Below are 55,630 nucleotides of genomic sequence, written 5' to 3'. Positions count from 1 at the left end.
CGTAAGCAGCTCGTCCGTTTTCGGGATCAAGATGCCAACCAGCGGTGACGACCTCACTTGCCGCTGTTCGCCTTGGCAATTCATTCGCCCAATAGCAGACATCCGCGACCCTCTGGCGATCTGCACGCCGTTCCAGTCTAATACGATTGAACGCATCACTGATTATCATTGATCAATAGTTGACAAAAGTTTATATAACGCTTATACCGCCTTTCACACTTGGATGAGCCGGGCTACGGGACAACCAAATGGCTACTTTCGACCCTACCAAATACCAGCAATTCCCCAATGGACCGCTGACGCCGCAAACGATCCAACGCCTTGTGGCGGTCAAACAAAGGACCGGGATGGCTTATGCCGCTTTGGGTGGCAAACTTGGTTTCAGTGGAACATTCTTGCATAATCTGATGAACAGGAATGCAAACGTTGGCACTCAGCATGTTGAGCGGATCGCTACTGCTATCGATCTCCTGGAAAACCCGGATCAGTTGGCCGAGGCTCCTGCGAATGAGGCGGGTATGCTCCAACACAGCTTCCATCTCCGCCCCGGCCTTCAGATTAGAATCGATCTGCCCGACGATCTGACAGACCGGGAAGCCGACAGATTGGCCCGGTTTGTTCAATCTCTCCCCGTCGCATGAGCAGAAAGCAAGACCATGACCCATATTGCCGCCGCACGCGCCATGAAGATGATAGAGGGGTGCGTTGATCCGAAGAGCCTCAGGCAAATCGCCGCAAATGCCCGTCGAAAAGGTGAGCAGGCTGTTGCCCGCGCAGCTGATTTGCGTCTCTATGAAATCCTTCCATCGGAAAAGCCGGGCTCATTTGAGCATGATGTATGGCGAAGCATCCACGCGTTGGAAGGCACCCTTACGGGCGAACGCGAAAGGACGACACGGTTGGGGCGAACACGTCCAAAGATCGCCCGAGTGGGCGAGTTAGAGACCATCAAGAATCTGATCCTTGGCGCGAAACCATCGGAGGGTTTCTTCATGCTCATCGAACGCCAAATGGCCGAGCTGACTTTCGAAGCGGTCGCCCTGCGACATCCTGAAAGGTTTGACGACTCGGTGTTGGATGCCGCAGCGGCACGATTGCGATCGGTAGGAATTGAAGTGGATCGGCCTTAACGACGGTTGGTAGCTTTCATCAAGCTGGAACTGAAAGCTGCCCTCCGCAACCCACAAACAACAGCCCTGAAGCCGGACAAACGTCGCAGGCCCGCTATGGCATCGGGTCTCAGTTCCTTCCGCCAGGACGAGCGTATCCCCTTCTGAAAACTGACCTAGTATGGGCCGACGCGCTCGGCGACCATGATGCTGGGCCACTCTCTTCGATGATGTCCGGCGGTGCGCCTGGCGCGTTGATCTAGTTCGGCACGCTTGCAGGGCTCGGTTACAATGAGGCTTTCTAGTCAAGGGAGATTGCGATGGAAGAGAAAGACATTGCCGACTTCATGTTGAAGGCCTCGAAGTTTGAGTTCTTCTTAGTCAATCGAGACACATCGTTAGCCCATACAAACGCCGTTGGTGGGCTCATCGTCATCACCGGCGTCAATTGGACACGAGTGGCGCAACGCGTCGAAGCAAATTTCCCTTTTCACTCGTTCGACTTTGCCAGTTCCGGTTTCGAGATTTTCGCTCAAACGGCGCCGCAATACCTCGTCATAAAGCACGACGGTCGCCTTGGTTGGGATTGCGACAACGAGCCAATAGCATCTTGGGACTGGCTCCTCTCGCGTAGCTACGCTCAACTCCGCAACAACGCCGCTCACGGCAACAAGCACCAGATGCCTGCACCTTTCACCTATGATCGAACAGCACGATTCTTGCCGGCCGGTATCGCCCTCATGAACTTCATCGCAAACCGAGTTTTCTCAGAAATCGATTGGGATACTCCAATTTTCAGCTAGCCTTTCAACGTTGCGTGCCCCCTTGCAGCGGACGTACTCTATCTCACATTCGCTCGGCCGAACCCGCTGCCAGAGTTTTCGGCACACACGGCGAAGATCCCCGGCGCGACGGATCGGAGAAGCGTGCGGCTCCCGCTTCGCTTGTGCGCCCGCCGCGTCTATCCTTGTCCGTGCCACCCCCATCCTCGCCGAAGGCGGTTCAACGCCTCTTTGTTCCGTTTTCGCTCGCCACAGTCCGTCGGATCGGAGGCTAGCAGATGCCAGTCAGGTGCATTCACTTGCCGTCGAGAGGCCGTGGCGGGAGACCCTTCGCAACCCTATCGGCCGAAAGCCAGTCCTCATAGTTCCCTCGTTCAAGCTCACCCGGCGTCGCCCAACGCATTGGCAGATTCAGGATGTTAAGTCTCGCTGCGGCGCGGAGAATTAGCTCATCGGCCCTGCCGAACATTGGCCCCGGGTTCCTATTGACCGCGATCCATTGCGACCGGGTGAGGATGAAGGCAGCGAAGTCGGCCAGCTGTATACCTGGGACATCTGCAGATCTGCGGAAGCACGCCTGCGGCCCCTCGATTACGTCCGACCAGTTTGGCAACTTGCGATCGCGGCCCGCAGTCATGACCCCCTCGTCGACGTAGAGGGGGAGAGGAAGTTCGAAGGCCTGGGGGCTATCGTCCTTCATGGTGCGGATTTGCATCGAAACCTGGGAGCAAAGCAGCAAGAGTCCGAAGTGGGAGATGTCTTCTAGATTCCAGCCGCCGACGCGCTTGCCTTCAAGGGAGCGCACAAGATCCGGATGATCAAGAAGTGTAAAGTCGCTGACAGTCTGGTGCACGATGGGGAGGCTGAGCCGATCCATGAGATCTGCCATGATGCCGATCATCTCCGCGCGCCTATGGGGGTTGACCGACTTCCACGGCCCCTCGCCGCTGTAGATATTGGTGAAGTGCAATTCCTCGGCGCCAAACTCTTCCCGTACGCCCGTCAGGAAGATATCCATGGCGCCCTGAACGACGCCGGCGATCGCCGACGGCACGATCACGGCGGTCCAGGATTTTCGCGAGGAGGGCAGGAATTCCGACCCCGAATCGACACCAGGATTTCCGGAATCGTCGACGTAGATAGCTCCTTCTATCAACGGGCGCCTCCTTGCAATCCGCTAGAATTTAGCCGGAATCCCGGCGGACGGCTGAGTCCGACCTGCCCCATTCGTACACATTCACGGACGTGGTTACGAGCGAGATGAACCGACCGCAGCTTTTGGGCAGAAGCGAACGGCGCTAAACGGCCAACGGGCGGCGCATTGTTGCTCGGCAGCCTAGGGGCCGGCCTGGCAGCTTCAGGATCACTGGCAAGAGAATGCCGACTTAGGCGAAGTTAAGCGGGGAAATGTGCCCGCAGACGCTTACGAACGCCAGAAAGCTCCGTTACCATAAGCCCGACCTGCATTTTCTATCGGGCGCAGGGGGGTGTTGTACGTGCCGATCGGGTATCATTATTCAAACGAGGACTATGAAGATGGCCGGATCGTTGTGTCTGGCCGCGATAACATGGACGGTTTGACCGAAATCGAGAAAAAGGCCGAGCTGTTTCTAAGAGCTGCACACGAGGAGGGTGAGGCTCTGAGAAAGGGCGCGCTGTATCTGTGGCAGGACTTGCGGGTGGCAAAATACCTTTGGGAGTTACGTGGCAAAACTTCTGCCCCGAGAAAATATCTCTACACAATGGAATACGATGAAGCGGATTTCATTCACGCTGGCGACCTGCGATACTACACAGTGCTTAAAGATGCCGTGAAGGAGGGTAAGCCACTGGAAGACGCCACTGCAGCACGCTATTGGAATGGCCCCCCCGCCGAGACGCCTCAAATGGAAATCCTTGTGACGAAAGCCACTGTCAAAAGCCGAATGGAGCTTCCGCAAACTCCCGCCGACGTAATGCGCAAATTTTTTGAGCAGGTGAAAAAGGGATAGTCAGTCGTCGTCGCGAATGCGGTAAATCCAACCATCATCCTCCTCATCGTCGCGGATGGGCTGGTCGGGCGTTTCGTCGGTAATGCCCTCTCGAAAGAATCTTTCGGCTTCCAGATAGGCCTTAGCTTCCGGCCTCAAAGAAACCAGGAGGGTAAAGATGTCAGCTTCGCCGGAAACATCCCATTTGGTGGAATCGTCCTCGTATTCATAGGTGAGCCATGGGAATAGATTCTGCATGGCGAGGCCGATGTCATCCGTAGGATACCAGCCTCCCACTTTTATCGGCTCTTCGTCCTCAAAGATGAAGCGGGCGTTGCGGAGGCTCAGGCTTTTATTGAACCAGTATTCCCAGACCATCTTGGCATCGGCGCCAACAAAGCGCTCCATCAGGGGCGCGTCCAGGCTGAAGCGGAGACGCAGCTGGCCCTCTTCGTCTAGGTCGGGGCCAGCTGCAAGGTCCCCTGCGGCGCTGGCATTGAGCGCGTTGTCGCGAGGAACGACAATGCTCCACCCTTTATCTGTTACCTTGCAAAGGCGCTCTTCAATTCGCTGGTAAAGGGTAACGCCGGTTTCCGGGTTATGGAGAATGAGAAACATGGGTAGGACGTGGTTCGTCCAATATTTTAGGTGGCGCATTTCTCCGTAAAACACGTACCCTTCTTGGATTTCCCGCTTGAAGAACGAGGTGCCGCTCTTGATTTGAAGCGCGATAAGTTTGCCAGTGGGCATATCGTCTTCAGTAATCTCGACTTCGGCATCGACCCCGAAATCCAGAACCTTTTGCTCTCGAAAGAGCCAGCGGAATTGTTTCGTGAAGATCGTGTCGGCGGCAATAACGCCTTCTCGCTCCGTTAGGGCGGAACCAACGACGCTCGCCATTGGCTACTCCGCAGCAGGCGATCGCGAAGCGCTGTGCTTCGCATAGGTCGCCCACGTCCGCTTGCAGTTATCGTCAGGCACCCCGATAAGTTCTGCCCACCCGTTCGGATGCGCGGTCGAAATCCCGCCAGCGGCGCTGCGCCACTCGTGGATCTCGTGTGTTTCGCGGATGTCTTCGGGAATCAGAGGCATTGGGACCATAGCGGGCGGAGATTGCTTGCACGCGTTTGAAAACGCAATTCACCTGGAAACTAAACCGGCGTTCAAAAGTGCGCCTGTGTAGTCTAGCCCTCGCCTAAGCCTTTTTCACCATCATCCATATCTCCTCCAAGTCCAGGGTTTCCATGTGATGCAGGCGCAGCTCTACTGCGGAGCCCACATGAACGACCATTATAGGTGACCACCGCGTGTGGACCGACCGCGATTGAGAAGATGGAAGCAGGAATGCAACTGCTCAACATTGAGGTGTTGGGCCATACGGGCAGCATTCCGGGTTGCCGGTTGGACGACCCGGCACCGCGCCTCCCACAACCGACAGAGGTAGCGAAGGTGCGCTCCGCTACCGATGAGGACACGGCAAGGGCCACCGACAAGCCAAGTACTGCCAACCAGGACGCACGTAGCCACTGGCGGCAGCCACACGGGGGTATGTCATTGGGCCAGAGGACACGCAAGAAATTGACATAGGGTCAAAAAGCTTGCTAAGTTGTTGTTTTTTATGACGGCATCGACGAGAAGTCGAAACCAGACCCGCTATAGGTAGTTGTTTTAATAAATTGCGCAGTGTGACAGGTCATGGCTGACCACCTAACGTCGCTTATAGACCTCCACGGCCCTAGCCGCTCATCGCGTTTGGCAGAGCTGCTTATCTCTGACCACGGTTTGACGGCCGAAGCAGCTCGCAAGCGCCTGTCACGAAGCAAACCGCCCATCCATTCGTTCCCGATTCCGCTCCTGCCCAAACAGGAAGCCTTCGTATACCACGTCAAAGATAGGCAGACTGAGCGGTTTTGGCAAAACTTCCACCGCGATCTCAGAGAGACAGAGTCGGTTTATGGCGCGGCTATCGATGGATTGTCCGCACGTGGAGGCGTTGTGTCCGTCGATGAGTTCTCGGTCATCAGCGGCGCCCCAATCCTACAGAAGAAGCAAGTGGCGGCAGTAAAGGTTGCGCAGAGGCTACAGGATGCCGGGATGACGCATACTATCGACATCCAGAACTATGGCAGTGTCATCGCGCTCCGTATCCCGACGCTCAACTCTCGGGGCAACGTGATGTACGATGTGCGCCAGATGGCCGAAGGCGTCCTGCTGGACGGCATTCGGGAATGGGCGCGGCGTCTCGGCATCGCCAGCTACAATTCAATCGCCATTCGCGGCGATGACCATCCGAGGACGGTTGGTCCCTACAAATGGGATTTGACCGGCCCGAGCTACCTCCTGCCATTGAAGAAGTCGAACGCCGGGAAAGACCAGCAAGGCTTCACCGTGGCCGATGTGTTCGTGGGGACGGTCCTCAATGAGTACCAAATCCGCTATTTCATCCGGAAGGCAAGAGGTCTCCTAGCGACACGAATAGGCTCGGTACTCCCTATAATTGTGGCCGATGGCTTCACGGGCGAGGCATACACGCTCGGCCATCGAAACGGGCTGATGATGGCAACGCCGGAATCGCTGTTCGGAAGCTACGCCGGGTCCGCTTTCACCAGCCTGGTAGAGACGCTGCAGAACGCCGCCGCAATCGTCTCAAAAAACCCGAGCAGGCTTATAACTCTCTTGAGCAGCCTCAAAGATATTGCCGGGCGCGCAGGGAACCTTCGCGGCGTTCTGTTCGAGCTGGTGTGCGCCTATCTCATTCGCAACGACGGAAATTCAATCGACTTGGGAAAGAAGGCTTACGACCCGAAGGTGGGCAAGTTCTACGACATCGACATTATGTGCGTGCGCGGCAAAGCCGAGTGCGTGCTTTACGAATGTAAAGCTGGTGAGCCCGGCCACGTGGTCACGCGAGCGGAGGTAGAGGAATGGCTGAGGCGCATTCCTACCTTTGTGGAGTACGTCCGGGCGAATACTTTTTTGCGGGAAGCTGAAGTCCGTTGCGAGATATGGACTTCAGGGGAATTTGATGCCGACGCTCTAGTTATGCTGGCGTCTGAGAAAGCGAGACGCACCAACATTCGCATCGACTGGAAGAATGGCAAAGCGGTTCGAGCGGTAGGCACGGGACTGAAAGAGAAAACCATTACCGACGCCATAGACCAGCACTTCTTCAAGCATCCGCTGTCGAACTAGCCAGTCACCCGGTATCTAGCGAACTTGTTCGGCGTCGACTTTCGCCGCACTTTTCCCAGCCGCTCCCCTTGCTGCGGTCGAGCGCATAATAGGTCTCGACCGCCGAACTCCTGGGCCGTAGGCCGCAGGCAATCTCATGTCGGCTTTCGGGCGCAAAGTAGCCGTTTGACGCATCTGGAATTCCGCAGATGAAAAAAAGCATGATAGTGTCTGGATTCACAAACCCAGTGCTCGCTTCTTTGCAAAGGTCCAATCGACTCCGCCTCCTGTAGAGGCAAGGCCGGAAACATGTTTTCCCAACTGTCGCTCTACAGGTGGCGACCAGGGCACGAGCCGGAAGCCGAGTCCGTCATCGATCATCGCAAAGCGGCCGGACGCCAGCGAGAATCGTTGCCGGTAGACGCCAGCCACGTGACTGCCAGCTTCGGGCTTCGTAAAAACCAGACCGGTCTCGGCGGCGAGCTGCGTCCCGAGAGCCTCGACCTCCCGAATGCGTAGCGTATCGATGAGGTTGCGCGCCAGCATGACCTGCTGTCCCTCGCGCCGTGCGAACCCCAGCTCTACAAGACGATCAGTGCGGTCCTGGAGAGCCTGATTCACCTCCCTGCCGAAACCGCCCTCCCCGAGGTCGACCGGTTCGCGCGCGACAAGCTGACGGTCGAGCCAAGTCGCGCCGCCGGCACTGATCTGCTCCTCGATGGAGAAGTCTGAACGGATAGCGAGCGCGACACGACCACGGCCTTTCGCATCCTTGTAGTGGCGGAGCTCAACGATGGAGCCAGGTGCTGAATCTCCTGTTGCATCGAGATCTTGAAACCGGACGTGATGGACGCGTCCGTCTACGCCGTCCAAGATGGCGTATGCCGAGCCCCGCAGCTCGTCGTCGAGCCCCCGCTCCAACAGCCGACCGATGACAGGTTTGGCTGTCTGCTCAGTTGCAAGGACATAGTCGGCCGCGGCTCTCTCGGCGCCACGGCCGGATAGGCTGCGATGCATGCGCTTGATGATGTCGCCACGCTCGCCGAGCGCATGCAACGTCGTCTCAGCCTCCCCGGCAATGGTCCACTGGCCAGGACGGATCTCGCTGGCGAGGCCAAGCCGCTCCAACTTGCGCAGCCGCCCGATCTTAAGTGTAGGGAACTCGTCGGCCTGGTGGCTGCCAAGCGGCGCGAGATCGATGATGCCAAGGCGATCGGCATCGCGAACAAGCTGGCGGTCGAGCTGTGTCCAGCGCTCGCTGTCGATCTGTCGTTCGACTGTTCGGCGGATGTCGTTGTCGGTCCGAGGCCCCAGCGTCTGGGTGAGGATATCGCCCGCTCGATCTCGCATGCCCTGGCGGATGTAGTTGCGCGAGATGACGAGGTTCTCGCCATCATCGGCCACGCCGCGCACAAGAATGTGCACGTGTGGGTGTTCGGTGTTCCAGTGATCAATGCCGATCCAGTCGAGTTTGGTGCCGAGGTCGCGCTCCATATCGACCATGAGGCCGCGAGCGAAACTCTTGAGGTCGCCCAACTCCTGGGCGTCATCAGGAGAGACGATGAAACGGAAATGGTGTCGGTCGTCCTTGCAGCGGTCTGAGAAGGCATCATGATCAGCCTCATCCCCGTCCGGCCCGAACATTTTTGCTTTGTCGCCATCGCGGGACACACCCTCGCGACCAAGATATTTGAGATGGGCGGCGAGCGGCGTCGATCCCCTGAACTGCCGGACAACGCGTGCCTTTACGACGGCGCCGCGCGAGCGGCCGGTGATGAGGCGGTTGGCGCGGATGCTCGCCGACCTGCCGCGGCCGAACGTCGAGGCTCGTGGCGAAATTATCTTTCCCTTACGAGAGATATGTCCCCCTGCCCGCTGTGCCGCAGCCAGCGCCTGAAAGATAAAGGGGCGCGCACGCTGGCCGGCCCGAGAACGAATGCGGCCAGGACGGATCCGGAAATCGTCGTCGCTTTTCATGACCGCAGATTCTGCGAGGTGCAGCTTTCCTTGAGAAATTTGACAAATTGCTGATCGCGCACATCGCGGATTTGCCATGCACATCGCGGACGTGGTGGGTAAGTCATTGAAATTGAACACACCGACCGAGCCGCACATCGCGGCCCTTTATCCTGCCATCCCTCTCCGTCCTCTCTCACGGCCGTTCCTCCCACCGCAATTTCTGCGACGGAACAGGCCGGAATGCGATTGACCAGAAATGCCAACATCACTGTGAAGTCGCGGCGGAGGTCTGGACAAACGGACTACGAGTAGCAGGGTTCGGAACTGATAAGCCTTCACTGCGCGAGCCGTCCGGTTGCGGTACGAGCGCTGTAAGATCGGTTACAGCTTCACCCGCCAGTGCTTGCCCACCGGAAGAGTGGATCGCGGTGAACACAGTCCCGACGTAACCGCCGGTCTCGCGATCCTTCCGCGAAGCTGAGCCATTCGGTATGCTTACGACGTGCGCGAAAATCGACGCTTCGAGTGCGCTCGCTCTGCCCGCTCCATGTCGTGCGGGAGTTGGAATAGGAACCGCACCATTGATCAGCGGCACGAGTTTCCGGACGTAGTCGACTGTCTCTCGCGGCAGCGGCCGGCCCGTCGCAAGATGTTCCTGGTAGCGCCCGGGACCGGCATTGTAGGCAGCAAGGAAGCCGTTCCGGCCGAAGCGGTCGAGCATCTCGCGGAGGTAAGCGGCGCCGGCAAGAATGTTGTCGTGCGGTTGGTAAGGATCGTAGCCAAGATGATGCTTGATCCGCAGTTCTTCCCACGTCGCCGGCATGATCTGCATCAGGCCCATCGCGCCCTTGCTCGACACAGCATGAACATCGCCAATGCTCTCGACCTGCATGACGGCGCGCAGCAATCGCTCGGAAAGGGCAAACCGCTTTGCAGCCTCCTGGATATGCACAGACCAGGGGTCGGCGGACCAAGTCTTGCTGCTGGGACGCGCCGGCCGCTCATTGCGCGATAATGGTTCCGCGCAAATTGCGGATACTGAGAGGATGAGGATCACGCATGCGGATAGAATGGCCGTGCCTCTGTGGACGGCAGCGCATGCATCGCCGTCCCGACGTGCGAAAACCCTGCCACCGTGCTCGCTTCCGTCAAGGGCAAGGCTTCGCCGGCCGGACTTGCTTGCCGCAAACAGCTGGGCGATGAGCGTCCGCAGCGATTGGCAAGCGTCCGGCCGCCCTTGACCTTCGCTGTGCGCGGCGGCGGCCTGACAGGCGATCGGGTCGAAGGGTTTGACCAGCGCCCGATCGATCAAAGGGTTTGCTGTGAGCGGTTCGCTGTCGCGGGGTCGAGGCATCCGATCAGCCTCACTCGGCACGCTTGGACGGCCGGCTCCAGTGCAAGGCCCAGACATTTTTCTCGGCATCGGACTGGAACAGATTGGCGCGGATCGGTTGTGTGAAGGACGGATCGTCGATGGCGACGGAGAGGTAGGCGCCGGCCTTCTCGCCAGTGCGTTCCCACGCCGCACCAATCTCCATTCCTTCGCACAAGACGCGGTGGTCCGGCGCGTTCTCGGCATCCGATTTCTCGGCAGGCAGGATGGCGAGCTTCGCCTCGAGCGTCAGCGTCGAGACGTTGCCGAAGAAGCCGTCGTTGTTGCGGGTGAAGGTGCCGATCTGGGCCATTGCAGTGCTCCTTTCATGAGCGTTTGACGATGATTGGCACGAGCCTCACGGCTCGCCGGGAACGGGATCTTTGAGAATATTCGGCGTCGGAGCGGTGCGGCGGGTCACCCAGACAGGAACAGCGCGACCGATGATCGAAGTGAGCGGCAGCGGCCCGAAATACCGGCCGTCGAAACTGTCGGCGACGTCCCGGTTCATGAGAAAGACTTCGCCGTCGGCGATCACGCGGCAGCCCTGCCAGACGGGCAACGATCGGCCGCGACTATCGCGCTCGCGCGCAAGTCCAACGGTCACGCCATGGGTGATGATAGCGGTGCCCTCCCGGCAGACAGTCGTGCCTTGGAGCGCTAACACGCGCTTCAGAAGCGGCACGCCGTGCGGTAGATATTGACGCTCAGCCAGGAAGCTCGCGAGCGGTTCGGGCAGCATGACGACGGCGATGTCGGCGACGTCGATCCTGCTGGCCGGCTCCACACGATACAACCCGATGGGGACGCTTGCAGATGCGTTCCAGATGAAGCTCGGGCGATGGGCGATCCATGCCGGAGCGACGGCGAGAACCCCGCCGCCAAGCATTCCTGCGATGATCGTTGCGCGCATGCTCATGGCTCAATCCTGCGGCGCAGGAGCCAGGCTTCATGGCGCTGGCGCGTGTAGGGCCTGGGCGCCTCGCGCGCAGCAAACCTACTGTGGGCATGGCGCCAGTAATCCGGTGACACATCGACAGGCTCGATGCCGATAGCCTCAATGGCGTCGATGATCTTCAGCACCTTTTCGACATTCGGCCATCCGATCGCTGTGAGCAGGATCTCAGCGCCGGGGCGCACATAGGCGACGGTCGAGCAGCGCTCGCCGGTCGCGACGGCGCGCAGAATGTCGATGCGAGACGCGACCGTGCCGAAGTCATTGGACGCCCACCGGACGAAAGCGAAGATGCTGCCGGGCGTGAAGGTGACGGCACGACGACCGCGATCGATGTTCCTGTTCGAAGCAACCTTGCCGAAGCGGATGTAGTTCTCGATCCGCTTCTTCAGCCACACCAGTTCGACGGTGGTGAGATCGCTCATGGCGACCTCCACGACAGGAGGCCACCAGCAAGCATGGCGAAGCGAGCGGCGGAAAGAGTGGCCTTGTTCCCGCAGGAGCAGTGGACGTCGATCGCTGCCGGCATGGCCGAAAAATCAGCGCTCGGCCGTCGTCCACGGCCTCGCCGATCGTCGCTTTGCGTTAGAAAGAATCCGAAGGATTCTCGGTTAGAAACGTTAGAGGAGCCGGTTCGGCAATCGCCACAATGGCTTAGCATCGAAACCGGTTCCTGATAGCACGGGAATCCGGTTCCCGATGGCACGGGAGTTACGGTTCCTGATAGCACGGGCCCGTCCACAGTCATTTCACAGCCCTGGTCGTTCGGGCGCGTGGCGTGCGTTGCGCCGTGTTCGGTTCGGGCGGATTGGGTTGGAAGGTCAGGCGCGACCGGCCATCAGGATCGATGGTGAGCGCCAGCCAATAGCCAGGCAGCGGCTGGCGCCGGACGATTTCGCGGAGCTCGAAGGTGAACCGTTTGAAGGGCGACAGGCCGCCTGACTTCAAATGGAGATGGCGGAGATCAAAGCTCCAGCCATAGGTCTGGCGGCCACCGTGTTTTCGCACCAGGCGGTAGAGCCATCGCTCCAGGCCTCCTCTCAGGCCAAAGTACTCACGATCAATGGTGAGGATCAGGGCATCATCGAGGACGCCGGCATAGAACCAGTCGGGCAGGATCAACTCGATGCCGAGCGGCCGCCCGCTGGCGTCCATTCGCTCCTTCCACTCGTTGATCCAGGAGAAACGATGCCGCCGCCGTTCGGCCGGCTGTCGGATCGACGTGGCAACGGTGGTCGACTGCAGCCGGTCAAGTGCGGCCTTCAGCCTGTGATAGCTATGGGCGGAATCACCTCGGCCGATGAAGGCGAGAATTTCGTAGGGCGTGGCCGCCATGAGACGCGACGTGCGAAGACCGTTGTCTCGTGCGTCCACGATCTGGCTAGCCGCCCAGATCAGAATGTCGGCGTCCCAGATGGTCGCCATGCCATGTTCGACCGTCGCCTCGACGCGGATCGACACCTCGCCCATGCGAAAATCGATCGGAGTGACGCGCCGCGACTTGGCCAGCGAGAAGAACGGCCACGACATGAGATCCTGCGCGTCGCGCGGGGTGACGACGCTGGCGCGCGCGTGAAACAGATCGAGCTGGTCTTGGGAGCGGTACCGCACTGACGCCACCAGCGCTACGAGGCGCTACCGCGTCTGCCGGCATAGGCAGGCGCGCGCGCGGCATGGGGCTTGGCCGGCGGAACAAAGGTCGCGTCCGTATCGCTGGTGGAGGTACGCGCGCCGAGTTCGATCCAGGCATGAAGATCGTCAACGTCGTAGAGCACGCGCCCACCGACTTTCCGGTACTTTGGGCCGGTGCCGTAGGTTCGATGTTTTTCCAGCGTACGGACGCAAAGGCCGACGATGGGTGCAGCCTCCTTGGTTCGCAGATATTTTGGGGGCGCGTCCGCGGGACCCTTCGACATCGCTCGATCTCCATCCGGTTTTGCTGTCATCCTGGCCTGCCGGGACGCGCGAAACGGACGATCGTCGAAATGAGCCAAAGCGAGGGAGGGCAAAGATCGGGGAGTTCGTTTTTGCTACCCCCGCGAAGGGGGCATCAGCGCCTGGTTTTCTGGCTGCGGCTGTGTGGATAGAAAAGAAGGTCCCGGTAGCCGCCGGCGACCAGGCGATCCGCTCTTCGCAGGACCGCCCGTATTTTGTGCCTGAGGTGATGGTCGCGCCATTCCCTTGGCACGATCGGCTCTCGCGACAGCAGCACCTCCGTGATCATGCGATAGGAGGCCGCTGCGCGGCGGGCGTCGTGAGCGCGCAGATTGAGGATATGCCTGTTCCTGGTCTGCTGCGGCAACGCGCCATAGACTGGGCCGCCGGGCGATCGACCGTTCAGCGCCCGCCAGAACTGGCGCGCGGCGTCCAGTCTTGTTTCGAAGGCTTCGTCGAGCGGGAGAACGATGGCACTGATGCCAAGCGAACCGTCGCCACTCTCGGCAATCAGTCGATGCGTTGCGGTCGATGCCGACCAACGAACCTCAACGACTTCGCCCTGCTCCCAAACGCTGGCGTTGCGTAGCTCGCGAGGAAGCACGCTGCTATGCGAAGAGTCGGTCGAGGCAGGCATCCGCGTGGCCCGGAGCACGCGCGGCGACGCCTGCTCCGTCCAGACGATGTTCTCGGCAGATGGTGGTCCGTCACCGGTGACTGTGAAATCGCGCGCCCCAGCGAGCGGCAAAGTCAGATTGTCCGAGCAGGTCTTTGGTATTTGCGCCCAGCGACGCAAGCTGACAGCACTCGACGATGAAGGCGTCGTTCCGGATCAGGTATTCGGCAGCGAACTCCGGGGATTCGTAGTCGCGCATGTGCACATAGGCCGCTGGATTGGTCCAATCGCCTTGCAATTTGCCAGTTCCTCTCCCGATGCCAGCACCAGGCTGCGAGCTTCGGAATCAGCATCGGGGTCGATGCCCGGGCTGGGTAGTTGGAGAGTCAGCAAACCGCTGTGCTCATTCAGCAAAGCGAGGCGCATGGCAGACTGCACCTAGTGGGGCGCACCGCCCGCCAGAAGATACCGATAACCACTCGTCGTCATCCACCGCGCTCGGGCAAGATGCGACTCCCAAGACCTGAATGCCCGCTCCGGTTCTTCGTCAGGATCGATGTGCAGGACGATCCTTGCCACCTCGCGCCAGTCGGCATCTTCGGCCTCCGCATCAAGAAGGCGGATATAGGTGAGCAGTCGCTCCTCGTCATAGCCGGTCAGGATCGGCGCATTCGGCGCAACGTCGGCAACATCGGGATCAAGCAGCGGCTTAAGCAAGGTGCGTATGCCCCGCTACGACGCCAAATACAGGTGCTCTGTCGAGATTCCTTTGCTTGTTGGAAAGCGGATAGCCCCCTTGATCGAGTTGCTTTGACGCGCCCCCGGGCTGATCAACCGTTTTGGCGGAAGAACTCGATAGGATCGACATCCAGAACTGCGGCGAGCTTTTCGAGCATGTCGATTGTCGCAGCGTGCTCCTCGCGCTCAAGCATACCGACGTAGTTGCGATTGACGTCGGCACGATCCGCAAGCTCCTCCTGCGACAAGCCAGTGGCATGTCTCAGCCGGCGTAGATTCTTCGCAACTCTCTCCCGCAAGATCATTCGGGAGGAGTCACCGGCTACCTAATATACTGCCACCCAATATACTAGGTATTCGTCGTTTGAAAACCGTCTGTGTGTGCTTTTCGCGAGCCGGGCAGAGCCCGGCGAGCGGCCGCCGTCTTTCGAAAAACGGCCGCACGCGCCGACCCGATGATCTGGTCGCCAGACATTCTTATGCTATGACGGTCTCGTTGATACGGCGGACCTGAGGGACGCGCGGCGAGACGCTCGCTGCGCGGCCTTTCGTTTTCTCATGCCGCCTTTTCCAGCAAGGCCTTGGCCCTGCCTTCGAGCTCCAGTCGGCCGTCCTGATGCGCCTTGGTACGAGCATGCGCGGTCATGCCCTGCACGAAATCGAAAATGCTTTCGGGCGGGCGGCATTCCTGCTGCAAAACGGCCTCGATGATCCTGCCCGTTTCGCTCTTGGAAAAACCGCGCTTGCGCAGGAAGCTTTCGCGGTCTTCGTCGCTACGTGCGACGATCTTCTCGCGGGCAGCCTTGATGCCGGCGATGAACGGCGCGGGACTTGAGTTCGCAAAGCTCGTCAAGGCGGGTGCTGCCTCATGCGCAAAACGCTGCGCGGCAAATTTTGAATGCCGGATCGTGATTTCCTCGAAACCTTCCACGCCCCAAAGATTGCGGTTCATGCACACGGCCCGGAGATAGAAGCTCGCAATGCCCAGCGTCTTCGAACCAACTTCCGAATTCCAGCAATAGAAGCCCCGGAAATACAAATCCGGCTCGCCATTCGGCAGGCGTCCGGCTTCGATCGGATGCGTATCATCCACCAGAAACAGGAACACGTCGCGGTCGCTGGCGTAGAGCGTCGTGGTGTCCTTGGTAATATCAACGAGAGGATTGTGGGTCATGGTCGTCCAATCCAGAACGCCGGGCACCTTCCACATGGTGTCACCGGTGCCATTGCCCGCGAAGTTCATCACGGCAGCGACAAGCTCATGGTCCCAGATGCGGCCATAGTCCGGCCCTGTCACGGCGCGAAGCTCAATGCGTCCGTCTTCCGTCTCGAGCGTCTTCATCAATTCCGCCCGATGGTTCAAAAGGCCATGCTGCAAATTGATCCCTGCCAACGGTGCGGGCAGCTGGCGCATGTAGGTGGCCGGCGCGCTGACAAGGCTGCAAAGCTGGCCGAAGCTCCAATGCGTCGGCGCAATAGGCTGCTCCTGTCCGGGGACGATAAGCGAAAGCCGCTCTGCATTGTCGCGGGTAGCTTCGACGCGAACCGCCCGGCTCTCGACGGTGCGACCGGTAGCGCGGTCCGCTCTCTGCTTCACGGCATCAAAAAGTTCGGTGAGGCTCAAATAGCGCTCGTCATCGGGACGCGAAAACCATTCCGAGGAAACCCGGCCGATCCGCTCGCCGCGCGAGATGTCAACTCGAAAGCCACTTGAAGCCGGATGCTGCTGGCGGTTGCTCTCGCCGTCGATGATGGTGGTCATGTTCATTGTGCTCGCTCCTTTTCCGTCAATGCCGAAGGCATGTCCCCCGGCATGCCTTCCGGGGGCGCGTGAGCGCGCGGGAGTGATGGGGGCCAATGCCGGCGCGCGGAGCCGGGTTGCACGGTCGAGCGGAGCGGATGGAAATTGATGGCCACCGTTGCTGCAGTCGACCGCTTTGCGAGCCTGCGGCCCTGCTCTGCACAGGCGGCATTGGCGGGGAAGCGAGGGGAAGTTCCTCGCTTCCCATCGGGTCGACAAGGGTATCCGCAGTCGATCGGAACGATGAAAGCGAAGCTTACTCTTATAGTGTTGTGCAAGAGATTTGGATTCTACAGAGAAACGTACTATCTGCCTCGTTGGCGGGACGGGGAAATCAAACGTCGCTCAATTCATCCGGCACAATAAGAGGAAGTTCATATGACCACTGCTCTCCAACAAGACGGCCAACTGGATACCGTGTCGATAGCGGCCGACATTGTCGCCGCCTATGTGTCGAACAATCCACTGCCGGTCGGCGAATTGCCGAGACTCATCGGCGATATCCATGCCGCTTTGAAAGGCATCGGCACGCCGGCGGTGGAACCGGTGGTCAAGCAGGAGCCGGCAGTATCGATCAAGAAATCGGTGACGCCGGATTTCATCATCTGTCTGGAAGATGGAAAGAAATTCAAATCACTCAAGCGGCATCTTCAGCACTTTAACCTGACCCCCGACCAATATCGGCAGAAGTGGAACCTGCCGGCCGACTATCCGATGGTGGCGCCGAACTATGCGGCGACCCGGTCGGCCCTGGCGAAATCAATTGGGCTCGGACGCAAGGCGGCGGCGCCCACTCCTGCCGCGGCAGCGGAAAAGCCAAAAACGGCTGCTCGTGCGGCAGCCGCGAAGTCGACTGCGGCAGCCATCAAGTCGCCGCTGAAGAAGACGCGCAAGGCACCAGCCAAAGCCTAGCCCTGCATCTGGCAGACGTGCCAGGCTTTGCAGGACCTGAACATAGCGAAGCCCCGCCTTGCGGCGGGGCTTCGTGTTAGGTCGGATCACTCTGCGGTGCGGCGGGACCAGATGAGCGAGAAGTCGCCCTCGGTGTCGGTCTCGACCAGGCTCGCATAGATCGGAGCGGGGAAGCTGGGATCATCGAGCTTGACGGAGTGGTAGTCGCGTCTCTCGCGCGAGGTCTTCTTCCATGCCGCCCCGAACTCGGTGGCGCCGGCGAAGATGCGGAAGTCGGGACCCTTTTCGTTTTCGCCATCGGCCGGAGAGAAAGTCACCGTCTTGACGTTGAGGTTGAGGGTCTTGACGGAGCCGGAGAAGCCCTTCGCGGTGCGGGAGAAAGTGCCGATCGTAGCCACTGTGGTGGTTCCTTCTGTTTTTCTCGGGCCGCGCCCATCGCGGCCTCGATGGTGGTCGTGAGACCGGGGACAATCGGTCCGCACCCCGAAGGGGCTGAAACGAAGTGGAAGACGGCGACGCGAGGCTTTCTTGGATCGCGAGGAATGGACGCGCAGCGGCCAGGGGAAGAAAACGCAGCGCCGGCGTTGCGGGAAGACGATCGAGACTGAGCGCAGCGAAGGCGGTCTTCGGTCAGACCCAATCCATTCGAGGACGCTGTGGGCGTGGCTTGGCGCAAACGGAGGGAACACCACGATGCTACGATGGATCACGGCCAGTATCGTCCGCGCCGTAACGCTGCTCCGTTCCTGTCAAAGAACAGGCCTCAAACACCAGGAGAGTGTGGTCCCTCGTCCAACAGGTGAAAAGGTACGTCCCGATCCTCTTCATCTTTGGCCTATCCGCCATCGAGTTTCGAAGACGACCAACTAACTGCTGATAGCATCGACTTCCAAGCCGCCAACCCTCGTGACGGTTCGCATCCCAGATTTACGGACGTGCGCCCGGTTCGGAGCGAACGCGTTGACACTGAATCACACCTGATACCCCAGCATGGCGGAATGATCCCACTACACTGACCACTCACGCATGGTGATGCATTGTCGGGAAAGGGACGCACGAAGGCGCCCGACGTCGAGATGCGCCGGGTGGGTACGTGGCGGTCGCGCCGGGACGCTTTTCGCCCTGGTAGACATCATCAGCGTTCCAACACTTCCAAAACTCGTGCTGTCGAGGTGTCCGGCCGCGCCATTGGCGCGGCCGAAAATTCTTGGAGAATAGGCAGGAGCCGCACGGCGCCCCCTGCCCGCGCACTTCACTCGGCGGCGACGTTGAAGGCCTCGGCTTCTTTGGCCGTGTCTGGCTGAGCGGATTTCGTGTCCAGCTCGGATACGTCCACCGATCTGGCATCTGCTGCCTCGTCCCGCCTTTCAACGGATATCGCAGGTGGCTCTGTGCGCAGAACCGCAGGCAGCCATCCGGTGCCGGCGAGCAACTGCTCGGCGGCTTGCGCCATTGGCTGCCTTTTCAGGTCCGACAGCCTCTCTGCCGCCTCTTCGCTGGCAGCTTCCCGCACGGCGTCGAGGATATGCGCCTTGGTGATGCGCCCGAGATACGTCCGGGCGGTTGGCCTCCAATGTGCCGTCATGTCGAGGTTGACGGCTGTCGCCAGCCGGTTCGCAGTCTCGTGGGCGCGCGGCTTGCGCTCCCAAGGCTGCTTTACGGCATTGACAGTGAGCGAGGCGCAATGAGCGAACAACGCCATGACGCTGGCATGGTCGAGTGAGGCGATGAAGCCCCACAGCTCAACCACATTGCCAGGCATGTCCGCAGCCCACTCAGCGTGTCGGTCCGCCAGTGCCTTGCCTGCCGCCGTGTCCTCGATGCCATCTGCGTGCCCGGCGAGATACACGCTGGTTGGGCGGATTTCGAGGCAGTGGGCATCCGTGCCTCGGTAGAAGGTCTGCGCCGCAAGCGCATGGGTGACCGCGACAAGGGCGATGTCCGGCTGCTCGCCAAGCGCAAGGCGAAGCCCAAGCGTCCGGTGAGCGGTCAGGTCGCGAACGAGAAGATCGGACAGCGGCTTGCCATCGTCCTCCGCTTCTTCATCGTTCGCAGCATCGGAATCCGAATCGCTGCCGGCTTCGATGATCTCGCCATCGTCGTTGACGGCGTAGCCTTCGCTGCCTTGCAGCGTCACTGCTTCCGGTTCCGGCAACTCATCCTCGGCACGAATGAAGCCACGTTCGATGCGTGCCGATCCGTCATGGGCAAGCACAACAAACACGCCACCACGCGCTACAAGATCAGGATCGAAGGCGTGACGCAGCGCGTCGATGCGCTCGATCTCGGCCTCAAGCCTGCCAAAATGCTGATCGACATCGCCCGGTAATTCCTCGGCGCTATTCCATTCTTCTGTGAGCCGATTGAATTCGTCGGATGCAGCCGCATGGGCGGCTTTGTCTTCCTCCGACAAATCCACCGGCTGCGGGTATGTGCGGCGCAGGCCGTGTGCATGCGGATAGTCGATATGGACGTCCGCCCATTTCCAACCTTCGGCTTGCCTGACTTTTTCCGAGACGCCCTGCAGTTTCTCGATCACCAAGCGGTCGAGCAAAGCCGCATCCTCGTAGAAGCCGCCACGATCATCGGTGAACAGGTCGCGCAGGATGGCGCCACCAGCTTCCATGTAGGCTTCCGCGCCGATGAAGACGGCTCGCCGGTCGTTCGCTGCAACATTCGTCCGCGTCAATTCGCGGCGGATGATGTAGGGCTCTCGGTTGTAGGTGAGGGTTTCGAAAACGTGCTCCTGCCGGGCGTGGTCGTCGGTGATGGCAAAGGCCATCAGTTGGTCGAGCGTCAGCCCCTCCTCGCGATAGACCTGCATCAGCTTGGGGCTGACCGCGCCAAGCCGGAGACGCTGCCGCACGACATGCGGGGTGATGCCGAAGCGGGCTGCGATTTCCTCAGTACCCCATCCGCGTTCCTCATGAAGCTCCCTGAACGCCTCAAACTGATCTGCGGGGTGCATATCCTCGCGGGTGATGTTCTCGTCAAGGCTGATCTCGTGCGCATCGTTCACGGTGTCAACTACGCAGCGGATAGGCTCGGTCTTCTTGATCTGCTTGCGCTTCACGCGCAGCAATTGCGCCAGCCTGCGGCCTTCGCCGATGCTGACAAAATAGAAGCCTGTTTCTGCTCCCTCGCCGTCAAGCTCCGGCTCTACCACAAGGTTTTGCAGGATGCCTTTGGCGGCGATGCTCGCGGCATAGGCTTCGATGATCGCTCCGCTATGCGGGGTCTTGCGCGCATTGCGGGGCGACTTTTTAAGCTTGTTCAGGGGAATGAAAACCTCCGTGCCGCTCTCGCCGGCCGTTGCGGTCTTCGCACTCGTTTCAATGGTCGTCATGGTTCTAGTCCTTTCCCGTTAAATGCCGAAGGCATGCCCCTCGGCATGCCTTCCGGGGGCGCGTGAGCGCGCGGCAGAGAGGGGGGCGAATGCCGGCGAGCGGAGCTGGGCTGCGTGCCGAGCGGGGCGGGTCGGATCAGGTCAGAAGGTGATTGTTAAGTGCCGCCTTGCGAGCAGGCGGCCCAGCTCTGCGCAGGCGGAATTCGTGGGGGAGAGATGGCCAAGACCATCTTTCCCCTAAAATGTTGGGGTGCCATCTTGCTTGGCCCCATGATGGCCGTGAGTATTTGTCCAGAGGTCGCTGAACCTCTAGAACACGAAGGTCTTCTTGGTCAGAGCCTTCACCGGATAGACCAAGATCAAAATGTTGAACGTCGTATCGAAGGCCTCGGCGATGCACTCGTGCGCCTGACCGTTCCGGTCAGTCATCGAAACGGTGGTTGGCCGTGTCACACGCCTGCCTAACGGCAGTACGCGTCCCAGAGAATGATCGAGTGTGATCACCTGTTCCGAGGGTTGGCCGAATTGCTGTCGGAATAGCGGGGAGGTCTCAATTCTGCGAACGTCCGCACGCGCCCCAGCCCGTTCGCAAAAAGTTATGGGCTCGAGCACGTAGACCGCGCAGGCCCGGTGATTGGATCGGACATATTCGCGGCACGACGCGTAAATTGATGCGCCAAACTCTTTGGCCAGCTTCATTGGCGTCTTGATACCGAACTCGTGATCCGCAGCCATCGTGCTGAAGCCGTCTCCCTGAAAGAGGACGAAGCTGGCAAAGTTGTTGGCCTCGCGCTCAAACAGATCGGAGATGTCTGGGGCGAGGGTTTTTTCGCAGTCTTGGAAAAAGCGGAAGAGTTTTCGGTGCGTGGGAATCTCGTGGTGGCCGGTCTCATGCAGCTTCAGAAAATTCTGCTTTGATTCATGCACTGTGTGGTCAATGTGGATCAGGGATTCGTCAGCATCCAGAATGCCGAACGTCTTGGAGATCGCCGATTTGATGGCGCGTGCCACTCGCTCCGTTTTGCCGACAAGATAGTCCATGATTCGGCGCGGATCGAAGGCGCTCGCGGGAGCGACCTTAATCTTAGCCGCCTCAAGAATGGCCGGGATCGGAGTGGGGAAGACGCCCCAGCCGGAAGCGCGGTCGAGGGCGCGCCGTGCAGTCGCCTGCACGGCGCGCAATTGCTCGGGATCGAGGCTGCTATCGTCCGCTTTGGCCACCGGGTTTCTTCTTGCTGCTTCGAAGATAGCCGAGGAATTTAACGAGTTCCGCTTCTTCCTCGGCGGTCAAATTATGGTCGGCAAAAGTTGCGACCCGCCCATGCCGCTGCTCTGCACCGACACGCGACCGCGTCGGGAAGACGAAGCCGGCGCGTTCCATCAGGTTTTCGTAGCTCACCGCATACACCTCGGCGAGAGCATGCAGCACGTTCGGGCTCGGTTTTTTGATCAGATCATTCTCGATCTGGCTTAAGTATGCGTTCGACACAACTTTGTCGGTCGCTTTCTCAACATCGCGCTGCGAGAGATCACGGTCCTCGCGGATTGAAGCGAGATATTGTCCCAGCGTGAGCCCGATATCCGCTCCCACGCTTTTCTTAGCCATGGCAGTTCTCCTTCAAAGGCATTGATTCATCTGAATATTTTAGTCGTCTGTGCAAAGAATGTCAAGCACGCAAAGAAAATGCTTGATGTTCTTTGCATGCCACCCTATCTTATCAGTCAGGCGCCGGCGTCGGGCTGGAGCCGAAGCTGAACGAAATGGTGATCCCAATGGAAAATGTAGTGACCGGTGGCGAAAGCCACCAGACCCAGCCCCAGGCCTCGCGTGGCCCTGGTCCGGATGGGCAGTTCTTCACCCACGTGAATGGCGCAACGGTAACGTTCAAGGAGCCGACGCCGAAGGGCGAACATATCCTGGACAAGTCCGGCCTGAAGCCCGCGGGCGATTATGTGCTGATCCAGCTTCTGCGCCACAGCAGCCGGTCGGTGGGTCTGGACGAAACGGTGGATCTTCGCATGGAGGGCACGGAAGAGTTTCGTGCGTTCAAGAGCGACCGCATCTTCCGCTTTACCCTTAACGGTCACGGCTATGAATGGGGCGTCAGCGCCATTCCCGAGCCGGAACTGCGCCTCATTGCCCATGTTCATGGCGACGAGGTGCTGGTTCTGGAACGCGACGGCAAAGACATCGATCTTGGCCCGAACGATGTGCTCGATCTCGGCAAGGCCGGCACCGAGCATCTCTACACCGAAAAGCGGCTCATCACCGTCTTCTTCGAAAACGACCCGCGCGAAATTCCTCGCGGCACCTATTCGACCGCGCAGCTCAAGCAGCTGTTCGGGGTGCAGGACGGTTACGTCCTCGAATACATCAATGATGAGGGCCACCTCACGCCGCTGAAGCCGGAAGGCAAGCTCCGGGTGAAAGAGGGCATGAAGTTCTTCGAGCAGGTGCCGTGCGGGGGGTCGTCGTGAGCGACACCGGCAACAACTTCGCCAATGTCACGGCGATGCACCGGGAGGCCGTTCTCCTGAAGGAGGGCGGCCAGCCGGTGATCCTGTTGCCGGCCTTTCGCTTTATGGCCGGCGACCAGCCTCATGTGATGGACCTTCTCTTGGTACCGTTCGCGCACTCCGGCTACATCACGCGGCTGTTCTTTGAACGTGTAATCCAAAGCAAGGGCGCTAACTGGAAAGAGCACCGTGTGGTCGAGCGAAACTGGTGGGCGCCTTCCTGGAACAACGTGCCCGCCACGATGCCGTGGACCAAGATGCTCAGCGCACACTTGAGGGCTGTGGCATGAATATTCGTTTCAAGATCACAAATGCGCTGCTGAGCACGATCCGAACCGATCTGCACCGGCCACATGCCTTTGCGCATGAGCGCGTCGGCTTCATCGCTGCCGGCCTCGCGGCTGCGCACGACAACCTACTTATTCTTGCCCGCGAATACCGCCCGCTGCACGACGACGAATATCTGGAGGATCGAAGCGTCGGTGCCATGATGAGCGCAGCCGCTATTCGACGCGCGCGCCAATGGGCAATGGATGAACGCGCGGCGATATTTCATGTTCATACACATGGCGGCCGTGGTGTGCCGGGATTTAGCAGCATCGACACGCGTGAGAACGCGAAATTCGTGCCGAATTTCGTGTCGGTCGCGCCCCATGCCGTGCATGGCGCCATCGTGTTGAGCGATACCGCCGCGTTCGGCCAGGTATGGCTCGGCCGCGCTGCCGCTCAACCTTTCATTGCCCGCTTCGCTGAAATTGGCATGCCCCTTCGCCAGTGGAGCGCCGCATGAGCCGCCTTGATCGACAGAGCTTTCTTGGCGCCCAGAGCGACGCCGTCCTCGATGCCGCCACCATTGGCATTGTCGGGCTTGGCGGCGGTGGCTCGCACATTGTGCAGCAAGCCGCGCATATGGGAATAGGCGGCTATGTCAACGCCGATCCGGACATCATTGAGGACACAAACACCAACCGGCTGATCGGTGGCACGCTCGCCGACGTTGCGGTCAGTTTGCCCAAGGTTGCGATTGCCGAACGCCTGATACGCGGACTTCAGCCAAATGCCCGGATCATCTCGATCAAAGACGACTGGCACAACGCCGTCGACGATCTCAAACTTTGCGTCGTCATTCTGGGGGCCGTCGATGGGTTCAAGGAACGCGAGCAGCTTGAGCGCTTTGCGCGCCGGCACTTGATCCCCTACGTCGACATCGGGATGGATGTTCATGACCTTGGCAAGAACGTCTTTCTTGTCAGCGGGCAGGTGATCTTGTCTATGCCGGGCGCACCCTGCATGCGGTGCTGCGGTTTCATCACCGACGAGCGGCTGGAACAGGAAGCGAAACGGTACGGCGCGGCCGGTTCGCGCCCCCAGGTAGTGTGGTCAAACGGTGTCCTCGCATCTACCGCCGTCGGCCTGCTGACGCAGATTTTGACGCCGTGGTATCCGAACCCGCCCAGTTTCGTTTTCCTAGACTATGATGGCAACAAGGGGACGCTTACGCGTAACCCGCGCATGGAACTGCTGAAAAACCATGTCTGCCCGCATCATCCGGCCGACGAGACCGGCGATCCACTCTTCGACATTCGCAAGCAGAAGTTTGCCGCGCGGCCGGTTGCTGCCGCTGCATCACCTCCGCCGCATACGCCGTGGTGGCTGCGTGTCTGGAACAGGTTGCGGAGGCGCGGACACTGATGCGCGCAGGAGGGGATATATTACCGGCTTGTAGCGGGCAATATTCGTCCATACCCAAAGCCATGATTTTGATGGGTAATTTTGATATGTGGACGAATGGAGAATTCGGGATTGAGAATTCGTCCGCTCACCCTTACGGTGACGCGCCCGATCAATTCCCATGCCTTGCGAGTAACATGACCCGAGATAGCAAAAAAAATGGCATCGAAGCCGACTTCCTGCAACTCGCCAGGGTCGCCCTGACCGGCAGGCATCAAGACGTGCATCTTATCTTGCGCCGCGCCGCCAAGCGCTATCATGCTGTGGTGCCGCAGCTCGCTGATGCGCTAACCGCGCTTCTGCATGAATCGCCGTCATCGGCTTCTCCGTTGCGCAAACAGGCAGAAATGCCGCTCCCGGTCGATCTGGACTCCCGGATGCACCTTATACGCGTCGAGGCAGAGCCCATGCTTGACCATGAGCCAGTATTCTCAGCCGAACTCACTGCATCCCTTACACAAGTCATTGAGGAACGCCGTAACGTGCAGGCGTTGAGCCGGGCAGGTCTTGATCCCACACGTGCAGCTCTCTTCCTTGGGCCGCCCGGCGTCGGAAAGACCATGGCGGCGCGTTGGCTCGCGCGCGAACTCAAGCGCCCGCTTCTCATTCTTGACCTTGCGGCGGTGATGAGCAGTCTGCTGGGCCGCACCGGCAGCAATCTTCGCTATGTTCTGGAATATGCCAAGAAGATTGACTGCGTTTTGCTGCTTGACGAATTGGACGCTATCGCCAAACGCCGAGACGATCAGGGCGAAATCGGCGAGTTGAAGCGCCTCGTAACGGTGCTGATCCAACAAATTGACGATTGGCCGTCATCGGGCATTTTGCTCGCAGCCACCAACCATCCAGACCTTCTTGATCCGGCCATCTGGCGCCGCTTCGAGGTGCACATCGCGTTTCCGCTTCCGGACCAGCATGCCATCGAGCGCTTTATCCAAGGCCAACTCCAGCCCCATTTTTCGGCAACATCGGAGTGGAGCCGCCTATTGGCAGTCGCCTTCGCAGGGCGCTCATTCAGCGATATTGAGCGCGAGTTGTCGGCTGCGCGACGCGCTGCGGTGTTGGGGCATGCGCCTCTTGAAGAGAGGCTTGCAGGGTTGCTGACCAACGCCGCGATCCCGAAAACCCGCCGCATCCACCTCGCGGCATCGATTGTCAATCAAGGGCTAGTTTCTCAGCGCAAGGCCCGTGAACTGACCGGAATCTCGCGTGATGCGATACGCACGCGCGCAGCAAAAAAGAAAGCTAAACCTAAGAGCCGGAGCTCGAAAGAGGCCACATGACGAAGCGCAATTTTCTTCTCGGCAAAGGGGAGCGCCTTGTCGAGGATGTTGCCGGGGTCCGTGGTGGTGCCCCTAAAAATCATCCGTACACCTTCACCCAGGCCCGTGATCGTATCGCCCCGATGCTGGCGCGCGCGGTGAGGAGCATTGATCAGTTACCCGACGCGGCATGCCCGAACGACCGCGCTGTTGCAACGGTCACCCTCAATCCCGAATACATCGCTAAGTCGTATTTTCCCGAACGGCTCTTTGAAACTCTGGGGCTTGAGCCTATCGGCAGCCGCCCCCGCCGCATTAAACCCGAGAAGCGCTCCAAAGGGCGCGAGCCGGAAGAAACGATCACGACTGAATTATTCGTCATGGGTCCGCGTTCGGCCTTTCGGGCGTGGCGCTCGTCACTGCCGGGCTGGCAGGAGGAAGCAGCCGGCGCCAAAGATCTGCCGGCTGTCGAGCAAGTGGCGGCGCCGACCATACGAGACAAGATTAAGGGCAGGCTCCCTAATGGAGGGGATGTGGTCTTCGAAGTCGTCCTTCACACTGGCGAAGGTGCAGGAGCAAAGGGCGCTACAACGCAATTCAGGAATTACCTGAAGACAATGGGCATCGATCAGCCGCTGGGTCGTCGATTCGCGGCTGGTGGGTTGTGCTTCGTCGAGCTCGAAGCGCCTGTTGAGCTGGCTGATCGTATCGCAATGTTCACACCGGTCCGTGCGCTTCGGCAGATGCCGGCGCTGCGCATTTTGCGCCCCAGCTTTCGTTCGTCGCGCGTGCCTATGGAAGCATTGCAATTGCCGACCGAGGGACCGCTTGATCCCAGTATCCGGGTCGCCATCTTCGATGGCGGCATTCCCCACGGGCACCCAATCACCAAATGGGTCAAGCCGATTGAGCCGCCGGGAATTGGAAATGCGTACGACGAATTTCAGAAACACGGCGTCGGCGTCAGCTCAGCTTTCTTGTTCGGCCATATCGACCCTTCCAAGGGGCTTAGCCGCCCCTATGCTCCGGTTGACCATTACCGTGTGCTCGACACGATGCCCGGTCAGGACCCACATGAACTCTACGAAGTGCTTGACCGGATCGATCGGGTTCTGGTGGAAAAGAAGTATCAATTCGTCAATCTGAGCATCGGTCCTTATCCGCCCGTCGAGGATGATGACGTGCATGCTTGGACGGCTGTTATCGATGACCGCCTGTCGCGCGGCCAGACGCTTGCGACTATTGCCGTCGGCAACAACGGCCACCTTTCAGCCGAAGACGGGCTGAACCGCATTCAAGTGCCGGCCGACTGCGTCAACGCACTCGCCGTCGGCGCATGCGACAGCCATGAGACGCCTTGGCAGCGCGCCACTTACAGTTCCGTCGGTCCGGGCCGAAGCCCGGGCGTGGTCAAACCTGACTTCGTGGAATTTGGAGGTTGCTTGCAGCGTCCCTTCATCGTTGTTCATGACGGCAAGGCGTTCGCGTTGGAAGCCACGGAAGGCACCTCGTTCGCCGCGCCATCCGTGCTTCGTTTAGGTGCCGGGCTGCGTGCTCATTTTGGCGACACTTTGAGCATGCTGGCGATCCGCGCTCTTCTGGTTCATACGACCGAAGCGGGCGACCACCCCTGCGAAGAGGTTGGGCGTGGCCGCGTAGCACGGTCAGTCGAAGATATCGTTCTTTGCGGCGACGACACCGTGCGCGTCGTCTATCAAGGTACTATTGCGCCGACGCGCTATATCCGTGCGCCCATTCCGCTTCCATCCGAAATCATCCCTGGCAAGGTCGCAATCACCGCCACGCTTTGTTATCCAACTGGCGTCGACCCGCATCATCCGGGCAACTACACCCGTGCCGGACTTGAGCCGACATTCCGTCCGCACGACAAAAAGCGCAAGGACCCCAAACAGGTGCACGCCGACACCAAAAGCTTTTTTGGCAAAACGCAAAGCGGCCTGATGGAAGACGAACTGCGCCGCGACGCGTGGAAGTGGGAAAACTGCTTGCATACGCGGGTATCATTTATGGGCAAGACGCTGCGAAATCCCGTGCTCGATATTCACTACAATGCACGCCAGGGCGGACGTGACTTCGCGCCCAAGGAAGAATTGCCCTACGCGCTCGTGATCAGCGTGCACGCAAAGAACCTTGGTGATCTCTATGACAAGGTTGTGAGAAAATACGCCCAGCAGCTCGAAGCTCTGCGTCCCGTTATTGAAATTCCTGTCACGACTTGAACCAGCCGTACGAGGCGTGATGGCATCACCGATGCTTGGAAATCGCCACACCTATATGGACGGTGGCTCCGGCACCGGTGGACTTATCCATTTCTGCGGGGTGGAATCCCTGCCGGACCTTAAGATCCTTTACCTGAGACCAAGAATCCGTTCGACGCCTTCGACAACCGCTTTCGCCTCATTGCGGCCAACTGGCAGTGCTGTGTGAACAGCCGTGTTCCGCAGTTTCATCCAATTTGAGATTTGGTCTTCGGTCACATTTGTGATGCGATCCAATCGGATTGCCCGGAGAAAGAGTTGCCTCAACGACATGGCCCGTTCGACATTTTCCCACGGTTCTTTCTCGAGGCGTTGACGCAATTCGGCTTCCAATAGCGACATCGCTGCAATCACCGCCGCGCGATACTCTTTCGCGTCGAAAAGGCGCCTTGGCTCGATTTTCTGCACATGGCCCATTTCTTGGGCCAAGTGAGCAAATGTCACTGCAAGTCTCCCCACGAAGTCACTGTCTTCCGACAGGACAACGGGTCGCCTCATATATATAACCCCGCGCAGCGTATCTGGAAGTTCGGTGGATTCCACGACAACAGGAATCACGTGCAATGGCTGGCGGTTGGGACGCGTGGAGACTTCCTTAGCGCGTCCAAGTGCCAAGCCTAATTCAAATTCGGTATTGCGTGTTGTCGCATCCACGACCATCACCGCAGCGCGGTCGATAAGAGTGTCGATCTTGGCGCTCACGCTTTCACCCAAATTGACGACATCAGAGGCCGCCACCGGCACAAAACCCGCGGCTTCAGCGAGAGGGAAGATGTATTGCTTATAGAATGGAAGCACGTCGAGCGGCGTTGCAAACAAACAAAGCCGCGACATCGCATCGCGTGGCAACAAGAGCTGTTCGAGTGGCTTTTCGTCGGTCGGCTTGAGCGTCGGGCCTGCATGTTCACGCCGGTATTCGCGGAGCTCGGCGAAGGCATCTGCCAGCACTTCGCCATAGCGGTCTCGGGTTCCCGGCAGATTGACCACCTTTACGCCACGACGTTCGAACCGGGCGATGTCGCCTGGCCGCGCGTTGACAACGATAGCGTAGGCCATGCGCCGGGTTTTGCCCAACCGGCTTGCGACGACGTGCCAGATCTGACGAAAGTCTGGGTCGTCGAGGCTATAGCCGATGAATACCGCTGTCTTGGTGATAAGCAGGTTGGCGAGATAAGTCGCAATGAGCGGATAGTTTGACAAAAACCCGTCGTAGTCGGCCTCCGTCACCACAAGGCGTTTTGGGTGCCGCAGATCGCCATGCAGTTTGAGTAAAAGTATCCCTGTGGCGCCGATATTGATGGAGAGCTGGTCTTCATCCACCACCGGATGAACCGAACGGTTGTCCTGCCGTTCGAGATCGTATTGCTTCTCCAACAGAAAATCGAAATTGGTCGTGCAAACGATGTCGAACGGAAGAGTACAGAATTCCCTGTGCGCGGGGCCCGGTCGCACCTTGTCGAGATGCAGCAGGTCGGCGAGCCTTTCGATAAGTCGCGTTCGCCCGAACTCATGCTCGTAGGCCGAAATGGCGTCCAGCACGCCGGTCGGTGAATAGTCCTGCAGCTCATCCGCCAAAGATTTGCTGAGATCGCTCCAAAGCGGCATTTTTGCGGGCGGCGGCAGTACTGCGTTAAGGGACATGCCCGCGCCAATGACCGGAAGCCAGCGGCCACTCACGAGATCATCCAGTAATGGCTTTGGGAAATACGAAAGATACTTTGGGGCCACGGCTACCTGCAATTGAGTTGGTGCTGAAAACCAAACCAATAGAACGCAAGCAATTGTCATTAAGCAAGTGCCAATGAAGAATTGGGTCATCCTGCTCCGCAGAACCGGCATCGAGGCGCAGGCGCCCGAAGCCGCTTTGCGTCTTCGCCCTCCGGGTAACGATCCCTAGTCCAGGACGTAAATTTGAATGACTTTTCCGCAGCATTGAGGGCACCCTCTGACCAAAGATGAGCTAGACTAGCGTGCTGCCTTCCTGCGTGATCGTCGCGGCGGTGCGACCTTGTCCTAATAGACATCTTCGCAATGTCACGAGCGAACTGCGCCAGGTGCTCGAGCGGTCGCGCCGGAGTTTCGGAGCATAGCAGAAGAATCTCGGGCGGTGGCGCGGCGGCCAATCCGCGCTATCTGCTTTATTACGCAACTGACCAAACGCGTGGGGCAGCCATGTGCAATGATTACGAGCAGCATATCGCCTGGGCCGAATATTGCCGGATGATGCAATCGCTGGCGCTCGACATTCCCACCCATCAAACTGAACTGGATCTGCCGCAGGCCGATGACATCCGCATCAGTGATCCAGCACCGATCATGCGCGCCGGCGGCGAAACGATCGAACTCGCGCGCATGGCCTTTGCCTTTCCGCCTTCCGGGCCTAAAGGCGGGCCGGTCTTCAACTTCCGCTCGGAAGGGCGAAATTTCTCCAACAGCAAGCGCTGCCTTATTCCAGCATCGGCTTTTTTCGAATTCACCGGCAAGAAGTCTCCAAAGGCTAAGCATCGCTTCACGCTCAACGGCGCGTCGTTCATGGCGATCGCCGGACTGTGGCGCGAGGGCGAAGGCAACAAACCACCGACATTCGCAATGCTGACCACAGAACCCGGGCCTGACGTAGCACCCATCCACAATCGCCAGATTGTCGTGCTGCGTCCGCAAGACTGGGCGGCATGGATTCATCTCACAAAACCGGAGGCTGATCTGCTGACGTGCCTGCCGGCCGGGTCGTTGGCGGTCGAGACCGTTCGGGAAGGGAGCGACTGACTTTGCGCCAACGCCGGCACCCGTCGACCCAAGGTTATGGCGGCAAAACCGTTCACCAGTCCGGTTCTGAGCCTCAGCATCCTACGAAGTGATGCCCGCATGACTGCTTTGCGCCTCGTTTCGGCCGTTCAAGTCTACCCAACCGTTTCTCGAAAGCGGATATTAATGCGCGGCGGCACAAGGGCACGCTCTTCGCGCAGGCTATACTCGGCCGCTTATCGTGGCCTGCAGTTCTTGACAAAAAGGGCGCGTATCATTGTCTGTTTGCACCGTTCAATTTTTCCTCCACCGGTGAGTTGGTCACTTTATGATGGCGGAGCAATCCCCATACTTGCGTAGATGGCCTTTAGCTTCGTCCATGCTGTGTCTAGCATTTCTTTAGCCAGGACCAAGCTATAGCTATAATCATCGTTTGTTGGATTTGTTTTGACGACAAGGCACATCTCACCCTTTGCAATTGTGTGACTGGTGTTACGCCCACATTTTCTTTGTCGTTGTGCCTCTTCGACAGATACGTGAATAAGGATATCTCTGACCTTGGGCATTACGATCCGATCTCCTTTCTAATGGCGTCCCGAACCTGATCGCCGAGCACGTCCAGAGCCTCCAGTGCATCCTCATTGTCGCCGGCGCCGGGCTCCTTCCGGCTACCCGAGCCGATGCCAAGATGCTCGTTAACAGCGGTGTGCAAGAGGCTGGCGACTGCTGCCCGATTGTCGCGGCCAGCGACCGCCTTGATCGCCTTACCGACTTCACGGCCGGCGATCGCATATCCAAGGTCCTTCAGGATGCGGGCAACGACAGAATTCGTGCGCTGCGAAAGCCGCTTGCGGGCTTGAACGCGCCGGCTTTGCGGCTGCACTGGCAGGCTCGCGACCTCGGCCAAATCGGCGCGGTCTTGTTGTTTATTCCGCAAGGTTTCGCGCAGCACTTCTTTCTTGATGAGGTCGCGGAGCCGAATCCCTCCCCCAATTTCGTGGTTGAGCATTTCTTCAAGAACGCGGTCGTCTTCGGGGTCGAGAAACGAGCGGTTGATGAACGATCCAATGATCTCGCTGTCGACTAACATCCCAACGTCGAAGCGACGCGGCTCTCCGCTGCCGTCCCTTTCCGGCTCGTCGTCCTGACCCTGCAGCCATTTTCTGATGAGGGCCTGGTCATCGAAGTCGATCTCACGGAAATCGTCCCAATGGGCATCGGTGTTCAACCCGATGTGAGAGACGACATAAGCGTTGTTATCCTGGTGTTCGGGCTTCGCCTCATGCACGACACGCATCACGCGGCCGACGAATTGGATGTAGGGAGAGAGACTGGCGAAGGGTCGGAAGATCGCGGCGACGCTAAGCGGAGGATGGTCGAAGCCCTCCCCCAGCATCTGCACCTGCACGATGCAATCGAGCTTCCCGCTGCGGAGGTTTTCGATGACCCGGTCCTTTAGCTCGTCAGTCATCTCGCCATAAATTTCCTGCGCTTTCAGCCCGCGCTCTTCGTACAAGGAGCGCACTTGGCGAGCGTGATCGACGGAGCAGGCGACCGCTATAATCTGGTGCCTGAAGCCGGTGCGCTCGCGTAGTTCCCGGAGGTACTTAATGCTCGCGTCAACGATGTGGGCGTTGCATTCCGGCGCCAGCGCGACGCCCCGGCGGAACCAGGCGTTTTCCCGCAATGTCATCACCTCTTCGAGGGTGTGACGACGGGTATCGTCCCTGTATGTGAAATACAGTTCGGAGGGTGCGACGTTGCGCGAATGAATCTGCTTAATGTATCCCTTCACCATCGCTCTGGTATAGGGATAGCGATAGATTACCTTGCCGAGCGGACGTGTGCCATCGCCGCGGAACGGCGTCGCAGTGAGGCTGATGACCTTGGCATTCGGAAATTTCTCGAAGACCTTGGCCCAGCTCGGCGCGACATTATGGTGGCCCTCGTCCACCATGATCATATCGAAATAATTCGGTGGGAACTGCGGCAACCACCTGTCCGCCGAACTGGCGAGCTGATGAATATTTGTGACGACAAATTGGCTGTCATTGCAATCGTGAAGGTTGGCATCGACACCGTCCAAAACAGCACGGAATGGACCAGCTGAGAAATCGTGCAGCACGGCGGTGCGCCGCCAGAAGTTTTTGGGATTCGTGATGTCCAGCGCTTCTGCGACGCCTTTCCTGATCGTCAGATTCGGGGTGATGACGAGTGTCCGTCCCTGCGCAATGCCAAAGGGCAACGTGGCGATGACACCCGTCTTTCCGCAACCAACCGGTATCTGAAGGATCACGGAGTCGTTCGATGCCGCGAAGTGGGTGCGAACTGCCTTATGTGCCCCCTGCTGCGGCTCGCGTACCAAGACGTTTGCCTCGATGTCGGCCGTCAGAGTTTGAAACAGATGGTCATCATTCGAAATCGCTTGCTCGGCCCGCTTATATTCGAGACGAAATGGTTCGAGGTCAGCGCGTCGATAAAAGCGGTAGCCGCTGCCCGGCCGCCTTACGGGTTTCAGCTTCTCGGCGGCATCCCAACGTCGAAGAGTATCCTTTGAGACACCGACATAATCGGCGGCGTCTGCAAGCGATAGAAAATCAGGTCGATCATTCTGCATCTTGCTGCAACATTATGCAACCTTATGCAAATGTCAACAGCTCATCTAGAAGCTAAGATTACCGCTTGGGCGCCTCGCAAGTTCGTGGCCTGGAATACACGGTTGAATGCTCGGGTCCCAACATCGTCGGGATGGATGCAAGCCTGCCATTTCTAAAGAAGATGCACGGAAACGGACAAATGAACCTTTTAAGTGCTTTCGAGCAGATGCAAGATAAGACGGCGACACCCGTGTCGGTCACCGATCGCAACGGTCACGCGCGCGAGCGCCTTGCAGAAGCCTTTGACACGACCTTTAATGTCTTGATCTTGGTCTACCCGGTCTAGGAACTTGGTTCGAGGCAAAAGGCCAGCTAAACGGGTCATCTTAGTTTTGTTGTCTGTGGGGAGCGGCGATGGTGTGGGCAGATCGCCGCGAGGCATGGCAACAACGATCATTCGACGCGCGCACGCCAGGCGATGTCGATTATGCGCGCGTCATCCACTCAGCTTCATTTCGGCGCCTCCAAGGCAAAACCCAGATCTTGAACTTGGGCGACAGCGACTTTTACAGAACACGTCTCACGCACTCGCTCGAGGTTGCGCAGATAGCAGTCGGACTGACGATCCAACTCCGGCACAACCTGCCCAGCCACGAAGCAATTCATTATCTGCCCGAGCGAAGCATGATGCAGGCGATCGCCTGCACTCACGATCTCGGACACCCGCCGTTCGGTCATGGCGGCGAGGTCGCGCTAAACTACTGCATGCGCGATGACGGCGGCTTTGAGGGCAACGGGCAAACGCTTCGTATCCTCTCGAAGCTTGAGAAGATGTCGAAAGCGGCCGGCTCCAACCTGACGCGCGAAACGATGCTCGGCGTACTCAAATACCCTGTGGCGTTCAAAGAAGCCGCAAACCCAAGCAAGAGGCCGAAGCTCCTGGAAAATACTAGTGGTACGCCGATCCTCGATCGAAAGGCGTCAAAACCACCGAAATGCTACCTTGATTGCGAACAGGCCGTCGTCGACTGGCTTCTCGAGCCGCTCGCACCATCCGATCGAGATGAGTTCCAAGCGTTCAACGAGGCGTCGGGCAAGCATCATGAAGCTCGGCATAAATCGTTCGCATGCAGTCTCATGGATCTGGCAGATGACATCAGCTTCGGCATTCACGATCTCGAAGATGTACTGGCGATGCACCTTATTTCCCGGGCTAATTTCGAGAAGCACGTAAGGCCTCAGCAGTGCGCCGCGCTATTGGATTACCTCAATTCGGAGTACCCGGGCCAATACGGCAATGACGTCTATGCAGGGTTTGCTGACCGGCTCTTTGGCGATGGGAACGAGAGGAAACATCAGATCAATCGCGTTCTGAATATGGTGATCCCTTCCGTCGATATTCACGAGAAAGCGGAGTTCGCCGAACCGCGGATAAAATATCAGGCCGTGCTCCCGGCGCCGGTGATGGCATTTGTGGTGGCGATCAAGAACCTCGTACGGGAGGAGGTTATCTACAGCCCAAGCGTCCAACACCTCGAGTTCAAAGGCCAGATGATGGTCATCGCTGTCTTTGAGGTGATGCGTTCAGACCCGGAGAAATTTCTGCCAGCCGACGTCTTTGAACGATGTAAGGAGGCTTCCGATCCCTTGCGTCACATCTGCGACTATGTCGCCGGCATGACGGATGGGTACTTGCTGAGGACCTATGACCGGCTGTTCAGCCCTAGGATGGGCTCCGTATTCGATAGACTTTAGCCGACGTGCCATGATGTTGTCGCACGGCAGGGAATACGATCATGCCCAGGGTCGTACTCCAGCATGATCTTTTCCATGGTGCGGCACCCCGCTCCCACCGATTTTCCGCCCAGAACTATTTGAAATCCCGTGTCTTCACCTTGATCTGGTCGATGTGCAGATAGGGATCGATGATATCCCGCGGCCTCGGCCCCTTCGGTAGCCCGCGCGGGTCGGGCGTCGGACTGCCGTGGTGGAACTCGTCGCCGCGCCCATGCGGCAGCGGGAAGGCAGCATCGCGATCACCAACGCTGGCCAGCTCCACTGAGAGATCGCTCAACCGATGGGCAACGAGATGCACCACCTCGCCTTCCCGCTGAATGCGCCCATAAACGCCGATCATACCGGCGCCGAGCACCACCCGACGGTATTTTTCGAAGACCTTCACCCAAACCACCAGGTTGGCGATGCCGGTCTCGTCTTCGAGCGTGATGAACATGACGCCCTTGGCCGAGCCTGGCCGCTGCCGGACCAGCACAAGGCCCGCTGCTTCCAGCCATTGGCCGTCGCGCGCCTGCATGGCCTCGCGGCAAGAAACGATACGCTTGCGCCGCAGGTCGGCGCGCAGGAAGGAAACAGGATGATCGCGCAGCGTCAGCCCGACGTGCCCGTAGTCTTCGACGACCTCACCGCCTGATGTCATGGCGCGTAGCGCGACAAGGGGCTCGTGGATCTCCGGCACCGTCCGATGTTCACGGGCGGAGGCGGCGGCAAACAGCGGCAGCGGCTCGTCACGCAGTGCCTTGATTGCCCACAGTGCCCCACGCCTCGCCAGCGACAGGGACGGTTGGAACGCGTCAGCCTGGGCGAGTTCAACGAGCGAGGCAGCGGGAACACCAGCGCGCTGCCAGAGGTCATCGACCGACGCGAAGGGCAGGTCGGCGCGGGTGGTGACGATTGCCGCGGCGTCGGCGTTGGCAAGGCCGCGAACCATGCGCAGGCCCAGGCGAATGGCGAACCGGTCCTCGTCCTCGGTGGGTTCGAGCGTGCAATCCCAGCGTGAGGCGTTGACGCAGACCGGACGCACCTCGACGCCATGGTCGCGCGCATCGCGAACGATCTGCGCCGGCGCATAAAACCCCATCGGCTGGGCATTGAGGAGCGCGGCGCAGAAAACGTCGGGGTGATGACACTTCATCCAAGAGGATGCGTAGGCGATCAGCGCGAAGCTCGCCGCATGGCTTTCGGGAAAGCCATAGCTGCCGAAGCCTTCCAGCTGCTTGAAGGTCTTTTCGGCGAACTCGCGCTCGTAGCCGTTCGTCACCATTCCGCCGATCAGCTTGGCGCCGAAGCTCGAAACGCCTCCGGTGTGCTTGAAGGTCGCCATGGCGCGGCGAAGCTGGTCAGCCTCTCCTGGCGTGAAGCCGGCGCATTCGATCGCCACGCGCATCGCCTGCTCCTGGAACAGCGGCACGCCCAGCGTCTTTCCGAGCACCTTCTCGAGTTCGGGTTTGGGATAGACGACCTCTTCCTTGCCTTCGCGCCGGCGCAGATAGGGATGCACCATGTCACCCTGGATTGGCCCGGGCCGCACGATCGCGACTTCGATGACCAGATCATAGAAGGTCCGCGGCTTGATGCGCGGCAGCATCGACATCTGGGCACGGCTTTCGATCTGGAAGGTGCCCAGCGTATCGGCCTTGCGGATCATCGCGTAGGTGCGCGGATCCTCGGCCGGGATCGTGGCGAGATCGAGAGTGATGCCCTTGTGTTGCGACAGGAGATCGAAGCCGCGCTTCATGCAGGACAGCATGCCAAGCGCCAGCACATCGACCTTCATGAACTTCAATGCGTCGATATCGTCCTTGTCCCATTCGATGACCTGCCGATCCTTCATCGCCGCCGGCTCGATCGGCACCAGGTCGTCCAACCTATCGCGGGTCAGGACGAAACCACCGGGGTGCTGTGACAGGTGGCGCGGGGCGCCGATCAATTGCCTGGCGAGGTCGAGCGCCAGGCGCAAGCGGCGGTCGCCGAGATTGAGGTTCAACTCTTCAGCATGTTTCGGCTGGACACCTTCGTCCGACCAGCCCCAGACCTGCGATGACAGCATCTTGATCAGGTCTTCGGGCAGGCCAAGCGCCTTGCCGACGTCGCGCAAGGCGCCTTTCGAGCGATAACGGATGACGGTGGAGCACAGCGCCGCGTGCTCACGACCGTAGGTTTCGAACACCCATTGTATGACGATTTCCCGCCGCTCATGTTCGAAATCGACATCAATGTCGGGCGGTTCGCGGCGCTCTTCCGAGACGAAGCGTTCGAACAGGAGATCGTTGCGGTCGGGGTCGATCGAGGTGATGCCGAGCACGTAGCAGACTGCGCTGTTGGCCGCCGACCCCCTGCCCTGACACAGGATGTCCTGGCTGCGGGCAAAGCGCACGATCGAATTGACCGTCAGAAAATACGGCGCGTATTGCAGCTTCTCGATGAGCTGCAGCTCATGCCTGAGCGTGCGAACAACCTTATCCGGCAGGCCTTCAGGAAACCGCTGCTTCGCGCCTTCCCATGTCAGTTTCTCCAAGGCCTGCTGCGGTGTCAGACCCGGCAGCATGCGCTCCTCGGGATATTGATAGGCAAGCTCGCCCAATGAGAACCGGCAGCGCTCGGCGATTTCAAGCGTCCGCGTAAGCGCCTCGAGGTTGCGACCAAAAAGCCGTGCCATTTCCCCGGGCGATTTCAGGTAGCGGTCGGCATGCCGCTCGCGACGAAACCCGGCATTGTCGATCGTCACATTGTGCCGAATACAAGTGACGACATCCTGCAGGATGCGGCGTGACGGCTCGTGGAAAAGCACATCGTTGGTGACGACGGTTGGCACGCCGGCCTGTCCAGCAAGGTTGGACAGATCGTGCAGCCGTAGTGCGTCATTGGGACGGCGGCGCAGCGTCAGGGCCATATAGGCTCGGTCGCCAAATGCCTCGCGCAGCCGCCGCAGCCACATCGAGCATGTGTCGTCGGCCTGGTCGGGAACGAGCACTGCAATGAGGCCCTCGCCATAGGCGACAAGATCTGCCCAATGGAGCACGCATTTCGCCTTGCCGCCTCGCCTCTTGCCCAGCGACAGCAACCGGCACAGCCGGGAGTAGGTCGCGCGATCGGTCGGATAGACCAGGATCGAGATCTCTTCCGCGAGATCAAGGCGGCAGCCGACGATCAGCCTGACACCGGTCGCCTTCGCCGCTTCGTGTGCCCGGACGATGCCGGCCAGGCTGTTGCGATCGCAGATGGCAAGTGCGGGCATGTCCATGAGGGCGGCCTGCGCAAACAATTCTTCGCAGGAGCTGGCGCCGCGCAGGAAGGAGAAATGCGAGGTGCATTGCAACTCGACGTAACGTCCGGTCATCCGAAGACGCCGTGCAGAAACCAGCGATGCGAACCCGTCGCGGCATCCTCGCCGTCGCCGGCGCGATAGATCCAGAACCGTTCACCGGCGTCGTCCTCGACCTGGAAATAGTCACGCACGGCGGCAAGCTCGGCGTCGCGTTTCCACCACTCGCCGAACACTCGCTCGGGACCATCGGCGCGCTTGACCCGTCGACGGATGCCTCTCCAGGTGAAGCTGGCCGGCGGATGGTCCGGCAGCAGCGCGATCGCCTCGATCAGTTCCGGCACCGCCAACAAACGGGCCGGACGCGGCCAATGGTCTGGCCATGCCTGGCCAGTCTCCGCCGAGGCCGGCGCGACGCGCCTAAACGATCGCTCGGGCACGTCGCTTGCCACCGGGGTAAACCGATAGAGCTTTTCCTCTCCGACACGATTGCCGAGGACGTCGATCAGGTTCGAAATGTCAGCATCCCGTTGCTCAATGAGCGACGAAATGGTCTGCCTGGGCGTCAGCGGTTCCGCCAACGGCGCGGACAGGCGCATCAGCTCGATGCCGAAACCCGGATCGATCTTCTCGATCTTGTCGCAGAGCAGCCGCGTCAGCCGCTTCACATCGCGGACAGGCAGGGCCGTGCCGACGCGAACGGCTTCGATGCGATTGTCGACGCGGTAGAGCAGCAGGTCGAGCCGTCGGGCGCCGAGGCCCATGGTCTCCAGTTCAACACACAGCGCTTGAACAAGCTTGCCGATGTAGCGGGCGATTGTCTCGGCGGCACCAATGGGCTCGCCAAAGGCACGTTTCACCTCGACCACGTCGGCGGGCCGCACGGGCTCGATCGGCTCGGCAAGGCGCCCAGCAGCTTGGTCAAGGCGCCGGCCGAGTTCCGGCCCAAAGCGCAGCGTCAGTGGCGCGCGAGACTGCTTCAGGAGTTCGCCAACCCTGTCGAAGCCCAGGACCCGCAGACCGCCAACGATCGCATCGGGCAATCGCAGTGCCGCGATGGGAAGAGGGACGATCGCATCATAGGCTGCGTTGACGGCCACCACACTGACGGCCTGCTTGACGTATCGCGCAACGGCATGAGCGGCGCCCCAGCTATCGGCTACCGCTGCCCGCGCCGAAAAGCCGACCTGGCTGAGCCGTTCGACCATATCGGCCAGCATCAACTGCTCACCGCCATGAAGGTGATCGGCGCCCGTGGTGTCCATGACCAATCCGTCCGGATGATCCATAGCGACGATCGGCGCGTAACGCCGCAATGCCCACAGGGCCAGCCGCTCTAATGCCTCCGCATCGGCATCGGGCTCCGCGTCCATAACCGCCAGCCCCTGAACGAGGGCCTGCGCCTTTGTCGCAGGCATTCCGACGCGCAAGCCCGCTTCCATTGCCGCGCGATCTGTTGCTGTCACCAGGCGACGATTGCCATGGCGCCCGACCAGCACCAGAGGCCTATCCAGCGACGGCGAGACGTCGCCCAATTTCCTTCTGAGCCGGTCGGTCGACCAGCTTGGAAGGAAGAGCGAGACGACCCTGGGCATCACATGCCTCCACTTCGATATCGAGCGTTTCCCCTCCGCGGGACCGGATCAACTCAAGTTGCCATCGTGCCCGGCCGACGCCCGGCACCGGAAGCGGCCGCGATGGCAAGACAGAAACCCGCCAGCGCGTGACAGACGCCGTCGGCTGCCCGAAATCGGCGGTTTCGGTCTGGCGGCGCCAGCGACGGATGGCGATGCCCATGGCGCCCGAGCCTTCCGATGCAAGCTGCAAGCGTCGCGAGGCCGTCATCGACAGACGGGCAACCTCGGCAACCACAGCCCCAAGCCCGACGTGCCGCAGGCCTTCCTCGAAGCAGGCGAGCAGGGATTTGTCGTCACCGGCCTCGACGTAGATCACCCGATCGGGATGGAGCCCGACTTGGGCGATTGCCGGTGCAAACAGATCCTGGCGCGTCACGCACCACAGCACCTTGCCTTGCGTCCTGGCAGCAATCCCTGCAGCAAAAAGCGACGCCGCAGCGCCATCGATTGCTCCATTGCCGCCGCCAGCAATTTCATGCAGAGCGCCAAGTGCCACACCGCCGCTAGGCAGGTGGTCGTCGATAGAGGAAATGCCGAAAGGGAGCACCGCTTTTTCGCGTGAATTGCCGCCTTCGAGACGCGCAATGCGATTTCGAAGATCGGAAATGGCAGCGTTTGGCGCCGATGCACTCATCTGTCCCCTGAACGCGAAATGCTGATGGTATGTTCCTCATTTGTTCTCTTCCTAATGAAGAGTCAATGGGATGGTGAGGTGGCGCTGCGGAAGAAATGTTTGTCGCGACCGCCCGCCCGGTGGCACCGATGGGACGCCTGCAAAGAGGACGATGCGGTCGAAAGCCACGATGCCCAGCTGGGCGTCGCGCCGGCAACTGGCGGCGCCCAAAGGAAAAACGGCGCATAAACCGCAGTCCTGCGCGTGTCCGCCAATGCGGACATTGGCGCGCGCGGGACGGAGGAAATTCGCCCCCCGCCGCGGTCGGTTAACAGGACAGCCGTAGGAGCGTCAGCATAGCGCCGGCCGCAGGACGGGACGCGGGACCGACTGTCCCCGTCCGCGGCGGTCCGCATCATGATGGGCGATGGAGGCATTTGCCTTGGAAATCGGAATGGAGTGCCGATCCATTGCCTCGTTGGCTATCGCGTTGAAAAAACAGACCCCATTCCTCTGTTGCCAAGAGCCTATTGACTTCAATGTTCTTATTTTGTTCACTGTCGACACGATTGGCACAGGAGGCGAACCATGGAACTTCGCTTGAACATTGAAGGCGCAACGCCCGAAGAACTGGCCCGAGGAGTCGCGGCAGCCGAGGCAGTCTTCGCGCGAGCCGGCATTACGGCTTTGCAAGGCGCGGAAGGTTTGTTCGCGTTGGAAGGGTGGGATATCAAAGGCTTTCCAGAAGACGACCAGCCAACCGAGGACGAGGACCATGCTGCTTCAGTCTGGATGGAAGCCGACGAGGCCGCGACGATAGCATGTTGTGCGGGCTGGCCGGAGGACAAAGTTCCGCGCCGCCAGATCATGGAACTGATCAACGTGCCCCGGACGCGGTTGCAAGCCGAGGCCATTCCAGACACCTGGCCGGAGCGCAAGAACCTCTATCCCGACGTCGTCAAACGGCTGGAGGTTACAGCTGGCCCGGACCGCCAGATCGACTTCGATATTGCCTTCGTTCTTGGTTGGGTTCCCGAGCGGCCAACGCTGGATCGGGTCGAGCCCCTTTCAGAAGATGGCGACCGTATTCCCTTCTTCACCAGTGACCTTGCCCAGGTTGAAGAAATGGCTCGCAAGGCGCTCAAGGACTGGACGATTGAAATTGACCGCGATCCCTACGATGCCCACGTTTTCGACCCTGCAGCCGCCGATGACGGTGACGAATTGCGGATGGCGGCGTGGCGCGATTTCGACGGCTCCTTGCTTATGGAGAGTCCGCCTGCAAATCCTGCAATCGCACTGACCCTGGCAATAATGCGCGGCCAGTCGATGCATTTCGATTAGTGGTGAGCCGGTTACACGGCCGCCATCGTCCATCGGTAGTGCTTGGCCACTCCAGGTCGTACGGCCAGATGGCCGAACGTGTGACGGGGCCAAACCGCATCTGAGGAGAGAGACCATGTCAGAAAAGCCACCCTATATGCCGACCGGCATTGGAATGGGCGTGATGAGCGACGATGAGACCAAGGTCGGCGTTCTGATATTTGAAACCGCGCAAGGTAACTTCGACTTCGCCGTCAATCTGCAGGCAGTCGATGTCCTCACCAAGGCAATCAATAAGATCGAGATGCATCTGCGCTCCGGCAGGACGCACTGAGTGTCCGACGATGCGCCAGATCAGAGAAAGCCGAAGCTGATCGTTGTCGTGGCGTTCGACCGCGGCGAAGATGGCGAACTGTTCACAGCATACGGCCCGACCGACCAGCAAAGCGAGGACCGCGCCGTTCGCATCGCCAAGGCGCTAGCGGGGAAGCATATAGGCGTCATAGCATGGAGTCGCGACGCCGATCCGGCGCTTGGCGAATATGGACCGCCAACGGTACTTTTCACCGACGGCGACGTGGCGGATATGGAGTGAAAATGATCAATCCACCCAGAGACCAATTCGACCATGACTATGCAGACCGCTCGCTGGATTGCGAGGAGGCCATGGAGCCCGGCTTTCAGGCGATCATCGATTGCATGCTGGAAGTGGGCTGGACCCGAGGGGAGACATTGCGGGCGCTTAAGCGGTTGATTGCCGCCGACAACATGACCCAGAAAGAAAATGCAAAGACCGAAGCCCAACTCGCGATTGCGCGCGCCATGATACGCGCCGGCAAGCTGCTGTAGACTGCCAGTTACAGTTTGCTGACCCCAGCTTCGTCAACCTCCGCTTCCATCTGATCGCCGACCGGCTCCGCCTTGCCGGCATCCTGGATCGACTGGCCATCGAAGCCCTGCAGCCAAGAGTCTGCGTATTCCCTCCAGAACTCGGGCACGACGCGCTCCCTTCCGTCCTTGCGCGCTTGTGCCCCATAGAGCCAAGCATATCCGACGCGCTCCTGATCCTTCTTAGCCACGGCCATGGTCGTTCTCGCGCAAGATGTCGGCATCGGTCGCGGCCTTCACGAATGCTGCCCTTGCCACACTAGCTTCTTTGATCCCCTCCAGGGCGGCCAGACACGCTTTTCGAGCCGCCACATGGCTTTTCCCTGTCGCGAACGGCCAACGATTGAGAAGGATATCGGCCGCCTGCGCCACTCGCTCAACCTTGTAAACAGTGTTACCGGACCGGCCCAACGCGACCGAAACGGGCATATCGAAACGCTGGTCTTGCATCACGTCACCCCTGAGTTACTCGAACGCGATTCAAGCATCGGCGCGCGATTCAGTTCCGCTGCCATTCCGGAATGCCGCTGCGCTGTTGGGCGACGGCCTCGACCATGCGCGGAAACGCTGTCGACTTCCTCATTATCACCCGTAGCAGCGAGCCGGAACCGATGGTTCAATGAGTGAGAGAAAGTGGGTAGCGCTCTCACTCTAGCGCTACCATTTTCGACCACGCCGACTTCAGTGTCGATGAACCCGAACCCTTCCGAAACGGACAACAATTGATGGCCGCGTCATCTGACAGCGGTATGCAATTGACCCTTTCGCAGGCCGCAATGTCCTAATTGCTGCCCCGGCGATCTGATGCCGTTCCCCAATTGCTCTTGGTGCGTACATTGCCAGCGCAACCATCGGAAAAGGGAACGACCCACATGATCCAGAAGCGACTTATGCCACACGCCGACCCAAGAATATTAGCGGTGGCAATCTGATGATCATAGCGCATCTGCTCGACATGGATGGGGTTCTGGTCCGGGGCGGCCAGGCGATTGCAGGCTCGGTCGATTATGTTGCCGGGCTGGTCGCCACCTGCAAGCCGTTTCAGATCTTTACTAACAACTCCCGCTTTACGCCGGAAGATCATGCCGAGCGTTTGCGGGCGGTTGGCTTCCCCGTACAGCCCGAGCACATCTATACGTCGGCGCTCGCGACTGCCCGGTTCATGGCGTTGCAAAAGCCTGGGGCGTCCGCCTATGCCATCGGCGACCATGGGCTGGTCGAGGCTTTGCGGTCTGCAGGCTGCCGGATAACCGAATTTGCTCCCGAGTTCTTAGTTGTTGGCGACACAAAATCATACCACTACGAGCAGATCGCCTTCGGCGCCGAGCTCGTGGCAAGGGTGCCTGGTTCCTCGCCACAAATCCGGATGCCACTGGGCCGACCGAGCGTGGCTTCCATCCTGCCTGCGGTGCCGTTGCAGCATTGATAGAAAAGGCCACCGGCCGTCACCCCTATTTCGTTGGCAAGCCTAACCCGTTCATGATGCGAAGCGCGCTGGAACGCCTGGGAGTTGGGGCGGCCGATACGATCATGGTCGGCGACAGGATGGATACGGACGTTGTCGCCGGATTGGAATCGGGTCTGAAGACGGCCCTTGTTCTTACTGGGGTGAGCACGCGGGCTGACATGGAGCGGTTTCCATTCAGACCGGACCACGTGATCGAGCGCCTCGCCGATCTTGGCGATATCCTCATGAAGGAATGAACATGTGGAAACGATGCGCGTTGGAGCCCACTCGGTCGTCCGCAATCTCTTCGTGGGCTTCCGTTGTCCCGAACCCGTCGAGCGCACCCGACGGGATTCGAACCTGTGACCTCTGCCTTGGGACGGCATCGGCTAGCCTCTGTCCCCAAATTGGAAAGTTTTGGGCTAACCCGCGTGCCTCCGATAGCAGAAGAAAGCCTCTTTGATAGTGGGTGTTGCGATGTAGCGGTCTCCCGACTCGAACCCCCGCAGCCGCGGTCTGCTATCCTATTTTCACGCCGCTACCGCCGTTTGCCGCATTGGCCGGACAGATCCATTCCAGGCATTGCAAGGAAAGGGTAGCGTGATTGTCTTAGGTGAATGCTCCACTGTCGCGGAACTCAGCCCGCGGGGCGATGTGCAGCGAGAAAAGCAATGAAACGCGAACTTGGCGGGCTCCTGCTGTTCGGCATTAATCGAGAACAGGCAGCGGTAGCTATCGGCGTCAGTCCAACGACGTTCGACCAGATGGTCGCGGATGGCCGTATGCCACAACCGCGGATGCCCAGCAAAGAGCGCTATGTCTGGGACGTGGAGGAACTGGCAGAGGCATTCCGGCGACTACCACACCGCAACAGCAAACTTGACGGCGTGTCCTCCAGCGATAATCCTTGGGATCGCAGATGATGGACGTGGCGAGCACCATGGTGAAATTCAATCTGAAAGGCGTTGTCGAAGACAGGGATCGGCACGGCAATATCCGGCTGTACTTCCGCGCACCGGGTAGAAAAAAGATCCGTCTGCGAGAAAAGCCAGGTTCAGCCGAGTTCCACGAAGAAGTGCGCTGCGCGCGAGATGGCGTTCCTTATGCTTCGGCTCAGAATGTGGTCAGGCCTGTAGTGAGGCCAGTGGCCCCTCGGGGCAGCCTGATGTGGCTTTGCCAAGAGTATTTCCGGCGCGGTGGCGCAGAGGTCGGCGAAGGCACGATGCTTCGACGACGAACAATACTTGAAGGCGTTTGCAAACTGCCTCACCCGCTGACCGGGCCAGTCAATCCGGACTTCTCGACGAAGGGTTCATTACCATTCGCGGCCATGAAGCGGTCTCACGTCAAGGAGCTCCGTGATACCCGGTCAGACGCTCCGGGGGCAGCCAACAATATTACAAAAGCCATTAGCGCAATGTTCGCCTGGGCCAAGGATGCCGAGATGGTCGAGGTCAATCCGGCAAACGGAATAAAGCGCCTGACTTCGGGCAATGGCGAAGGTTTCCACACCTGGGAAGTGTCGGAGATCGTCCAGTATGAGAAACGGCATGCGCGCGGCACCATGGCTCGTATGGCGCTGGCGATTTTCATGTTCACAGGTTTGCGACTGTCCGATGCAGCAATCTTCGGCAGACAACACATTACCCAGGTTCGCAACAAGGATACCGGGACCTGGGAGAAGTGGATCAGGATCAAGCCTGGCAAGACCGACAAGAGCAAGGTGCGCAAGGAAGCGATTGTCGTCGAACTGCCTCTACTCCCAGAACTCGAGGATGAGCTTTCCTTCGCCCCGGCCGGCAACCTGACGTTCCTCGTCACCGAGTACGGTCGGCCTTTCTCGGAAAACGGCCTTGGTAACAAGATGCGCCAATGGTGCGACGAAGCGGCGCTCCCGGGCTGCAGCGCCCACGGGGTCCGCAAGGCAGGCGCCACCGTTGCCGCAGAAAACGGTGCCACGCATGAACAGCTGAAGGCGATTTACGGCTGGACGACGTATCAGCAGCCCGATCATTACATCCGCAAGGCACGCCGCCGGATAGTGGCGCAGTCGGCCCGGACGCTTCTGGTATTCGATCGAAACGAGAACGAAAATGTCCCACTTTTGGAGGGGGTGGAAGAAAGTGGGACAAAAAAGTACAAAAAACCCAATTAAATCAATGGCAGCGAAAGCCAATGGTGGGCCCGGAGGGACTCGAACCCCCAACCAAGCGGTTATGAGCCGCCGGCTCTAACCATTGAGCTACAGGCCCCACGCGGGCTGGCTTAGTGTTTTTCGCCCGCTCGCACAAGGCTTTCGAAAGCTCTGGCGGCAGCCGCCAAAATCAGCCCATATTCGCTGCGTAGAGCGGCTTGCGCCCATAAGGCGCGTGAACAGGTCCAGGCCCATGCACCGCATTGCAGAAAATCAGCGCCTTTGCGGCGTCGAGGCGGATTGCGGCACCGGGCTGCGGACCGCAGACTTCGAGGAGTTTTCATGACCAGACATCTTTTGCCCATCGCGCTCGCTGCCGCGGTCGCCTTCCCGGCGCTGGCAAGCGCCGCCGACACCCAGCCCCCGCCCCGCGTCATTGTGTCGGGCGAAGGCGAAGCGACCGTTGCGCCGGACATGGCGATCCTTTCGCTCAGCGTCATGCGTGAGGCAAAGAGCGCGCGCGAAGCGCTCGATGCCAATAACGACGCCATGGCGGCGGTGATCGCAGCGATGAAATCCGCCGACATTGCCGACCGCGACCTGCAGACCGCGGGCATCCAGATCAACCCTCGCTACAACTATACCAACAAGGCCGACGGCAGCCAGGAGGCCGAGCTCGTCGCCTATCAGGTGACCAACACGCTGTCGGTGCGCGTGCGCAATGTCGACAAGACGGGCGAGATCCTCGACAAGGCGGTGTCGCTCGGCGTCAACCAGGGCGGCGGCATCACCTTCACCAATGACGATCCGAAGGCGGCGATCACCGAGGCGCGCAAGAAGGCGGTCGCCGACGCGATGGCCAAGGCAAAGACGCTCGCCGAAGCGGCCGGCGTCAGCCTGGGCAAGGTGCTCGAGATCACCGACCAGAACGTCGCGCCGGCGCCGATGCCGATGGCGGCCAAATCATTCGACGCCGCCCGTTCGGCCGTGCCGGTGCAGGCTGGCGAGAACTCCTACAACGTCCAGGTCACGGTCACCTTCGAACTGAAGTGACGTTCCCCAGATAGCCGACAATAAAAGCCCCGGAGGATCGATCCTCCGGGGCTTTTTTCGAGCCGCGCCTCACCTTGAGGGGCTCCGCTTATAGGCGATCCACGAAGGGGATCGTCCTTACACGCGATCCGCAGAGGAACGTCCTCAAAGCTGATCCGCGAAGAGGATCGTCCTTTCAGCCTCAGCGATAGATGATCGGGCAGCCGCGCTCGTTGGCGAACACCACCACGACACGATCGCCATACTGGCGGCCGGCCACTTTCACGGTGCGGCGGCTGATGTCGACGACGCGGGCGCGATGCAGACCCATGCGTTCGGCCTTGTCGAGGGCGCGATCCGGCGAGCAGCCCCGCCAATCGCGGTCACGGCGCCAGTCACGGCGATAACCGTCATCGTCGCCCGTGTAGACGCCGAAACGCGGGTCGTGGTTGTTGCCGAAGCCGAGATAGAGGCTGTCCGCATGGGCGGCGCCGAGCGTGCCAAGCCCGACAAGGGCCGAAAGGGCTGCCGCCTTGATCTGATTGAACATCGTCTCTCTCCTTGTTGCGGGCTCTCGCCCTTGAACTGATGATTGGCGAACCAATGATTGCAAAATGCCATTTCGTGTCTGAACTTTTCGCGAACCGGGTGTTCATGTCCGGTTCATGTGGAAGGAAAGGCAAAATCCTCACACATCCATCATCCCGCTCGCTTCAAAGTCCGGAGCCGGAAACGCGCCGTGGTGCGCTCGGTTCCCCTCAAAACGCGAACCCGTCGGGTTTCGTCGTCAAACGCGAACCCGCCAGGGTTCGTCGTCAAGATGCGAACCCGTCAGGGTTCGTCATCAAGTATATAGTCAAAATAGTCGTCCGGCTCGGCCAGATCGGTTTCCCTGGCCTTCACCCGGCCGCGGATCGAAATCCCGGCCTCGTGCACGGTCTCGGCACTTCCTGAAACCAGCCTGTGCCACCAGTAGAGATCGTGTCCCTCGGCCACGAGCCGGTAAGCGCAGGTTTTTGGCAGCCAGGTGATGGTGCGCACATTCTGCGGCGTCAGCCCGACGCAGTCGGGCACCCGCGCCAGGCGGTTCGCATAATCGGCGCAGCGGCATTTGTCGGCGTCGAACAGCCGGCAGCCAACGCTGGTCCAGAAGATCTCGCCGGTATCCTCGTCCTCGAGCTTCGACAGGCAGCATTTGCCGCAGCCGTCGCAAAGCGATTCCCATTCGGCAGGGGTCATCGCCTCAAGCGTCTTGGTTTTCCAGAATGGTGCGGTCATTTCGGTGGATTTGGCCCTCCGCGGCCTTGCGGTCAAGCGCTGCTGTCACTGTGACCCGGTATCAACATTAGAAAAACACGAAATTGCCTTCAAAAGGTCGGCCGGGCATCCTTGGTTGGCGTCAATGCCCGAAGGAACCAATTGCGGCTGACGAAAGTTTGGGCAGGGATGGGACCCCATTAGGAGAAAATGATATGAAACGCCAACCACGGATTCTGGCGGGTACGGCAATCGGCCTGCTTATGGCATCCGCGCCGTTGGGCGCGTATCCGCTGCAGGGGGGTGTCGCTTCCGGCAGCCTGCATGGCGCGCCGCTCGTCCTGGCTCAGGCCGCTTGCGCCGAAGGCCAGTCGGCCGAGGAATGCGCCCAAGCCGGCCAGCAGGGTGGCGAACAGCCACGGAAAAGGAAGCGCGATCAGCAGCAGCAAGGCGAATCGGCGCCGGCCGAACAAGCCGCACCTGCCGAGTCTGAACAGCAGCCACGCAAGAAGCGGCACGAGCAGCAGCAGATGGAGTCCAACCAGGGGGAACAAGCAGCACCGGCCGAGCAGCAGCTCAAGCCGCGCAAGAAGCGCGACCAACAGCAGCAGATCGAGGCGGCCCCCGCAGATCAGAGCGGACAGCCCGCAGCCGAAGAGCAGCAGCCGCGCAAGAAGAAGCGCCAGCAGCAGCAAACAGAAACCGCACCGGCCGAGCAACCCGCCGAGCAGGCGGCGCCGGCGACCGACGAACAGCAGCCGCGCAGGAAGAAGCGCCAGCAGCAGCAAACAGAAACCGCACCGGCCGAGCAGCCCGCCGAGCAGGCGGCACCTGCGACCGACGAACAGCAGCCGCGCAAGAAGAAGCGCCAGCAGCAGCAAATCGAAACCGCGCCGGCCGAGCCGCCTGCTGAACAGGCGGCGCCCGCCAACGACAACACGCCGCAGGACAAGCTGCGCAGGAAGAAGCAGCAGCAGACCGAGACCGCCCCGACCGAGCAGGCGCCGAAGACCGAGGCTCCTGCCGGCGAGCCGGCGCAGCAGGCCGAGCCGCAGCAGAACAAGCAGCAAGCTGCACCGGCCGAAGGCGAACAGCCTCAGGACAAGACAAAAAAACGCAGGAAGGCTCTCGGCGAGCAGCCCGGCGCTGGTCAAGCCGTGACGGGAGAGCAACCTTCGACCAAGCAGCCCTCCAGCGAAGGCCAGACAACCACCGGCGGCCAGCCTGCCACCGGCGAGCAACCACCAGCCGAGGGCGGCGCGAACGCCGGCGCTGCCGCGCAGGGCGAAGCGCCTGCCAACGCGAATGAGGCTCCAGTCCTCGACAGCCAGAAGGACGCCGTTCGCAAGCGCAAAGGCCGCCAGCCGGCCGGCCAGAACGAGAATGGCCAGGCCAGCGGTGAGCAAGGCGGCAGCCAGGCTGGACAGCAAGGCGGCAACCAGGCCGAGCAGCAGGGAGGCCAGCAGGCGCAAAGGCCTGCGCCGGTCGATCAGGGCCCGCCGCCCACCGACGACAAGACGGCGCAGCAGGCGATCCAACCTGAAAAGATTGTTCCTGCCACCGAGGAGAAAGGCAAGCGGATCGACCGCACGCCCGAAGACTTCGCCCGCGAGCGGCGTCGGCCGCAGGGCGCAGACGTAGTGAAGCAGTTCGGCGACCGCGTGATCCTCCAGTTCAACAACCAGACGTTCGTGGAAAGCAACGAGGCGCCTCGCATCACCCGCGGCGCCAGGGATGTCTACTACGAGGATTTGTCGGGCGATCGCACCCGCGAAATCGTCGAGCGCGATAACGGCATCCGGATCATCACCATCCGCAACCGCAATGGCGATGTCATCAGGAGATCGCGCATCACGCCGGATGGCCACGAATACGTGCTGAGCTATGTCGACGAGCGGTACTATAACGATGTCGACGAATGGCGCGATCCTGGCGACGACCTGCCGCCGATGCGGCTCGACATCCCGCGCCGGGACTACATCCTGGATTCCGAGGATGTCGAGAGCGACGACGACTACTACAATTTCCTCGAGCAGCCGCCGGTGGAAAAGGTGACGCGTCTCTACTCGATCGACGAGGTGAAGCGGTCGGCCCGCGTGCGCGACATCGCCCGTCGCATCGATCTCGACACGCTGAACTTCGACTTCGGCTCGGCCACGATCTCCGACACCGAGGTGCAGAAGCTCGATGGCGTCGCCAACGCCATGGAAAAACTTCTGAAGAAGAACCCGGCGGAAACTTTCCTGATCGAAGGCCATACCGACGCGGTCGGCACGCCGGACGCAAATCTCGCCCTGTCGGACCGTCGCGCCGAGGCGGTTGCCGAGGCACTGACCAATGCCTTTGGCATCCCGGCCGAGAACCTTACCACGCAGGGTTATGGCGAGGAGTATCTCAAAGTGAACACGCCCGGTCCGAACCGCGAGAACCGCCGCGTCGCCATCCGCCGCATCACCTCGCTGGTGGCTCCGGTGGCGAGCAACAACGAGCAATGATTTCAAAATCCTGACCCGATTTCGGAATCAGCGTGACAAGATGGGCCCGTCCGGATCCGGACGGGCCTGTGCTTGAAAACTCAAGAAGAATTGTCCTGCTTGTCCCGCCGCGCTCATTGAATCGCCGCATTGCGGTACCCAAATTCAAGGTAGGGCGTTCCCTGCCCTGTCCCGACTCCAGCGGGACATATGGCCCCGCCGGTCCCCCTCTCCGGCGGGGCTTTTATCTTGAAAAGCGAGCCCGCCTGCCCGAAATACGGCCGAACCCCAAAGAGCAATTCCAGGGAAAGTGCGCAGCGGCTTTCCGTCCGGAATTGCGTAAAGACAAGTAGCCAGAGCCCGGAACATCTCATGAAGCGTCTCGAACTCGCCATTGAATCCGTCATCCTTGCCTCGCGTTGGCTGCTGGTCGCTTTCTATCTGGGGCTCGGCTTGGCGCTGGCGACCTACGCGCTCTCCTTCGGCAAGAAGCTCTACGAGTTCGTCATGAGCGCCTTCACGCTCGGTGACACGGACACCATCCTGAAGATGCTCGGGCTGATCGACGCCGCCCTCGTCGCTTCGCTGGTGGTGATGGTGATCATCTCGGGCTACGAGAATTTCGTCAGCCGCTTCGACGAGCAGGATGGCGAGGTCCATTGGCTAGGAACGATCGATGTCGGCTCGCTGAAGGTCAAGGTCGCCTCGACCATCGTCGCGATCTCCTCCATCCACCTTTTGCAGGTGTTCCTCAACCACGCTTCCTACAGGACCGATCAGCTCATGTGGCTGACCGTCATGCATCTGGCCTTCGTCTTTTCGGCGTTGATGCTTGCCTATATCGACCGGGTGATGGCGCTGGCCAAGGGCAAGAAGATCGGGGACTGATCTTTGAAAGAGACTGAAGATCGTTTGCGCCTCGAACGGCTTCGCAAGGCGATCGACGAAGGTGATCCGCAACCGTTCGACTTCGAGTCCTTCTTCGAGATGAAGAAACGTTCCGCGTGATCCCGGTCAATAGATGTTCTTGATGTTGGTTTCGGTCCTGGCGAACACCTCGTCCGGCACGAAGAAATCACCGGCCAGCGGCCCCTTGGCGCCCGGCGCATAGACCGAAAAGTCCGTGACGCCTTCGGCGCGCAGCACCTCTTCGTCGATGTAGAAATTTCCGGTTGCGTCGCGCGACGGGCGCATGAAGATCGCATGCGCGGCTTCGGCCATGATGTCGGGCGAGCGGCTCATCGCCGCCACCGTCGCGCCGCCCAGCAGATTGCGCACGGCGGCCGTATCTATGGTGGAGATCGGCCATAGCGAATTGACCGCGATGCCATCCTTGGCGAACTCGGCGCTCATGCCCAGCGTGCACATCGACATGCCGAACTTGGCCATGGTGTAGGCGACGTGGTTCTTGAACCACTTGGCCTTCATGTCGAGCGGCGGCGCCAGATTGAGGATATGAGGGTTGCTGGCCGACTTCAGGTGCGGAATGCACATTTTCGAAACCAGGAACGTGCCGCGCGTGTTGATCTGATGCATCAGATCGTAGCGCTTCATGTCGGTCTCCAGCGTGCCGGTGAGCTGGATGGCGCTGGCATTGTTGACACAGATGTCGATGCCGCCGAACCGCTCGACCGTCTTGGCCACGGCGTCGGCGACCTGCACCTCGTCGCGGATGTCGCAAAGCACCGGCAGCGCCTTGCCGCCGGCCTGCTCGATCTCCTCGGCCGCCGTGTAGATCGTGCCCGGCAGCTTCGGATGCGGCTCCGCGGTCTTGGCCGCGATCGTTACATTGGCGCCGTCGCGCGCCGCGCGCAGCGCGATCGCCAGCCCGATGCCGCGCGATCCACCCGAGATGAACAGCGTCTTTCCGTTGAGCGACATCCTCGCCTCCCTCTGCAACAGGCAGGCAACTTGCGCGGCGGACAGCCATGGCGCAAGGCCCAACGCGCCAGCCCGAGGTTACCCAGCGTCGTGCCGAAAGGTCTAATGCATGTCGCCCAGAAGTGCGCAGCGGTTCCGGGACAACGACATGCATCAAAACAAAGGCTTAGAAAGCGCGTCGCCTGAATCCGTTTCGACGCGACGCGCTTTAGACCAGCACCAGCCCCTGCCGCATGGCAATCGCGATCGCATCGGTGCGGTTGGCGGCGCCGAGCTTGATCAGGATGGCCGCGACATGGAACTTCGCCGTGTGCACCGAAATGTTGAGCCGCCGGGCGATCACCTTGTTCGGCGCGCCTTCGGCCAGCAGCGCCAGCACTTCCGCCTCGCGCGGCGACAAAGCCGGGCGAGGCTGGTTGTCGTCGGGCGCCTCCTCCTCGGACAGCTCGCCGTGGAATTCGCCGTGAGCGGCGACCTCTGACGGCCCCGCCCGCCTGACGCGATAGCCTGACGCCGCCAGCCGCAAGGCGGCGGCGATCAGCAGGCTGTCGGCCGAGATAGGCAACACGGCAAGCACGTTGGCGGGCCGTTGTTCGCTGCCAGCGCGCCGCGAGAGCAGAACGACAGGCGTGGTCGAACCGATCGCCCGGCTTGCCAACGCCGTCTCATCGGTCACCGCGACATCCACCGCTTGGTTCATGTTGCCGGCTACGAGCGTCGGCAGCAGATCGTCGCTCGCCGCGAGCATGTCAGCCAGTTGCTCGGCGCGCTGGGCATCGCCGAGCGCGACCAGCACCGTCAGCCGGTGTATCGCCGGCTCCGGTCTCGCAATCGTCTGTGCCGCGCTGCTCGCCATCGATCCTCTCAGCTCAGCGGCTTCTCGCCGATAGTGATCGACACGTCGCGTTGCGTGCCGCCGCTCGAAATGCCGAGCGTCACGGTCGTGCCGGCGCTGTCCGGCCCGAGCTTGCGGATAAGCTCGCGCGGCCCGTGCACGGCTTCGCCGTTCCAGGCGACGACGATGTCGCCGACATGCAGGCCGGCGGCCTTTGCCGGACCGCTGTCGTCAAGGCTCATCACCATGGCGCCCTTGGTGTCGCCATTGCGGATCGGATGCAACCCGGCACCGAGATAGCCGCGCGCGACATGGCCCTTCTCGCGCAGCGTCGCCACCGCCCGCTCGATCGTCTCATAGGGCATCACCAGCGCGCGACGGCGCGGTCCGTACAGGAGCATGCCGACGAGGCCACCCTTGGCGTCGAGCACCGGCCCGCCTTCGAAGCGGCCTCCGGTGTTGATGGCGAGGTTGATGCGCCGGTCGATCGTGCCACCACGCATCGAGCGCCAGGCAGGCCCGACTTCGCCGATCGTGCCGAACACGGCAAGCGCGGCGCCTTCGCTGTTGCCAACGGCGATCGCCACATGGCCGGGCCGCACGGCGGCGGCCTGGGTCAATTGCGGTAAACCGGCGGCGACGGAAGCCGGCTTCAGCAGGGCGACGCCCGTCGACGGATCGCGGCCGACGAGCTCCGCCTTGACGGTTTCGCCCGTGGCCAGCGTCAGCTCGATCTCCTCGCCGGCTTCGACCGCCTCCTCGGCGGTGACAAAGAAGCCGTCGCGCCAGTGGAAGGCGCTCGCGGTGCGGTGATGGTGCGTGACGAAACTCGCCACTGCGGGCGCAGCGGTGGCCGCGACATCGGCAATCGCGTCGGAAAAGGCACTGAGGTTGAAGTCGCTCATAAGAATATCTCCTGGGTTCGGTGACCCAGATATCGCTCCATAGCGCCGTCGGGGGTACTCGCCTGACGGCTAGTCGCCGGCCGGACTGGCCATCTGGTCAGGTCGCGGCAATTGCGGTCGCTCCGCACATATAGTGCGTGTCGCCCAAAAGTACTGCGCGGTTTTGGGGCAACGATACGCACCAAGGAAAAAACATCATTCCACATGGGAACACGCAGATGGCTTTAGCCGCCGAAAAACTTCCACCCGACGACATTCTGCTTGACGCCTACTCGGCATCCGTCGCCGACGCCGTCGACCGCATCGGTCCGGCCGTCTGCCGGATCGAGCGCATCGGCGCCGGCG

At 60.2% G+C, this 55,630-nt stretch carries 56 protein-coding genes, 1 tRNA gene and 1 pseudogene (1 of these 58 only partly in view); 27 read left to right on the top strand and 31 right to left on the bottom strand.

What is annotated here, in order from left to right; genetic code table 11:
- Positions 1 to 248 precede the first annotated feature (248 nt).
- The 3 genes from YU3_RS0121910 to YU3_RS0121900 all read left to right on the top strand — a co-directional run bounded on the left by YU3_RS0121910 (position 249) and on the right by YU3_RS0121900 (position 1,912).
- A complete protein-coding gene (locus YU3_RS0121910) occupies positions 249 to 641 on the top strand; it encodes a hypothetical protein (RefSeq protein WP_027168260.1) in 393 nt (130 codons plus the stop codon).
- Between the two features lie 15 nt (positions 642 to 656).
- Entirely contained in the window at positions 657 to 1,130 is a 474-nt protein-coding gene (locus YU3_RS0121905; RefSeq protein ID WP_027168259.1) for a hypothetical protein, read from the top strand.
- Between the two features lie 299 nt (positions 1,131 to 1,429).
- Positions 1,430 to 1,912: a hypothetical protein gene (locus YU3_RS0121900; protein WP_027168258.1), complete on the top strand. Its 483-nt coding sequence runs from the start codon at positions 1,430 to 1,432 to the stop codon at positions 1,910 to 1,912.
- Between the two features lie 274 nt (positions 1,913 to 2,186).
- Here YU3_RS0121900 and YU3_RS0121895 read toward each other — a convergent pair whose 3' ends face one another.
- Complete coding sequence (locus YU3_RS0121895) at positions 2,187 to 3,047, bottom strand: DUF3800 domain-containing protein (protein ID WP_245273598.1); 861 nt, start codon at positions 3,045 to 3,047, stop codon at positions 2,187 to 2,189.
- A gap of 334 nt (positions 3,048 to 3,381) precedes the next feature.
- On the opposite strand from YU3_RS0121895, the gene YU3_RS0121890 reads away from it, so the two are divergent.
- Complete coding sequence (locus YU3_RS0121890) at positions 3,382 to 3,882, top strand: hypothetical protein (RefSeq protein ID WP_156913553.1); 501 nt, start codon at positions 3,382 to 3,384, stop codon at positions 3,880 to 3,882.
- Here YU3_RS0121890 and YU3_RS0121885 read toward each other — a convergent pair whose 3' ends face one another.
- Entirely contained in the window at positions 3,883 to 4,761 is an 879-nt protein-coding gene (locus YU3_RS0121885; RefSeq protein WP_027168255.1) for a DUF4365 domain-containing protein, read from the bottom strand. It abuts the gene before it with no gap.
- Positions 4,762 to 5,556: 795 nt separating this feature from the next.
- Between YU3_RS0121885 and YU3_RS0121880 the strand changes: the two genes are divergently transcribed.
- The gene (locus YU3_RS0121880) at positions 5,557 to 7,053 is read left to right on the top strand and encodes a hypothetical protein (protein WP_027168254.1); all 1,497 of its coding nucleotides are present in this window, start codon (positions 5,557 to 5,559) and stop codon (positions 7,051 to 7,053) included.
- Positions 7,054 to 7,269: 216 nt separating this feature from the next.
- On the opposite strand, the gene YU3_RS0121875 is transcribed toward YU3_RS0121880, so the two are convergent.
- From YU3_RS0121875 to YU3_RS0121820, 12 genes are all read right to left on the bottom strand, one after another.
- A complete protein-coding gene (locus tag YU3_RS0121875; RefSeq protein ID WP_027168253.1) occupies positions 7,270 to 9,009 on the bottom strand; it encodes a VirD2 family relaxase/mobilization nuclease in 1,740 nt (579 codons plus the stop codon).
- A 247-nt stretch (positions 9,010 to 9,256) separates the two neighbouring features.
- Positions 9,257 to 10,303, bottom strand: coding sequence for a lytic transglycosylase domain-containing protein (locus YU3_RS38735; protein ID WP_245273596.1), 1,047 nt, complete (start codon positions 10,301 to 10,303; stop codon positions 9,257 to 9,259).
- 52 nt (positions 10,304 to 10,355) lie between these two features.
- Entirely contained in the window at positions 10,356 to 10,676 is a 321-nt protein-coding gene (locus YU3_RS0121865) for a DUF736 domain-containing protein (protein ID WP_027168252.1), read from the bottom strand.
- Between the two features lie 45 nt (positions 10,677 to 10,721).
- Positions 10,722 to 11,282 (bottom strand): S26 family signal peptidase, encoded by a 561-nt coding sequence (locus YU3_RS0121860; protein WP_027168251.1) that lies wholly within the window; start codon positions 11,280 to 11,282, stop codon positions 10,722 to 10,724.
- Positions 11,279 to 11,743 carry a DUF2840 domain-containing protein gene (locus YU3_RS0121855; RefSeq protein ID WP_027168250.1) on the bottom strand — a complete coding sequence of 155 codons (465 nt, stop codon included), beginning with the start codon at positions 11,741 to 11,743 and terminating at the stop codon, positions 11,279 to 11,281. The genes YU3_RS0121860 and YU3_RS0121855 overlap by 4 nt, the downstream gene beginning before the upstream one ends.
- A 319-nt stretch (positions 11,744 to 12,062) precedes the next feature.
- A complete protein-coding gene (locus YU3_RS0121850) occupies positions 12,063 to 12,929 on the bottom strand; it encodes a replication initiator protein A (RefSeq protein WP_156913552.1) in 867 nt (288 codons plus the stop codon).
- A gap of 14 nt (positions 12,930 to 12,943) precedes the next feature.
- Complete coding sequence (locus YU3_RS0121845) at positions 12,944 to 13,234, bottom strand: helix-turn-helix domain-containing protein (protein ID WP_027168248.1); 291 nt, start codon at positions 13,232 to 13,234, stop codon at positions 12,944 to 12,946.
- Between the two features lie 134 nt (positions 13,235 to 13,368).
- Positions 13,369 to 13,890, bottom strand: a complete 522-nt coding sequence (locus YU3_RS37040; RefSeq protein WP_156913551.1) for a DUF2285 domain-containing protein — start codon at positions 13,888 to 13,890, stop codon at positions 13,369 to 13,371.
- Between the two features lie 70 nt (positions 13,891 to 13,960).
- On the bottom strand, positions 13,961 to 14,167 hold the full coding sequence (locus YU3_RS40720; RefSeq protein ID WP_156913550.1) for a DUF6499 domain-containing protein: 207 nt from the start codon (positions 14,165 to 14,167) through the stop codon (positions 13,961 to 13,963).
- 140 nt (positions 14,168 to 14,307) lie between these two features.
- Positions 14,308 to 14,586, bottom strand: coding sequence for a DUF2285 domain-containing protein (locus tag YU3_RS0121830; protein ID WP_027168247.1), 279 nt, complete (start codon positions 14,584 to 14,586; stop codon positions 14,308 to 14,310).
- Between the two features lie 113 nt (positions 14,587 to 14,699).
- A complete protein-coding gene (locus tag YU3_RS0121825; RefSeq protein WP_027168246.1) occupies positions 14,700 to 14,912 on the bottom strand; it encodes a helix-turn-helix transcriptional regulator in 213 nt (70 codons plus the stop codon).
- A 251-nt stretch (positions 14,913 to 15,163) separates the two neighbouring features.
- On the bottom strand, positions 15,164 to 16,375 hold the full coding sequence (locus YU3_RS0121820) for a hypothetical protein (protein ID WP_051334024.1): 1,212 nt from the start codon (positions 16,373 to 16,375) through the stop codon (positions 15,164 to 15,166).
- 411 nt (positions 16,376 to 16,786) lie between these two features.
- Between YU3_RS0121820 and YU3_RS37035 the strand changes: the two genes are divergently transcribed.
- Positions 16,787 to 17,320: a MucR family transcriptional regulator gene (locus YU3_RS37035; protein ID WP_084508195.1), complete on the top strand. Its 534-nt coding sequence runs from the start codon at positions 16,787 to 16,789 to the stop codon at positions 17,318 to 17,320.
- A gap of 86 nt (positions 17,321 to 17,406) precedes the next feature.
- Here YU3_RS37035 and YU3_RS0121810 read toward each other — a convergent pair whose 3' ends face one another.
- The 4 genes from YU3_RS0121810 to YU3_RS0121795 all read right to left on the bottom strand — a co-directional run bounded on the left by YU3_RS0121810 (position 17,407) and on the right by YU3_RS0121795 (position 22,272).
- Entirely contained in the window at positions 17,407 to 17,718 is a 312-nt protein-coding gene (locus YU3_RS0121810) for a DUF736 domain-containing protein (protein ID WP_027168244.1), read from the bottom strand.
- Between the two features lie 854 nt (positions 17,719 to 18,572).
- Positions 18,573 to 20,666, bottom strand: a complete 2,094-nt coding sequence (locus YU3_RS0121805) for a ParB/RepB/Spo0J family partition protein (protein ID WP_084508193.1) — start codon at positions 20,664 to 20,666, stop codon at positions 18,573 to 18,575.
- Positions 20,667 to 20,975: 309 nt separating this feature from the next.
- Positions 20,976 to 21,887, bottom strand: a complete 912-nt coding sequence (locus tag YU3_RS0121800) for an ImmA/IrrE family metallo-endopeptidase (protein WP_027168242.1) — start codon at positions 21,885 to 21,887, stop codon at positions 20,976 to 20,978.
- Positions 21,868 to 22,272, bottom strand: coding sequence for a helix-turn-helix transcriptional regulator (locus YU3_RS0121795; protein ID WP_027168241.1), 405 nt, complete (start codon positions 22,270 to 22,272; stop codon positions 21,868 to 21,870). Before YU3_RS0121795 ends, YU3_RS0121800 begins: the two co-directional genes overlap by 20 nt.
- A gap of 179 nt (positions 22,273 to 22,451) precedes the next feature.
- Here YU3_RS0121795 and YU3_RS0121790 point away from each other — a divergent pair, with 179 nt between their 5' ends.
- From YU3_RS0121790 to YU3_RS0121765, 6 genes are all read left to right on the top strand, one after another.
- Positions 22,452 to 23,144, top strand: coding sequence for a multiubiquitin domain-containing protein (locus YU3_RS0121790; RefSeq protein ID WP_245273594.1), 693 nt, complete (start codon positions 22,452 to 22,454; stop codon positions 23,142 to 23,144).
- The gene (locus YU3_RS0121785; RefSeq protein WP_027168239.1) at positions 23,141 to 23,473 is read left to right on the top strand and encodes a hypothetical protein; all 333 of its coding nucleotides are present in this window, start codon (positions 23,141 to 23,143) and stop codon (positions 23,471 to 23,473) included. Before YU3_RS0121790 ends, YU3_RS0121785 begins: the two co-directional genes overlap by 4 nt.
- On the top strand, positions 23,470 to 23,973 hold the full coding sequence (locus tag YU3_RS0121780) for a hypothetical protein (protein ID WP_027168238.1): 504 nt from the start codon (positions 23,470 to 23,472) through the stop codon (positions 23,971 to 23,973). The genes YU3_RS0121785 and YU3_RS0121780 overlap by 4 nt, the downstream gene beginning before the upstream one ends.
- Entirely contained in the window at positions 23,970 to 24,875 is a 906-nt protein-coding gene (locus YU3_RS0121775) for a ThiF family adenylyltransferase (RefSeq protein ID WP_036259133.1), read from the top strand. The genes YU3_RS0121780 and YU3_RS0121775 overlap by 4 nt, the downstream gene beginning before the upstream one ends.
- A 176-nt stretch (positions 24,876 to 25,051) precedes the next feature.
- On the top strand, positions 25,052 to 26,197 hold the full coding sequence (locus YU3_RS0121770) for an ATP-binding protein (protein WP_027168236.1): 1,146 nt from the start codon (positions 25,052 to 25,054) through the stop codon (positions 26,195 to 26,197).
- A complete protein-coding gene (locus tag YU3_RS0121765; RefSeq protein ID WP_027168235.1) occupies positions 26,194 to 28,416 on the top strand; it encodes a S8 family peptidase in 2,223 nt (740 codons plus the stop codon). The genes YU3_RS0121770 and YU3_RS0121765 overlap by 4 nt, the downstream gene beginning before the upstream one ends.
- A 129-nt stretch (positions 28,417 to 28,545) precedes the next feature.
- Here the strand turns inward: YU3_RS0121765 and YU3_RS0121760 are convergent, their stop codons facing one another.
- Positions 28,546 to 30,273 carry an SIR2 family protein gene (locus tag YU3_RS0121760; RefSeq protein WP_245273592.1) on the bottom strand — a complete coding sequence of 576 codons (1,728 nt, stop codon included), beginning with the start codon at positions 30,271 to 30,273 and terminating at the stop codon, positions 28,546 to 28,548.
- 354 nt (positions 30,274 to 30,627) lie between these two features.
- Here YU3_RS0121760 and YU3_RS0121755 point away from each other — a divergent pair, with 354 nt between their 5' ends.
- Complete coding sequence (locus YU3_RS0121755; RefSeq protein WP_027168233.1) at positions 30,628 to 31,221, top strand: SOS response-associated peptidase family protein; 594 nt, start codon at positions 30,628 to 30,630, stop codon at positions 31,219 to 31,221.
- A gap of 544 nt (positions 31,222 to 31,765) precedes the next feature.
- Here YU3_RS0121755 and YU3_RS38730 read toward each other — a convergent pair.
- Positions 31,766 to 33,817, bottom strand: coding sequence for a DEAD/DEAH box helicase family protein (locus YU3_RS38730; protein WP_051334023.1), 2,052 nt, complete (start codon positions 33,815 to 33,817; stop codon positions 31,766 to 31,768).
- A 65-nt stretch (positions 33,818 to 33,882) separates the two neighbouring features.
- Between YU3_RS38730 and YU3_RS37020 the strand changes: the two genes are divergently transcribed.
- Together YU3_RS37020 and YU3_RS0121740 are read left to right on the top strand one after the other, a co-directional pair.
- Positions 33,883 to 34,143, top strand: a complete 261-nt coding sequence (locus tag YU3_RS37020) for a hypothetical protein (protein ID WP_036259131.1) — start codon at positions 33,883 to 33,885, stop codon at positions 34,141 to 34,143.
- Between the two features lie 68 nt (positions 34,144 to 34,211).
- Complete coding sequence (locus YU3_RS0121740; protein WP_027168232.1) at positions 34,212 to 35,552, top strand: anti-phage deoxyguanosine triphosphatase; 1,341 nt, start codon at positions 34,212 to 34,214, stop codon at positions 35,550 to 35,552.
- 115 nt (positions 35,553 to 35,667) lie between these two features.
- Here the strand turns inward: YU3_RS0121740 and YU3_RS0121735 are convergent, their stop codons facing one another.
- The 3 genes from YU3_RS0121735 to YU3_RS0121725 are packed head-to-tail and all read right to left on the bottom strand — an operon-like array spanning position 35,668 to position 41,130.
- On the bottom strand, positions 35,668 to 38,934 hold the full coding sequence (locus YU3_RS0121735; RefSeq protein WP_027168231.1) for an error-prone DNA polymerase: 3,267 nt from the start codon (positions 38,932 to 38,934) through the stop codon (positions 35,668 to 35,670).
- Positions 38,931 to 40,454: a DUF6504 family protein gene (locus YU3_RS0121730; RefSeq protein ID WP_027168230.1), complete on the bottom strand. Its 1,524-nt coding sequence runs from the start codon at positions 40,452 to 40,454 to the stop codon at positions 38,931 to 38,933. Before YU3_RS0121730 ends, YU3_RS0121735 begins: the two co-directional genes overlap by 4 nt.
- On the bottom strand, positions 40,366 to 41,130 hold the full coding sequence (locus YU3_RS0121725) for an ImuA family protein (protein WP_027168229.1): 765 nt from the start codon (positions 41,128 to 41,130) through the stop codon (positions 40,366 to 40,368). The genes YU3_RS0121730 and YU3_RS0121725 overlap by 89 nt, the downstream gene beginning before the upstream one ends.
- 567 nt (positions 41,131 to 41,697) lie before the next feature.
- On the opposite strand from YU3_RS0121725, the gene YU3_RS0121720 reads away from it, so the two are divergent.
- From YU3_RS0121720 to YU3_RS0121705, 4 genes are all read left to right on the top strand, one after another.
- The gene (locus tag YU3_RS0121720; protein WP_027168228.1) at positions 41,698 to 42,453 is read left to right on the top strand and encodes a hypothetical protein; all 756 of its coding nucleotides are present in this window, start codon (positions 41,698 to 41,700) and stop codon (positions 42,451 to 42,453) included.
- A gap of 115 nt (positions 42,454 to 42,568) precedes the next feature.
- Positions 42,569 to 42,766: a hypothetical protein gene (locus YU3_RS39500; protein ID WP_027168227.1), complete on the top strand. Its 198-nt coding sequence runs from the start codon at positions 42,569 to 42,571 to the stop codon at positions 42,764 to 42,766.
- The gene (locus tag YU3_RS0121710) at positions 42,767 to 43,027 is read left to right on the top strand and encodes a hypothetical protein (RefSeq protein WP_027168226.1); all 261 of its coding nucleotides are present in this window, start codon (positions 42,767 to 42,769) and stop codon (positions 43,025 to 43,027) included.
- 2 nt (positions 43,028 to 43,029) lie between these two features.
- Positions 43,030 to 43,281 carry a hypothetical protein gene (locus YU3_RS0121705; protein ID WP_027168225.1) on the top strand — a complete coding sequence of 84 codons (252 nt, stop codon included), beginning with the start codon at positions 43,030 to 43,032 and terminating at the stop codon, positions 43,279 to 43,281.
- Positions 43,282 to 43,289: 8 nt separating this feature from the next.
- On the opposite strand, the gene YU3_RS0121700 is transcribed toward YU3_RS0121705, so the two are convergent.
- A complete protein-coding gene (locus tag YU3_RS0121700) occupies positions 43,290 to 43,517 on the bottom strand; it encodes a hypothetical protein (protein WP_027168224.1) in 228 nt (75 codons plus the stop codon).
- A complete protein-coding gene (locus YU3_RS0121695) occupies positions 43,504 to 43,770 on the bottom strand; it encodes a DUF982 domain-containing protein (RefSeq protein WP_027168223.1) in 267 nt (88 codons plus the stop codon). Before YU3_RS0121695 ends, YU3_RS0121700 begins: the two co-directional genes overlap by 14 nt.
- A 481-nt stretch (positions 43,771 to 44,251) precedes the next feature.
- Here YU3_RS0121695 and YU3_RS42260 point away from each other — a divergent pair.
- From YU3_RS42260 to YU3_RS0121680, 4 genes and pseudogenes are all read left to right on the top strand, one after another.
- Positions 44,252 to 44,503, top strand: a pseudogene (locus tag YU3_RS42260) (TIGR01457 family HAD-type hydrolase); the annotation flags it as partial.
- Between the two features lie 56 nt (positions 44,504 to 44,559).
- Positions 44,560 to 45,024: an HAD hydrolase-like protein gene (locus YU3_RS42255; RefSeq protein WP_348631179.1), complete on the top strand. Its 465-nt coding sequence runs from the start codon at positions 44,560 to 44,562 to the stop codon at positions 45,022 to 45,024.
- 414 nt (positions 45,025 to 45,438) lie between these two features.
- Positions 45,439 to 45,690 carry a hypothetical protein gene (locus YU3_RS39495; RefSeq protein WP_027168222.1) on the top strand — a complete coding sequence of 84 codons (252 nt, stop codon included), beginning with the start codon at positions 45,439 to 45,441 and terminating at the stop codon, positions 45,688 to 45,690.
- Positions 45,687 to 46,922: a tyrosine-type recombinase/integrase gene (locus YU3_RS0121680; RefSeq protein WP_245273587.1), complete on the top strand. Its 1,236-nt coding sequence runs from the start codon at positions 45,687 to 45,689 to the stop codon at positions 46,920 to 46,922. The genes YU3_RS39495 and YU3_RS0121680 overlap by 4 nt, the downstream gene beginning before the upstream one ends.
- 21 nt (positions 46,923 to 46,943) lie before the next feature.
- Here the strand turns inward: YU3_RS0121680 and YU3_RS0121675 are convergent.
- Positions 46,944 to 47,019: transfer RNA gene (locus YU3_RS0121675), tRNA-Ile, on the bottom strand.
- Positions 47,020 to 47,243: 224 nt separating this feature from the next.
- Here YU3_RS0121675 and YU3_RS0121670 point away from each other — a divergent pair.
- Positions 47,244 to 47,954 carry an SIMPL domain-containing protein gene (locus YU3_RS0121670; RefSeq protein ID WP_027168220.1) on the top strand — a complete coding sequence of 237 codons (711 nt, stop codon included), beginning with the start codon at positions 47,244 to 47,246 and terminating at the stop codon, positions 47,952 to 47,954.
- 181 nt (positions 47,955 to 48,135) lie between these two features.
- Here the strand turns inward: YU3_RS0121670 and YU3_RS0121665 are convergent, their stop codons facing one another.
- A complete protein-coding gene (locus YU3_RS0121665) occupies positions 48,136 to 48,483 on the bottom strand; it encodes a hypothetical protein (RefSeq protein ID WP_027168219.1) in 348 nt (115 codons plus the stop codon).
- A gap of 281 nt (positions 48,484 to 48,764) precedes the next feature.
- A complete protein-coding gene (locus YU3_RS0121660) occupies positions 48,765 to 49,211 on the bottom strand; it encodes a YcgN family cysteine cluster protein (protein WP_027168218.1) in 447 nt (148 codons plus the stop codon).
- Between the two features lie 194 nt (positions 49,212 to 49,405).
- On the opposite strand from YU3_RS0121660, the gene YU3_RS0121655 reads away from it, so the two are divergent.
- Positions 49,406 to 51,685 carry an OmpA family protein gene (locus YU3_RS0121655; RefSeq protein ID WP_027168217.1) on the top strand — a complete coding sequence of 760 codons (2,280 nt, stop codon included), beginning with the start codon at positions 49,406 to 49,408 and terminating at the stop codon, positions 51,683 to 51,685.
- A gap of 351 nt (positions 51,686 to 52,036) precedes the next feature.
- On the top strand, positions 52,037 to 52,552 hold the full coding sequence (locus YU3_RS0121650) for a TIGR00645 family protein (protein WP_027168216.1): 516 nt from the start codon (positions 52,037 to 52,039) through the stop codon (positions 52,550 to 52,552).
- Between the two features lie 126 nt (positions 52,553 to 52,678).
- On the opposite strand, the gene YU3_RS0121640 is transcribed toward YU3_RS0121650, so the two are convergent.
- From YU3_RS0121640 to YU3_RS0121630, 3 genes are all read right to left on the bottom strand, one after another.
- Positions 52,679 to 53,545: an NAD(P)-dependent oxidoreductase gene (locus YU3_RS0121640; protein ID WP_027168215.1), complete on the bottom strand. Its 867-nt coding sequence runs from the start codon at positions 53,543 to 53,545 to the stop codon at positions 52,679 to 52,681.
- Between the two features lie 208 nt (positions 53,546 to 53,753).
- Entirely contained in the window at positions 53,754 to 54,401 is a 648-nt protein-coding gene (locus YU3_RS0121635; RefSeq protein WP_051334022.1) for a LuxR C-terminal-related transcriptional regulator, read from the bottom strand.
- An 8-nt stretch (positions 54,402 to 54,409) separates the two neighbouring features.
- On the bottom strand, positions 54,410 to 55,285 hold the full coding sequence (locus tag YU3_RS0121630; RefSeq protein WP_027168213.1) for a S1C family serine protease: 876 nt from the start codon (positions 55,283 to 55,285) through the stop codon (positions 54,410 to 54,412).
- A gap of 218 nt (positions 55,286 to 55,503) precedes the next feature.
- Here YU3_RS0121630 and YU3_RS0121625 point away from each other — a divergent pair, with 218 nt between their 5' ends.
- A protein-coding gene (locus YU3_RS0121625; protein WP_027168212.1) for a trypsin-like peptidase domain-containing protein crosses the window boundary here: on the top strand, positions 55,504 to 55,630 show its beginning. 821 nt of this gene lie beyond the right edge of the window; the window shows 127 of its 948 coding nt (coding positions 1-127); its start codon is at positions 55,504 to 55,506; the stop codon falls past the right edge of the window.

Origin of the sequence: Mesorhizobium sp. WSM3224 (assembly GCF_000427725.1) — a bacterium.
GTDB lineage: Bacteria > Pseudomonadota > Alphaproteobacteria > Rhizobiales > Rhizobiaceae > Mesorhizobium.
The sequence above is the reverse complement of the archived record's forward strand: the minus strand, read 5'-3'. Positions and strand labels throughout refer to the sequence as shown.

Bases quoted from the DNA above. Each gene is read 5' to 3' on its own strand.
- YU3_RS0121910 (WP_027168260.1), top strand. From the start codon at position 249: ATGGCTACTTTCGACCCTACCAAATACCAGCAATTCCCCAATGGACCG.
- YU3_RS0121905 (WP_027168259.1), top strand. From the start codon at position 657: ATGACCCATATTGCCGCCGCACGCGCCATGAAGATGATAGAGGGGTGC.
- YU3_RS0121900 (WP_027168258.1), top strand. From the start codon at position 1,430: ATGGAAGAGAAAGACATTGCCGACTTCATGTTGAAGGCCTCGAAGTTT.
- YU3_RS0121885 (WP_027168255.1), bottom strand. From the start codon at position 4,761: ATGGCGAGCGTCGTTGGTTCCGCCCTAACGGAGCGAGAAGGCGTTATT.
- YU3_RS0121880 (WP_027168254.1), top strand. From the start codon at position 5,557: ATGGCTGACCACCTAACGTCGCTTATAGACCTCCACGGCCCTAGCCGC.
- YU3_RS0121875 (WP_027168253.1), bottom strand. From the start codon at position 9,009: ATGAAAAGCGACGACGATTTCCGGATCCGTCCTGGCCGCATTCGTTCT.
- YU3_RS0121865 (WP_027168252.1), bottom strand. From the start codon at position 10,676: ATGGCCCAGATCGGCACCTTCACCCGCAACAACGACGGCTTCTTCGGC.
- YU3_RS0121860 (WP_027168251.1), bottom strand. From the start codon at position 11,282: ATGAGCATGCGCGCAACGATCATCGCAGGAATGCTTGGCGGCGGGGTT.
- YU3_RS0121855 (WP_027168250.1), bottom strand. From the start codon at position 11,743: ATGAGCGATCTCACCACCGTCGAACTGGTGTGGCTGAAGAAGCGGATC.
- YU3_RS0121845 (WP_027168248.1), bottom strand. From the start codon at position 13,234: ATGTCGAAGGGTCCCGCGGACGCGCCCCCAAAATATCTGCGAACCAAG.
- YU3_RS37040 (WP_156913551.1), bottom strand. From the start codon at position 13,890: ATGCCTGCCTCGACCGACTCTTCGCATAGCAGCGTGCTTCCTCGCGAG.
- YU3_RS0121825 (WP_027168246.1), bottom strand. From the start codon at position 14,912: ATGATCTTGCGGGAGAGAGTTGCGAAGAATCTACGCCGGCTGAGACAT.
- YU3_RS0121820 (WP_051334024.1), bottom strand. From the start codon at position 16,375: ATGAACATGACCACCATCATCGACGGCGAGAGCAACCGCCAGCAGCAT.
- YU3_RS37035 (WP_084508195.1), top strand. From the start codon at position 16,787: ATGACCACTGCTCTCCAACAAGACGGCCAACTGGATACCGTGTCGATA.
- YU3_RS0121805 (WP_084508193.1), bottom strand. From the start codon at position 20,666: ATGACGACCATTGAAACGAGTGCGAAGACCGCAACGGCCGGCGAGAGC.
- YU3_RS0121795 (WP_027168241.1), bottom strand. From the start codon at position 22,272: ATGGCTAAGAAAAGCGTGGGAGCGGATATCGGGCTCACGCTGGGACAA.
- YU3_RS0121780 (WP_027168238.1), top strand. From the start codon at position 23,470: ATGAATATTCGTTTCAAGATCACAAATGCGCTGCTGAGCACGATCCGA.
- YU3_RS0121775 (WP_036259133.1), top strand. From the start codon at position 23,970: ATGAGCCGCCTTGATCGACAGAGCTTTCTTGGCGCCCAGAGCGACGCC.
- YU3_RS0121770 (WP_027168236.1), top strand. From the start codon at position 25,052: ATGACCCGAGATAGCAAAAAAAATGGCATCGAAGCCGACTTCCTGCAA.
- YU3_RS0121765 (WP_027168235.1), top strand. From the start codon at position 26,194: ATGACGAAGCGCAATTTTCTTCTCGGCAAAGGGGAGCGCCTTGTCGAG.
- YU3_RS0121760 (WP_245273592.1), bottom strand. From the start codon at position 30,273: ATGACCCAATTCTTCATTGGCACTTGCTTAATGACAATTGCTTGCGTT.
- YU3_RS0121755 (WP_027168233.1), top strand. From the start codon at position 30,628: ATGTGCAATGATTACGAGCAGCATATCGCCTGGGCCGAATATTGCCGG.
- YU3_RS38730 (WP_051334023.1), bottom strand. From the start codon at position 33,817: ATGCAGAATGATCGACCTGATTTTCTATCGCTTGCAGACGCCGCCGAT.
- YU3_RS0121740 (WP_027168232.1), top strand. From the start codon at position 34,212: ATGGTGTGGGCAGATCGCCGCGAGGCATGGCAACAACGATCATTCGAC.
- YU3_RS0121735 (WP_027168231.1), bottom strand. From the start codon at position 38,934: ATGACCGGACGTTACGTCGAGTTGCAATGCACCTCGCATTTCTCCTTC.
- YU3_RS0121730 (WP_027168230.1), bottom strand. From the start codon at position 40,454: ATGCCCAGGGTCGTCTCGCTCTTCCTTCCAAGCTGGTCGACCGACCGG.
- YU3_RS0121725 (WP_027168229.1), bottom strand. From the start codon at position 41,130: ATGAGTGCATCGGCGCCAAACGCTGCCATTTCCGATCTTCGAAATCGC.
- YU3_RS0121720 (WP_027168228.1), top strand. From the start codon at position 41,698: ATGGAACTTCGCTTGAACATTGAAGGCGCAACGCCCGAAGAACTGGCC.
- YU3_RS39500 (WP_027168227.1), top strand. From the start codon at position 42,569: ATGTCAGAAAAGCCACCCTATATGCCGACCGGCATTGGAATGGGCGTG.
- YU3_RS0121705 (WP_027168225.1), top strand. From the start codon at position 43,030: ATGATCAATCCACCCAGAGACCAATTCGACCATGACTATGCAGACCGC.
- YU3_RS0121700 (WP_027168224.1), bottom strand. From the start codon at position 43,517: ATGGCCGTGGCTAAGAAGGATCAGGAGCGCGTCGGATATGCTTGGCTC.
- YU3_RS0121695 (WP_027168223.1), bottom strand. From the start codon at position 43,770: ATGCAAGACCAGCGTTTCGATATGCCCGTTTCGGTCGCGTTGGGCCGG.
- YU3_RS39495 (WP_027168222.1), top strand. From the start codon at position 45,439: ATGAAACGCGAACTTGGCGGGCTCCTGCTGTTCGGCATTAATCGAGAA.
- YU3_RS0121680 (WP_245273587.1), top strand. From the start codon at position 45,687: ATGATGGACGTGGCGAGCACCATGGTGAAATTCAATCTGAAAGGCGTT.
- YU3_RS0121670 (WP_027168220.1), top strand. From the start codon at position 47,244: ATGACCAGACATCTTTTGCCCATCGCGCTCGCTGCCGCGGTCGCCTTC.
- YU3_RS0121665 (WP_027168219.1), bottom strand. From the start codon at position 48,483: ATGTTCAATCAGATCAAGGCGGCAGCCCTTTCGGCCCTTGTCGGGCTT.
- YU3_RS0121660 (WP_027168218.1), bottom strand. From the start codon at position 49,211: ATGACCGCACCATTCTGGAAAACCAAGACGCTTGAGGCGATGACCCCT.
- YU3_RS0121655 (WP_027168217.1), top strand. From the start codon at position 49,406: ATGAAACGCCAACCACGGATTCTGGCGGGTACGGCAATCGGCCTGCTT.
- YU3_RS0121650 (WP_027168216.1), top strand. From the start codon at position 52,037: ATGAAGCGTCTCGAACTCGCCATTGAATCCGTCATCCTTGCCTCGCGT.
- YU3_RS0121640 (WP_027168215.1), bottom strand. From the start codon at position 53,545: ATGTCGCTCAACGGAAAGACGCTGTTCATCTCGGGTGGATCGCGCGGC.
- YU3_RS0121635 (WP_051334022.1), bottom strand. From the start codon at position 54,401: ATGGCGAGCAGCGCGGCACAGACGATTGCGAGACCGGAGCCGGCGATA.
- YU3_RS0121630 (WP_027168213.1), bottom strand. From the start codon at position 55,285: ATGAGCGACTTCAACCTCAGTGCCTTTTCCGACGCGATTGCCGATGTC.